Consider the following 57,671-nt stretch of genomic DNA (forward strand, 5'->3'; position numbering starts at 1 on the left):
GATGCGGAGGGGCGTTTCGAGATTGGTGCTGAAGTGCAGCCGCTGGATACGCTGAAATTTAAAGATAGCAGAAAATACAGTGAACGTCTTACGGCGGCGCAGCGTGACACTGGTGAGAGTGATGCGCTGGTGGTAATGCAGGGAAGTGTGCATGCCATTCCGCTGGTGGCGGCAGTATTTGAATTCAGCTTCATGGGAGGCTCCATGGGTTCGGTAGTGGGAGAACGCTTCGTGCGCGGCGTGCAGCTTGCTACCGAACAGAAAGCCCCTTTCGTGTGTTTTGCCTCCAGCGGGGGGGCGCGTATGCAAGAAGGATTGTTGTCGTTAATGCAAATGGCAAAAACCTGTGCCGCATTGACCCAATTGAGTGCAGAAAAACTGCCATTCATTTCGGTGCTGACCGATCCGACCATGGGCGGTGTGTCCGCCAGTTTTGCTTTCATGGGAGACGTGGTAATTGCCGAGCCCGGAGCAATGATCGGCTTTGCCGGTGCACGGGTAATTCAGCAGACGGTGCGCGAGACGCTGCCGGATGGCTTTCAGCGCGCGGAATTTTTGATGGAACATGGCGCTATTGATATGATTGTGGATCGTCGCCAAATGCGCGACCAGCTCGCTACGCTAATTACGCTGCTGACCAAGCAGCCGACGGTCATGGCAGTGGATGGCTCTTGCGCAAACTTTGCCATAGATTAGTGTAGGACTACAATACTCTACGCAATAGATTTGATCATCATTCCAGCCGCTACGACTGCTGACAGAACAGCAAAACTTATTTGCAACTGGGGCCCTGCCAGCCGAGAAGATATTAACTTTCCAACCATCATTCCTGCAAAGGCGCCAGCACAAAACGGTATCGCAACTACCCAGTTCAAGGCACCAGCAGTAGAACTGAACAGGACGCCTGTTAGTGACACCAACGCGATGACTGTCAATGACGTGGCGACGACGGACTGAATGATCAGATCCGTATAGCGTTTTAAAGCTGGAACAATTACAAAGCCACCTCCCACACCCAATAAGCCAGAGAATAATCCCGCAATGCCTCCAGATATTGCCAAGGCGCGTGCACAGCGAGTGGTCCAGACGAACTGGCCGCTATTGGCGTTTCGAACACATGCGAGTTTTTGGATGTTGCCCCCGTCATTATTGGTTGAATGATTCATGGCCTGACGGAAAGTCCGATATGCAATGAAGAACAAGACGATGGAAAACAGAATAGTTAGCCAACGGTTGTCGAGTCTGTGGGCAAGCCATACACCGACAGGCGACAGGAACATGCCGGTAACGGACATCAGCAGTGCCGCTCTATAGCGAACGATACCCGCTTTCAAACCGGCTGCCGCTCCCAAAGCGGCAGCAAGCCCTACGGCTAATAAACCAACCGGCCCTGCTTGGGCAACACTAAGCTGCAGGCCGAATACGAGCAGCGGAACGGCCAATATCCCGCCCCCGGCGCCAGTCAGTGCCATTATTGCGCCAACCGCCAAGCCTAACCCCAGTTCGATTATCATTGTCGCCTCTTATTGAATCGCACGTCGCATATCATAGTAGTCATCGCTATTCGTAAACGCGGCTCTGGGAAAATTTCACTAGACTGCTTTGCGTTTGTGCGCGCTTGAACGCCTATCCTGGATTTCGAAAATCGCCATACCGGCAAGCATGGCGACGACAAAGATCAGTGGCTTGCTCCCACCGATGGCAAGCGAAGCCAACGCCGGGCCAGGGCAATAACCGGTCAAACCCCAGCCGACCCCAAATGCCAGTCCGCCCAAAACTAGTCGCCTGTCGATCTGGCGTGCAGTTGGCAAGCGCATGTCATCACCCAGCAACGCTTTCGAGCGAGTCTTAGCAAAGTGAAACGCGATTGCCGCTATCAGAATGGCACCGCCCATCACGAACACCAACGATGGATTCCATGCGCCAGCAATATCCAGAAAGCCAATCACTTTGGCCGGGTCCGTCATGCCTGACAAGATCAGACCCAGACCAAATATCAAACCTGTGATTAATGCCATTAAAACTTGCATCGTAATCTCCTTAACCAATCAGATGGCGAGTGATAAAGACCGTTACAAAACCGGCCAACATGAACAAGGCAGTAGCTACCATCGAGCGCGGTGAAAGCCGCGAGAGACCACAAACGCCATGTCCACTGGTACAACCTGAACCATAGCGGGTGCCTATCCCCACCAGCAGGCCAGCCACAATCAGAGAAACAGCGTCGGCATCAATCTGAGCCACAGGAAGTGGCGCGGCTACGCTAAAGGCGATAGGCGAAAAAATAAGGCCTGCTATAAATGCGACCCGCCACCCAACATCACCTTTTATCGGTCGTAGCAGCCCACCCAGAATGCCGCTGATGCCCGCGATCCGTCCGTTAAGCAAAAGGAACATTGCTGTAGCAAGACCAATTAGTACGCCACCAGCCAAGGATGTCCAAGGGGTGAAATTTGCCCAGTCGATTGTCATTTCTTTCCTCTTTTACCCGGTTTACAGAATTGCTCGTACAACACTGCCATGACGGCCATCGCTTCCTTGCTGGCAATGGAATAAAAGATCTGTTTGCCGTCTCGACGGGTAGTAACTAACTGTTCTTCACGCAGGACAGTCAATTGTTGAGAAAGTGTCGGCTGCCTAATGTCCAGCAAGTTTTCCAAGTCGCTGACACAATGCTCACCTTGGGTTAACTGGCATAACAATAGCAAGCGGTCTGGGTTGGCCAAGGCCTTTAGAAGCCCGCAAGCGTCAGTCGCGGAAGCGTGCAATGCATTCAGATTAAATTTTTCAATTGTGGCAGCCATCAATTCATCCTTTTATAACAAGAATATTTGTTGCTAATTATACATAAATATATTATATTGTAAAATATATTGTTGATGATCTACTTTACGATCCATATCGTTATTGGAATCGCGTTGATTGCCTTTGCATTCCTGGCAAACGTGGATACAATTTAACGACAAATAGGTGGTATTGAGGCAATCTCGTTGATTACTATATGTGTCTGACTCAACCTGTTAAACAGCTATTTCGAATCAATAGTGGCAAGCAATAATTTTAATTATCTTCTTACCAGAGCAAGTCGCATATTTGCGACGAGATCGTTTGTGAAAAACTCGAGTTAAAGGCACCGCCATGATCTTCCGTCAGATGTTTGAGCCGTTATCAAGTACCTATACCTATTTGCTGGGCTGTGAGGAAACGGGACAAGCTGTCCTCATTGATCCAGTCATCGTCACGGTCGACCGTGATCTTGCCGAAGTCAGACGGCTAGGATTGACGCTGGCCTATAGTCTGGATACCCATATTCATGCAGATCACATCACTGCCGCTCGCGAATTAAAAATAAAAGTAGGAAGCAAGATAGCGATGCCCGCTATAGATCGATTGCCTTGCGCAGATGTGGGGATTGAAGAAGGAACGCCGTTCAACGTGGGTAGCATCCAATTGCAGCCGTTGCATACCCCTGGACATACTGACGGACACTTTGCTTATCTGTCAGGCGACCGGATATTCACAGGTGACTCGTTGCTAATCGAGGGATGTGGCCGCACCGATTTTCAGAACGGCGACGCGGATGCGCTATACAAGAGCGTCAGAGAAAAACTGTTTTCTTTGCCGGACGAGTTTCTTGTTTATCCCGGTCATGATTACAAAGACAGGCGCGTTTCTTCCATAGCGCAGGAAAAGAAACGTAATCCTCGCCTAGGCGATGAGCTCACGCTGGCGCAATTCAAAGATATTATGGCGAACCTCAATTTACCATACCCTAAGTTCATTGATTTTGCAGTGCCGGGAAATAAACTGTGCGGCGTTTGTCCAGATCATCTGCCTGAAAATCTTGAGAAATATTGTGGTCACATGACCGATAGTCCGCAAGGATAACGGGCATGGAATTGAAAAGTTGCACCATGAGTCCTTTTAAGCAAGTTGCAGATGGTGCCTCTCTATCAGGTCACAGCCGCTGAGCAAGCCAGTCGCAGCGACTCAGAAATTTCCCTGAAACATTGTTGCACTATCCTGCCTCCATATATTCACAGGAGAAGACAATGCCTAACCTGATTCAGCAACCCTGACAGCCATACCATCTGCAAGCCTCGAGCTCCGCTACCATTGGCGCAGAAGTGAAAGAATCGCAACGACTAAGATACCAAATAGTCACATCAAAAATGAGTGTTAGTTTGAATAATGCCAATAAAGAAATTGACCGCCACATGTTTAACAACTTTTGTGAACGCGTGCTGCCAGTCACTTTTCGTGACTGGATGAGCAAACGTTGACACTACTTGACGCCTAGTCTGTGTAATAATTATGTAACATAAAATGGCTATAGTTAGGGAAGCTGCTCTGTAGCGAACCTAATATTTGGAGAGAATATGACCAAACTAAATCGTTTTTTTTATATATTTGGGCTTGCCGCCTCGTTGTCGTTAGCAGTCAATGCTTCGGCCGTTAACCTCACCGGCGCAGGCGCCACCTTCCCCTATCCAATTTACGCCAAATGGGCAGATACTTATAAAACCCAAACCGGCATCAGCCTGAATTACCAATCTATCGGTTCCGGCGGGGGCATCAAACAAATTATCGCTAGGACAGTAGATTTTGGCGCCTCAGATATGCCGTTGAAACCCGAAGAGCTGGAAAAGAACGGCCTGATGCAATTCCCGGCAGTGATGGGCGGTGTGGTGCCTGTCATCAACGTAGCCGGAGTTGCAGCCGGGCAGCTCAAACTGGATGGCAAGGTGCTGGCCGACATTTTCCTCGGCAAGATCACCAAGTGGAATGACCCGGCACTAATGGCGCTGAATGTAGGCACTAAACTGCCCAATGAAACCATCACCGTAGTACATCGCTCCGATGGTTCAGGCACCACCTTCATCTTCACCAACTACCTGTCCAAGGTTAGCCCGGAATGGAAATCTGCGGTCGGCGAAGGCACTGCTGTCTCCTGGAAAGCGGGCACTGGCGGCAAAGGCAATGAAGGCGTGGCATCTTATGTGCAGCGCATAAAAAATTCCATCGGTTATGTGGAATATGCTTATGCTCTGCAGAATAAAATGACTTACGCACAACTAAAGAACCATGACGGCCAGTTTGTCAAACCAGATGACACCTCGTTCAAGGCTGCTGCTGCCAACGCTGATTGGGAAAAGGCTCCAGGTTTTTATGAACTGTTGACCAACGAACCAGGCAAAGAAAGCTGGCCCATCACCGGTGCCACTTTCATTCTGATGCACAAGACGCAAGACAAACCTGAAACAGCTAAAGAGGTACTAAAGTTCTTCGACTGGGCTTACAGCAATGGCGGCAAAATGGCTGAGGCTCTGGATTATGTACCCATGCCGGAAAAAGTTCAGCAATTGGTGCGCGCCGCCTGGAAAGCACAGATCAAGGATAACAAGGGCAAGGCTTTCTGGAAATAATAGTCTACTTAAGCGCTCTGGCAGCGTGTGTTTGCAAGATATAATTCTTGCTGGATAAAATTTGAGGGGGCCGGGCTCCCTCAAATTTTGAGCACTTTTAAAAAATCATGCCGACGTTTTTACGTGAAGTACATATGAAGCGCCATAATTTGCTGGACATTCTGTTCCGCAATGTCACTCGCTTGTCTGCATTTGCCGTGCTCATGCTGCTAGTCGCCATAATCGTTTCGTTGATAATCGGCAGCCTACCCTCCATCAAGACGTTCGGTTTCCGGTTTTTAACCAGCGCAGAATGGAATCCGGTCACGGACGAGTTTGGCGCACTCGTTCCGATAGTTGGCACGCTGGTAACCTCTGCCATCGCCTTGCTGATCGCAATCCCGGTCAGTTTCGGCATCGCGCTTTTCCTCACTGAACTGTCACCGCGCTGGTTACGCCGCCCATTGGGCATTGCCATCGAACTGCTGGCTGGTATCCCCAGCATTATTTACGGCATGTGGGGTCTGTTCGTATTTGCGCCACTATTTGCTGACTATGTACAGCCTTGGCTCATTGAAAAACTTGGTCCGCTGCCGATATTTGGGCCTTTGTTTCAGGGCATTCCCATGGGTATAGGTGTGCTCACCGCAGGCATCATTCTTGCCATCATGGTAATTCCCTTTATTGCCTCGGTGATGCGCGATGTGTTCGAAGTTGTTCCTACCCTGCTCAAGGAATCTGCTTATGGCTTGGGCGCTACCACTTGGGAAGTGATGTGGCATGTGGTACTGCCCTATACCAAGATCGGTGTGGCCGGCGGTATTATGCTCGGCTTGGGGCGTGCGTTGGGCGAAACAATGGCGGTCACCTTCGTCATCGGCAATGCACATAAATTGAGTGCCTCACTACTGATGCCGGGTAATAGCATCTCCTCCGCGCTGGCCAACGAATTCAATGAGGCAGTGGGCGAGTTATATACCTCAGCGCTGGTCGAACTCGGACTAATTCTATTCTTAATCACTTTCATCGTGTTGTCGCTGGCGCGTTATATGCTGTATATGCTGACGAAACGCGAGGGATCTACGACCTGATTATGCTGACACTCTACGCACGCCGCCGTCTGATTAATGCCATAGGTCTCGGAATTTCGGCCCTGGCCATGCTGTTCGGCCTGCTCTGGTTGGGCTGGATTTTATGGACGCTACTGGCAAACGGCCTGCCTCAACTATCCATGGCAGTGCTTACCCAGATGACGCCACCACCAAACAGCGCCGGCGGCTTGCTCAACGCCATTGCCGGCAGCCTGATGATGACCTTTCTCGCCGCACTAATTGGCACTCCTATCGGCATACTGGCGGGCACCTATTTGGCGGAATTCGGCCAGCGCGGCTGGTTAGCGCCGACCACGCGCTTCATTAACGACGTATTGCTTTCTGCACCATCTATCGTGATCGGTCTGTTCATATATGAAATGTATGTCATCAAGATTGGGCACTTCTCCGGCTGGGCCGGTGCGCTGGCATTATCCATTTTAGTCATCCCGATCGTCATCCGCACCACCGAAAATATGTTGCGCCTGGTGCCGAATACCTTGCGCGAAGCGGCGGCAGCGCTGGGCGCACCGCAATGGAAGGTGATCAACCTGGTTACTCTGCGCGCTGCACGAGCCGGCATTATTACCGGGGTGCTGCTAGCTGTGGCGCGTATTAGCGGAGAAACCGCACCGCTATTGTTTACCTCGCTGAATAATCAATTTTGGAGCAGCGATATGAATCAGCCCATGGCCAACCTGCCGGTAGTCATTTTCCAATTTGCCATGAGTCCTTACCAGGACTGGCAGAGTCTCGCCTGGGCTGGTGCGCTGCTTATCACTTTCAGCGTGCTCTCGCTCAATATAATGGCGCGAGTCTTATTCCGCCAGAAATCAACAACTTATTAAGGATGCAGACAGATGGGCGCTGAAAAAACTGTTACTCCGAAGCTGGTCGTACGCGACCTGAATTTTTACTACGGGGCTGAGCGCGCCCTCAAGGACATCAACCTGACCATTCCGGAAAAAATGGTGACCGCCTTTATTGGTCCCTCAGGCTGCGGCAAGTCCACCATGCTGCGCACCTTCAACCGCATGTACCAGCTCTATCCGAAGCAAAAAGCTACTGGCGAAGTTCTGCTGGATGGTGAAAATATTCTCGACAAAAAACAGGATCTCAACACACTCCGTGCCAAGATCGGCATGGTATTCCAGAAACCTACTCCGTTCCCAATGTCTATTTATGACAACATTGCTTTCGGTGCGAAACTCTATGAAAACCTTAGCCGCCATGATATGGACGAGCGCGTGGAATGGGCATTGAGGAAAGCAGCGCTCTGGACAGAGGCGAAAGATAAACTAAAACAGAGCGGCACCGGACTTTCCGGCGGTCAGCAACAGCGCTTGTGTATCGCGCGCGCTATTGCTGTCAAACCGCAAATATTGTTGCTCGACGAACCTACCTCTGCGCTAGACCCAATTTCCACCGCACACATCGAAAAGCTGATCGATGAGCTGAAAGCAGAATTCACCATCATCATCGTCACCCACAATATGCAGCAGGCAGCGCGCGTGTCAGACTACACCGCCTATATGTATCTGGGCGACCTGATCGAATTCGGCGATACCAGCACGGTGTTCACCAATCCTAAGCGCAAGGAAACGGAAGATTACATTACAGGCCGATTCGGGTAATCGTTCGCTCCTGATTTGCATCTATAAGAACAATGCTATTAATCTATAGCTACAACATTATTCTGGGGTGAAGAGATTAAAGATTAAATTCTTCGCCAATCAACCCCACGTTACAGAATGAAAACTTCAACTCAGGCATTCTTTAATTTCTGCCCATAACGACTCATAAGCCAAAGCTGCCCGACACTTTGGAGCATAGCTGGCAAGGGCTGCGCGATTAAGTCCCATACGTTCTATATCGCTGGCATAGGGAATAGTAGTGTTAAGCAATCCGGCTAAAGTTTTCGGTGGCTTTTCAACAATAAGCCGGTGCAGCTGTTTGCGTATGTCCACCATGGAAAAAAATGGAAGCACCAGAAGATTATCCAGATTATTTTCTTTGCAAAACTTCAGAATCTGGTCCAACGTTCGCAACGATAAAATCGTAGGAATGGTCGGCACTAACAAGATGTCAGCCGCCTGAAATACGTTTTCGGATACTAGCGAAATACTGGGCGGACAATCCAGAAAAGCAATGTCATAGTCGTCATCCAGACTCTTGAGCAACTTTCGTAATTGCCGCGTGGGTTTTTTTGCATCTTCCAAAAATAAATCCATATTGCGGAAGGAAAAGTCCGCAGGAATAAGGTCGAGATTGGCATAATCAGTTCCCTTGATTAACTCACCCAAACCTTGCTTGCCATCCATCAGCGTTTTAAAGCCTCCTTTTATCTTGGGCTTAACACGAAAATAAAAAGAAGCCGCACCTTGCGGATCCAAGTCCACAACCAATGTGCGGGCACCCTCACGACTTGCCAGATAGGCCAGATTGACGGTCGTTGCGGTTTTACCGACACCCCCCTTAATGTTGTAGCAGGCAATAATCTTCATGAGAGCGTGCTTCCTTTTGGATCTTGGGTTTAAATAGCCTCCTGAAAGCTACACGATTCTTATTTTCTGCGAAGGTCGCAAATCGTGTCTTAAACATTTTGCGTACCTGGCTTTGGCGTTGTTCGAGCGTCTGCAGAATAATATCAATTGCCGCCAACGTACGGTCAGTCGCTCCGCTTTCGGATTTCATCTGGGCCCTGAATGTTGCCAATGATGCGATTTGAACATGAATATCCTGATATTCTCCGAGTTGATTTTGAAGAAACTTCAGCGCTTTAATTAACTGCTTGATCTCATCCGATGGATAGAGGCTTTGAAAAAATTCCATCAAGTAACGCAGTTTTTTGCATGACTTGCGTAGTTCATGCAAATCTTCGGGGGGGCTGCTCGCATTGATAGCCTCACCTTCTTTAATGACACGTCGAACCATGCGCCATATTCGCTGATTTGCTACATCAAACGTTGAACAGTGGGCATTAGGAAGTGTAGTTCGTGCTGGTAATGGAGCTTTCAAGTACACTAGCCAAGCAGCTATCATTTTTCTATAACGCGCTGACTCTAGATGCATAACTAACTTTTTATGTTCGATTATCCGATGTTCTCCCAGAAAATAATAAAGTGGGTCAAGATCATCCCTGACAGGTAGCGGCAGGCTATTTTTGTAAGCTCCGAAATTTAACAGATAGACATCGAGGTCACGGGTTGGGCCAGTTATTTCTCCTAGCCATGCAAATTTTCGACTAAATCGATCCCACATTTTATGTGGCAAAACACCTCTTATTTGCCCTAAAGCCGAACGACTCCGTCGTACAGCGACGCGGAAGTCATGGAGAAACTCTGTATCCAAATCAGCTCTTATGCCCCACTCATTAGCTTTCATAATCTCAAGCAGGCGCAACAAAATGTTGCGCATCACCACCTCGATATGTGTCTCCGGACGCAGCTTTAAATTCAAATCGGAAGAATATGCTCCAGGCTGTAATTCAACTGCTGCCATTGCCCTTTGTACCATACCCTGGTTATCAACTTTAAGAGCCAACTGTTGATTGATTACTTGTAAAACTTCTTTAAAAACGGTGCCATAACCTTTCACTGATTCTACGTACAATATGGCAGGAAGCTTGCGTGGCTTGGATTCGGTCGATCCCAAAATTCGATTTTCTTCGATACCTAGCCGGGCGACCGTTTTTTTTTCCTTATTCAGCACTATCAGGCCATGAACCATACAGTTCATGCGAAGAAGGGGCAACAAGGCACGCATTTCCAGTATAGGCTCCAGACGTTCGCGCAGATCACAATCAGGCAGATCCCAAGCAAATCGGACCATGTTATTGATTGAGGTGTTGCCATAAATTTCATTGGACACAAAGTTGCGCCAACGCAATGCAAAGCCACCAGTTCCGGATTCCTTTTCAATAACGCCACCGGCACAATAAATTCGCCAGTCAAAACTATCAAAGTAGGTACGCTGCAACACGTGGGTATGCAATTCCTCACAATGCATGCATGTGAGAAATTTATTTTTAATGTCCGATATTTTTATGTCAGCCGGAATGACAAAACTCATCCGATGAACTGTGGTGCTCACCCTTTGTACGGACATGATTTTCTTTGAATATTGGTCATTTTGGAGTATTTATATGACTAAAGAAGAGTGGGTACACAGATCCATGATGATAGATTGCAATATGCCATATGCCATATGCATGTAATTCTCTGCCTTGCCGCCTGGAATATTCAGTCGAACATCAGCCCGATTTTTACTGGACTTTATTTTGCATGAGAGTAGCCGCTATAAAACTTATAGCCTCGGTCAGCCTTGCTTCTATCTTCAGGCTGCAAAGCAATTGATTTCCGCAATTCTCGGGCCAGATCGAACAGTGACGCAGGGGCTCCTGACTTCAATTCCAATTCAACTTCGCAAATCGGAACCTGTTTATTTTTTGCCTGTATTTCGCCTGCATCCAATGCCAGCTCAATTAAACCGTTAGGAAGCTCCATTAGCCAGATCGTGCGCCAGAAATCCGTTACAAATATCGGTATTAACCTGTTTTGGATATCCGGCGTAAAAAAACTGTGCCATGGTGATACTGATAGCTTGTCAAAATCCGGCATGCCACCAGTAACAGGCACTTCCCATTCAGGACGTTGATGCAGCCCACCCTCTACATTGCCGCTACCTTTCACGGTCTGAATCCAGTGTCCACCAGCCTGACGTAAACGCAGGGCAATCCGCTGGCGCATAAGCTCAAGATCCGGCGTATCAAAGTAAATGCTGTGAAGCTTTTGCCTCAACGGCCCGGATTTGCACGCCGACTTAAGCAGTGGGTGCTGCAATAACTGGGGGATGTTTGCGCTATCAATGAGTAGCTTCAATTCAATTTCAGTATGCATAAGCGTAGTACGGAATATTTTAAGTCACAAATATTTGCAGGTATAAAGCTATGTTTTAACAGCAGTTACATAAAAATATTAACTGGTTACTGAAAAACTGACTCCTACTGCCTTCCATTCTTTGATCTCAGCTTGCAACGCATTTTCTGTGAGCGGATTTTGCTCAATCCAATATTTATCAAGTTTGATGCGATACTCATTGCCGCTTTTTTTCAATTGCATTTCAGGCAAGGTTACATCCGTACGACTACGACAAAACAAAACCGCCAGACGCAATGCTAATATTGCGCTCCAATCCTGTATTATTCCCGACAAGTTTGGCACCTTGGAAAGCGACCCGCGTTGCGCTCTTACTTGCAACCCAAGCTGAAACTGTTCCATTTTAGAAAAACCCGGCATATCAGCGTTTTCCAAAATGTAAGCTGCATGTTTGTGATAACCACTATGTGCGATGGAAATACCTATTTCATGCAACCTGGCCACCCATTGCAACTGCTGCTGCGCAGCGTCAACATCAACATCAACATCAACGTCATAGCCCTGCGCCACTTGCTTGAAAAACGACAACGATAAATCCTCCACACGTTTGGCTTGTAATGGATCAATATGGTAACGTCGCATGAATTGGCTCACGGTGACATCGCGCATATCCTGATGATGCAAACGACCCAACAGGTCATATAACACCCCTTCTTTGAGGGCGGCGCCCGCTACGCTCATATGCTGAATATTCAATTCAGTGAAAACTGCCGACATAATGGCGAATCCACCAGGCAGAACAGGAATGCGATCCGGTTTAAGGCCAAGTGCATCCAGCCGCTTGCATTCTCCTGCTTTCAGTAACATGGAACGCAATTTTGCCAGCCCCTCTGCCGTTATACCTTCATTGCTCCAATCGTTTTGCTTTAACAAATCTGCCAACGCACGTGCTGTACCAGATGACCCGATCGCTTCTTGCCAATTTCCGCCGGAAAACTCAAAACGAATTGTTTGTAGCTCCATGCGCGCAGCGAGTTCCGCCTGCCGCATGGCATCTTTAGTAATTTTACCGTCGCCAAAAAAACGCTTGCTATAACTGACGCATCCCATATACAAACTTTCCATTCGAAGCGGCTCCAATCCCTCGCCAATCACGCATTCGGTAGAGCCACCGCCGATATCAACCACCAACCTATGATTTTGCGATGGTGGCATGCCATGTGCCACGCCCAGATAAATTAACCGCGCCTCCTCTCGGCCAGCGATTACTTCGATCGGAAAACCCAAGGCATCTTCTGCTTTTTCAAGAAAAGCGGATGCATTTTTAGCCAGCCTGAAAGTATTCGTACCTACCGCCCTTACAGCATGGATTGGCAAGCCACGTAAGCGCTCGCCAAAACGCTTAAGGCATGCAAGGGCACGTAGTTGGGACTCGTCGTCCAGAAATTTGTCCGGCGTTAGCCCTGCAGCCAGACGTACCGTTTCCTTCAAGGAATCGAGTGGATATATCTGATCTTCCACCACTCGCGCGACTTGTAGCCGGAAGCTATTGGAACCCAAATCCACTGCGGCAATGGTATCGTATGCTTGCACAGTAATTACCTATCAATACAAGGTTAGCCACTTACTCGGTGTGGTACATATAGCTTATAAAATTTTAGTATATTCTGGCACGGAAGATTGCAATCATTTTTCCATCGCCTACATTTTTTTCGCCATTTGCAATAAGGTTCTTCACGTCCATCGGTTTGTCAAAGGCAGCATTTGAATAATGGCATAGTCAATCTGCAGTAATGCGACAAAAACCGTTGAACAATGACATTTTGCTTCGGGACAACAGAACATTGTAACAACTGCTCAATGTTTCGTTGGCCGACCTGTTTTGAGTATTTCCACTTGCCCTACAACATTAACCAACTCAGAATCAGACAGCTTTGACAAGCAAAGCAACCCCGCTCGCAGCAATTCACTTTTCTTCACATGAACACCAGCCAGCAGGCACTTCCTCTTTAATGCGGCGAACTGCGAATAATCATTTTCTGGCATGCTGAAGCTATCACGCACCATTTTAATTTTTTTAGGCTTATCCGCCTTTGATAACTTCCCCGTTTTAACTATTTTAGAAGGTGTTACATCAGATTTTGCGACAGGATTTTTGTTTGCCATTTTGGCCGTCACCTGTGTGGGAATCACGGCTTTAACCGCTGGAGCAGGCTTAGGCTTATTACTTGCTGCCACTTTAGTTGGCAACGATCTCGTAGCAGTTTTAGATTTAGAAACAGGTTTGGATTTAACAGCATTTTTTGCTTTTGTCGTCATGGCTCGCTCCAAATTAAATGAGAATTCTAAAAAATAGTTACCGGTGCAGATTTGGATAATAACATTACTTTATAAACAGTTTATATTAATATCTCCGGGTTCAATTCCCCATCCCTTGGGGCGAAGGCTGGCTGAAAGCCGGCAGCTTGGAGAGCGGTGTTAATCCCCCGCTGCTCGCGGCGGGGTGCTTTATTTAGTTGGATTAATCTGCAAGGTTACATATCGATTATTGAAGTCGTTGACGTATGCTCTGTGAAAGTCGCGCCTGCCAATCTAACGGTGGCTTTGGAAAGCCTGCACGTTGAGGTGTGCCCCAGACCGGGTTGGGAAAGTGTTTGTCGAGGGCATAGCGCGGAATGATGTGCCAGTGCAAGTGCGGTGTTAGGTTGCCGAGGCTGGCAAGGTTAATTTTGTCGGGCTGCATAACTTCACGCAGCGCGCTTTCCACGGCAAATACCGCATCCATGAAAGCATGCCGTTCGCCATCATTCAAGTCCGTCATTTCCTTGACATGGCGGTTCCATATCACGCGACAGAATCCGGGATAATCGGCATCCTCGATCAGCACCACGCGACAAAGCTCGCCGCGCCATAGCAGGGTTTCGCTCGTTGTTTTACAGAGTTCACAGTTCATCATTTTTTCGTGAATATATTGTCAGCGATATAGAGGCAGTGCGGCGATGCGTCGCTCGATTTCGTTGGTCATTTTTATATAAGCCGGGCTGCCGATGCCGCCATAGCGGCGTTTGAATTCGCTTTCCTGCACATACTCTGGTAAATCCTTCACTTCCGGCATGATGTCGGATTCGCGCAGCCCAGCAGTAAGTTGCTGCTGCACTTTTTGCGCGCCACTCTCACTTGTTGTGGCAAGCTCGCCGAAACGTGTGCCGGCACGATCAGCGGCGATATCATTGAAGCTGAAGCCGCTGCCACCGTGAGAATCCTTGATCTCCTTGTACAAGCCGATAACATCCGACAGCGGGCTGCCAGCAGTAGAGGCGAGTGCCGCAGAAATCGTGAAATGCTGAGAAAAGTCACTGCGTCCGCCTAGGGTCACATTGCGCGAAGTCGGCTTTGGCCATTGCATGGCAGCCGGAATAATGGCACCAAGCCCTTTGCCGTTTACGTAAAACGCCATAACGATAATCGCGGCGCGATTTTCCGCCGCCGGATCGCCGCCGTTTGTACGCTGTTTGGCGAGCTCGAACAGCGCTCGCATCAGTTCATTGAACCGCAGTTTACGTTTTGAGCCAAGTTTGCCGGTCAGCTCGACCAGTCGTTCGTGATACGCCTTTAGTCGCTCCTGCTCCTTGGGCGGCACCAGCAAGGCCTTAAGCTGATTGGGCAGCGCTTCGTTCCATTCGAAGACGATGCGCAGCATCTCATTGTTTGTGCTCACATTCTTGATGACATCGGCAGCTGCTCCATAGTCCTCGCTGGCTTGCAACTGCTTAATGCCAAACTGTAGTAGCCCGTCTGCAATAAACGCGGGCACCGGTAACTTGCCAATACGCAGATACTCAAATCGTGGTAGTGCTTTCGTTTCGCGAAATTTGGCGTCGATATTGAGATAGCGCCCGATTGGATTGGGCGGCAATTCGACAGTTGCGCGCACTCTGGCCATGCCTTGCTGTAAATCTATATTGGAGCTGCTCTTGCCGTAGCTGTTGGCAAGATAATTGACAACAAGGTCGAGATCTTCTTGACTAATAGTAATGGTGCGCAGTACTCCTGCTTTCATTTTGCGCGGATCGTTACGAGACAGTATGTGTTTGGCGCGGTCGATATGAGCTGGAGTAAATTGGGCTATACCAGTGACGAGCGGTTGTTTTTCGACACTTAAATAAATTACAGATAGCAGCGCCAACAAGACAACGATGATCAGTATTAATAGAAACCGTATTCGCATTCTTTTGTCCGCATTTCTTTATTTTTACTCTGTTACAAAAGTGCAAAAATTTGTGCCAAGTAAAATCGGTACCACAGCTGCATTATCTTAATATTAATGCAGCTGTGGTACCGATTTTACTTGTGTAACCATGGGCGCATCAGCAATGTTGCCCAGTTGTTCAAATGCTTAGTGTTTGGCCGTCTGGTGGCAGGATATGGCGTGCAAGCATACCCTGCCAAACAGCAATTCAGAGCTAGCTGCCGCTCATCTCCAGCATCAGCTGATTAATACGTTTCACGAAGCTGGCTGGATCGTCGAGCTGACCACCCTCGGCTAGCAAGGCTTGGTCAAATAATACTGAGGCCCAGTCATCAAACTTTTTCTCTTCGGCTTTCAGGCGTAACACAACCGGATGCTTGGGGTTAATCTCGAGGATAGGCTGCGACACTGGCGCCTTCTGCCCTGATGCCTTCAGTAGACGAGCCAGGTTGGCGTTTATGTCATGAACGTCCGCTACTAGGCAGGCTGGCGAATCGGTCAGTCGGTGAGTCACGCGTACCTCTTTAACGCGCTCGCTAAGGCTGGCTTTAATCTTGTCAGTTAGTTCCTTGAATGCACCGGCATCTTTTTCTTGTTCCTGTTTCTCTGCTTCATCTTCGAGTTTGCCGAGATCAAGTCCCCCTTTTGCAACAGACACCAACGGCTTACCCTCGAATGCGGATAAATTACTCACCACCCATTCATCTACGTGATCGGTCAGCAAAAGCACTTCAATGTCTTTTTTGCGAAATACTTCCAAATGCGGACTATTTTTCGCGGCATTAAAAGTATCAGCGGTGATGTAGTAAATCTTGTCCTGACCTTCCTTCATGCGACTAATGTAATCGGCCAGAGAAACGGTTTCTCCTGGCGAATTAGTATGAGTAGAAGCGAGGCGCAGCAAGCCAGCGATCTTGTCTTTATTAGCGAAGTCTTCGCCCACTCCTTCCTTCAGCACGCGGCCAAATACATCCCAGAACTTGGTATATTTCTCTGGGTCCTTAACGGCCATGTCTTCCAGCAGACCAAGCACTTTTTTCGTGCAGCCGGAACGGATTGCTTCGATGTCCTTCGATTCTTGCAGAATCTCGCGCGATACGTTGAGCGGGAGATCATTGGTATCAACCACACCGCGCACAAAGCGCAGGTAATGCGGCATTAGTTGGGTGGCATCATCCATGATGAAGACGCGGCGTACATACAGCTTAATGCCGTGACTCGCATCGCGCTCCCACAGATCAAAGGGTGCCCTGGCCGGTATATATAGCAACAAAGTGTATTCCTGGCGTCCCTCTACACGCGCATGAGTCCATGCCAGCGGGTCTTCATAATCATGGCCTACATGTTTGTAAAAACCCTTGTACTCATCATCGCTGATCTCGGTTTTGGGGCGCGCCCACAGCGCAAAAGCTTGATTGATTGTCTCCTCTTCCTCCAGCACCTGCTGTGCGTTGTCTTTCCATTCCTCCTTTTTCATCAAGATAGGCTGAACGATATGGTCCGAATACTTGTGGATAATGGTGCGCAACTTTGTGCCATTTAGCAGGTCTTCCTGCCCTTCGCGCAGATGCAGGGTAATAGCCGTACCCCGCGTGGCCCGCTCGACCATCTCAATGGCAAATTCTCCTCCACCGTCGGATTCCCAGCTTACACCTTGATCGATTTTTTCACCGGCACGGCGCGTTAACACGCTCACCTTGTCGGCGACAATAAAAGCCGAATAAAAACCCACGCCAAACTGACCGATAAGATTTGCATCCTTCTGCTGGTCTCCAGAAAGCTGAGTAAAGAATTCGCGCGTGCCGGATTTGGCAATAGTGCCGAGGTTGTTGATGACCTCGTCGCGGCTCATACCAATGCCATTGTCGCTAATGGTCAGCGTTTTTGCCTCTTTGTCGTAGCTGACATGGATAGTCAGCTCGGAATCATTCTCAAACAACGCTGAGTTATGCAGCCCCTCGAAGCGCAGCTTGTCGCAGGCATCGGACGCATTGGATATCAGCTCCCGCAGGAAAATTTCTCGATTCGAATATAGCGAATGAATCATCAATTGCAGTAGTTGCTTTACCTCGGCTTGAAAGCCCATGGTTTCACGATTGCTGGTTACATTTTCGGTCATTACTCTCTCCGTTATTTTTTAGACAGGACGCACGCATAGGTTGGGGTAGTCTCACGATTTTCAAGAGGGATTATTTCATCTGCCATCTGCTTTAGCTGCTTGTCGCAAAAGTCGCCGTGCAGTGTCAGCATCGCGAGCGGCATCAATTTCCCGCATTACAGCGCCGACGTCAGCCTGCTTTTCGCTGCGTTTGAATTTGCCCGTCAGTTTGACTTCAGGATGTAGTTCACCGCTCTCATAGAGCGACCAGATTTCTTTGCCATAGTCTGTAGAACGTAGTTCGGGGGCGAATTGGCCGAAGTAGATTGCCAGATTATCGACGTCTCGCTCCAGCATTTTGCAGGCATTGTTGTTTGCGGCGGCATCGATTGCTTGCGGCAAGTCGATGATGACCGGTCCGTTGCTGTCAACGAGGACGTTGTACTCGGACAGGTCGCCGTGAACGATGCCAGCGCACAGCATGCGCACGACTTGTCTGATCAAAATCTGGTGATATTGTCGCGCGAGCTCAGCAGTAAGTACTAGATCATTGAGTCGCGGGGCGGGCTCGCCATTCGCGTCGGACACCAATTCCATCAGCAGTACGCCTTCGTAAAATCCATATGGATGCGGAACACGCACTCCTGCAGCGGCGAGTTTGTACAAAGCGTCCACCTCGGCATTTTGCCAGGCGGTTTCCCGCTCTTTACGCCCATAGCGGGTGCCTTTTTCCATGGCACGGGCCATACGGCTGTTTTTCACCTTGCGGCCTTCCGTGTAGTGAACGGCCTGATGGAAACTGCGCTTGTTAGCTTCCTTATAAACTTTCGCGCAGCGGATATTTTCTCCACAGATGACAATATAGACATTAGCTTCTTTGCCGCTCATGAGCTGACGGTCAACCTTGTCAACTATGCCATCCTGGATAAGCGGCTCAATTCTTTTTGGAGTTTTCATGTGATCAAGGCGTTACCAAAGAGCGAATTTTACAATAATCTAAATAGCGTTTTAAACAGGACGGATTTGCTGCCCTGATATTTAAAGGGATGATTGGTATTCAATAAATTCCAGCGCATTATCATCCGGGTCGCGGCAGAATAAGGCAGGGCGGCCGGACATACTTATCGTGTAGCTTATCGTGGCTGAATCCAATTTTTGCATCAACGTATTCAGATGGTTTACCGACAGGGCTATATGGCGGTCACGTCCTCCGTACGCTGGACGCTGCAGGTTCGCTTCTGGATTAGGAAGTTGCATGAGATGGATTTGCTGATGTATGCCAACGTTATACCACACGCCGGGAAAACTCATCTCTGGGCGCTTGCCGTCAGGTACCAGCCCCAGAACACTTTCGTAAAAAATACGCGCCCTATTCAGGTCTGCCACCAGAAAGGTAGCATGCAGCAGGTGAGTGATTTGCATAAGTCTAGTGGCGTCCTGCATTATGCATAATGTCAAAGACGGATACTGTCATTTGTATTCAGTATATTATGCGTGATAGTAATAAATTAAAATTTAAGAGGCGATCAGACACAATAAGATGTCGGTCAGAGGATGGAAATAAAATTGTGTCGGTACAAAATTTGATATGACAAGATGTTGTTGTTTTGACAATTGCGTTTCTGTACAAAAAGCATTATATAAAATATTGCGGTTACATTGTCTGTTTTATACACAGATCAAATTAATGGAATAAAATCTTGGCCTTCTATGCTGTTTTCTGGGCTGAATAAAAGTACAACGAGCTTAAGGGCGCCTCTAAAAATTCAAGTTTCTAAGCAAGACAAGGCGCGAGTAAATATTAGAGCGCGGCATATAGTTGATATGTAAGCGATAATTTTTTTCGAGTAATGCCGTATTGTGACGAAGCGGGGTAAGCAGGCAAGCCGCAAAGCGGCTGCTCGCAAAATTGGATTTTTAGAGGTGCCCTTAATATAATTAATCCTAAGGAGAGCATCATCATGAAAACCGGCACTCCCCAGCCCGTGGCAGATATACCCGCTGTGCCAGGCAACTCAGATGCACAAGTTCAGGCCAGATATGTCATTTCGGCGGATGGCGACGAAGTTGCTGACAGCAAAACCGGGCTAATCTGGCGACGTTGTCCAGAAGGTATGACGGCCAGCAGCAATGGCTGCAGCGGGGTTGCAGCCGCTTATACTTGGGAGCAGTCGCTGGCCTTGGCCAACGACGTAGCGTTGGCTAGTGGCAAGTCATGGCGGCTTCCCAATGTAAAAGAACTTTCGAGCATTGTAGATGCCAGCTTCGGAAATCCGGCGATTGATACGCACGCCTTTCCGGGGACGCCTGCAACACCTTTCTGGTCGGCTTCGCCCGTGGAGAACAATCCGTTAAAGGCTTGGTATGTCATGTTTTATGGTGGCTTCATGAATACTTACGTCTGTGGCGGCAAACTTCAGGTGCGCTTAGTGCGTTCCGGCCAGTGATGGGATGCGCAGCGCTGGGGAAGGTACGAAACGAAACTACACTGGAGTAGAATTCAACATTGACAAGATATTGTAATTATTTTACAAATACGCGTTCTCTACAGAACACAGTATGGTTAAATCGTTGCAGTAATTATTAATATTTTTTGCAAAAATGCAGGGAAATCCCTGTTAACTGATAATTAACTAATTAACTGATAGAAAGAAGATCAAATATGCAGAATGAAACTGATAACTCCCAGCCGCAGGCAGACAACCCAGACGAGCAACCGGCAGAACGATTTATCATTTCCGAGGATGGTACTGAAGTTACAGACAATAAAACTGGCCTGATCTGGCGACGTTGCGCTGAAGGTATGACAGCAAGTATCGATGGCTGCACTGGGATTCCTGGCGCTTATAATTTGGAGGATGCGTTGGCATTGGCTAAAAGCGAAGCGAAGGCCACGCGCAAAGCTTGGCGCTTGCCTAAAGTTGAAGAGCTGTCGAGCATCGTGGATATGAGCCGTAGAGATCCGTCGATCGACACAGCCGTCTTTCCAGGAACGCCAGGATCAGCTTTTTTTACAGCTTCGCCAGACGGCGCCTTATCCTGGTTTGTCAGTTTCTACGTTGGCAAGGTATATAGCGAATACAGCGCCATTCCTAGTCACGTAAGGTTAGTGCGTTCCAGTTAATTAAATTAAATTTAATCAACTAGTTATAAAAACGTTCAATGCCACGGTTTGTATCCAAAAGGTATAGGCCGTGGTTGTGATTAAGTAAGACAATTCGTTTTTCATGAATGCGGAAGAGGTACTTCAGCCGATTGATCTGTATTTATCCAACCTGCTCCTGCTTTCCCTTGGACTCTGTCTGTATCTCGCTGTAGTTTCTTTCGCTGTCGTGTGCATTCCAGACTACCTGAATTCAGGCGATGCCGATTTTATGCGCAGAGTGCGTCGAATTAGCTGGATCACCGCATCGCTGCCGCTTTTCTCGCTGTTCGCGTTCGCCGCAGGCACACTTTTCGACGTCTATACCTTTCTGTTTAAGCTAGGCGACTGGGTCTTGTTGAAATGAGACCAAGTTTTATTTTAGCTGCCACACGGTGGTTTATGACAATGTTTGGCGGCATTGTGTTAGCAATTAACTCCGGCTGCGCTGTCCTCGACAAGAGCACGCCTGCTTGGCGAGATTACCCGGCAACCTTGAAAGATGAGCCGCGCATTGATTTGCACATGGAAGTGTCAGGTTCGGGTAAACCCGTATTGCTAATTCACGGCTTCGGCAACAGCATCTATGTGTGGCGTCATTTGGCCCCTGCACTGGCTCAACAAAACCGGGTGATCGCAATTGACCTGAAGGGTTTTGGCGACTCCCCAAAGCCGGCCGACGAGCGTTATTCTGTCTACGAACAGGCACGGTTGATCCGCGATTACGTAGTGGATAACGACCTGAAAGATGTAACTATTGTGGGGCACTCCCTCGGCGGCGGTATTGCGCTGGTGGCCTCGCTCTACCTGCAACAGTCGGCTCCCGGTCGTCAGAGAGGCTTGGTGCTGATCGACGGTATCGCGTACCCGCAGCGGATGCCCATGTTCATTCGTTTGCTTGCAACCCCTGTACTTGGGCCGTTGGTCGTGAGAGTGGTGCCGCCTGAAATTCAAATTCGAGAGGTAATGAAACTGGTGTATGCAAAAGATTCGGCAGTGCCCGAGGATGCGGTTAAGGTTTACGCCAAGGCCTTGAAAACACCCGATGGGCGCTATGCCGCAGTAACCAGCGCGCGCCAGATCCAGCCGCCGGACCTGGAAGATTTGTCTCTACAGTACTCAAGCCTCCGGGTTCCGACTCTCATCGTTTGGGGTAAGCAGGACAGGATTGTCCCGGTCAGCGTCGGCGAGCGACTCCACCAGGCGATCCCCGGTTCACGGCTGTTTGTGATCGATGATAGCGGTCATTCTCCAGCGGAAGAGCGGCCGCAGGTGCTCCTGCCTTTAGTGGAGTCATTCCTGCGTAATCCTGAGACAACAAATTAATGGCCCTCTGTGTTAATCGCGCCGCATATCATTGAAAATGATCGGCCGGGAATTTGTTGCCCGTATCAAGAAAGTTCCTGCGCTGGTTACATTCCGAAGGTGATTATTTCAATCATGACAGACTACAGCATGAGTTTTTTCGCGGCGTATCAACAGAGCTGCAGAAACCGATTAACCGTGCAGAATTGCAAAACACGCTGGCTGATGACATATCTGTATACAAGATTTCGATATAACGGCAATTATTCATTTGCACAAATTGAAGTTGGTACTGGTAAAAACCTATAAAATGCGAATCCATCGGTAAATTTTTGTTGAGGTTGATCTATTATGCGTATCACCCAAAAAGGGCTAACTTTTGACGATGTCTTGCTAATTCCGGCACATTCCAATGTATTGCCGCGTGATGTCAGTTTGCGTACTCAGCTTACCCGCAACATCACCTTGAATATTCCTTTGTTATCCGCTGCCATGGATACCGTCACCGAGGCACGTCTGGCAATAGCCTTGGCGCAGGAAGGCGGCATCGGCATCGTTCACAAAAATATGACCGCCAAGATGCAGGCTGCTGAGGTATCCAAGGTTAAGCGTTTTGAAAGTGGCATGGTGAAGGATCCCATCACCGTCACACCCGGGATGACAGTGCGCGATGTGCTGAACCTTATTCGCCAGCACAATATTTCAGGATTGCCGGTGGTGCAGGGTAAACAGGTAGTCGGTATTGTGACTAACCGCGATTTGCGTTTCGAGAGCAACCTTGATCAACCCATCCAAAATATCATGACGCCGCGAGAACGGCTGATCACGGTCAAGGAAAACGCCACCCGTGAAGAGGCGCGCGGGTTGATGCATCAGCATCGTATTGAACGTGTGCTGGTAGTGAATGATGCGTTTGAGTTGTGTGGTCTATTTACCGTAAAGGATATTCTCAAGTCCAGCGAACATCCGCTGGCGTGTAAAGATGAACACGGGCGTTTGCGCGTTGGTGCCGCGATTGGCGTGGGCGAAGGCACGGACGAACGCGCTACCCTATTGGTAGAAGCCGGAGTGGATGTGCTCATAGTGGATACCGCGCACGGCCATGCGCAGGGCGTGCTGGACCGTGTAAAGTGGGTAAAGAAGAATTTTCCGAACGTGGATGTAATTGGCGGGAATATTGCTACTGCTGCCGCCGCCAAGGCCCTTATGGATCATGGCGCAGACGGCGTTAAAGTAGGTATTGGCCCCGGCTCGATTTGCACTACGCGCATGGTTGCAGGTATAGGCGTGCCACAAATATCGGCTATCCAGAATGTGGCGGAAGCATTGCAAGGTTCCGGTATAGCGCTCATTGCAGACGGTGGAGTACGCTATTCCGGCGACATCGCAAAGGCGATTGCGGCAGGTGCGCACGTAGTGATGTTGGGTGGTCTGTTTGCAGGTACAGAAGAAGCGCCCGGTGAGGTGGAGTTGTTCCAGGGCCGTTCTTACAAATCCTATCGCGGCATGGGCAGTATAGGCGCGATGCAGCAGGGTTCCAGTGATCGTTATTTTCAGGACAACGAAGCCAATCAAGACAAACTGGTTCCTGAAGGAGTGGAAGGACGCGTGCCTTACAAGGGAAGCGTGTTGGCGGTTATCCACCAACTAATGGGTGGTTTGCGTGCCAGCATGGGTTATCTGGGTTGTCCGGATGTCGCCACAATGCACACCAAGGCTGAGTTTGTGCAAATAACCGCTGCCGGAATTCGTGAATCGCATGTCCATGACGTGCAGATCACCAAGGAGGCACCGAATTACCATATTGATTAGTTGTTGTTAGCGATTAGTTATTAGCTGAGGTAAAGATGGCTGAATACCGTAAGCTGAAATTATGGTGAAGTCCAATCGTACTGTTCATAGGCCAGCAACAATCGCTGCACCAAACTATTAAATAATTACCTACATTTAATAAATTACATCTGATAACTTTATGTCCCACCAAAAAATTCTGATTCTCGACTTTGGTTCGCAATACACCCAACTTATAGCGCGCTGCGTGCGCGAATCTCATGTTTACTGCGAGCTGCATCCATTCGACGTAGGTGATGAATTCATTCGCGATTTCAAGCCGGCTGGCATCATTCTTTCGGGCGGCCCCAGTTCAGTGACTGAAGGTGATGCCCCGCGTGCGCCGCAAGTAGTATTTGAACTGGGCGTTCCGGTGCTGGGTATTTGCTACGGTATGCAAACCATGGCCGCGCAATTGGGTGGGGAAGTGGAAGTCGGCCTGGTGCGCGAATTTGGCTATGCGGAAATCCGTGCGCGCGGCCATTCAAAATTATTTCGCGACATTCAGGATCGTATCAACGAGGCAGGCCACGGCTTGCTAGATGTATGGATGAGCCACGGCGACAAGGTCACCCTGCTGCCGCCGGGCTTCACGGTGATTGCTTCCAATGCAATCACGCAGATTGCCGGTATGGCCGACGAGGCACGTCGTTTCTACTCGGTACAATTTCATCCGGAAGTGACCCACACTCCGCAAGGCAAGGCGATAATCAGCCGCTTTGTGCATGACATCTGCGGCTGCGGGCAGGACTGGAACATGCCCGATTACATCGGTGAGGCGGTAGAAAAAATCCGCGCCCAAGTCGGTCAGGAAGAAGTCATCCTCGGTCTCTCCGGCGGAGTGGATTCTTCCGTGGCCGCAGCATTGTTGCATCGTGCCATCGGTGCGCAACTCACCTGCGTATTTGTGGACAATGGCCTGTTGCGCTTGAATGAAGCCAAGCAGGTTATGGAAACTTTTGCTAAAAACCTGGGCGTGAAAGTTATCCATGTTGATGCTGGCGCAGAATTCATGAAACATTTGGCAGGCGTGTCTGATCCAGAGCAAAAACGCAAAATTATCGGGCGCGAATTTGTCGAAGTATTTCAGCGAGAAGCCGCCAAATTGCCACAGGCAAAATGGCTGGCGCAAGGCACCATTTATCCTGACGTGATCGAATCTGCTGGCGCCAAAACAAAAAAGGCACACGCCATCAAATCACACCACAATGTTGGCGGCTTGCCTGATACCTTGCATCTTAAGCTGCTGGAACCGTTGCGCGAACTGTTCAAGGACGAAGTGCGCGAACTCGGCGTGGCGCTCGGCTTGCCGCGCGACATGGTGTACCGCCACCCATTCCCGGGGCCGGGGCTGGGTGTGCGCATCCTCGGAGAAGTCAAGCGAGAGTACGCCGACTTGTTGCGCCGTGCTGATGCAATTTTCATCGAAGAGCTACATACGTCCGGCTGGTATGAGAAAACCGCACAGGCATTTGTTGTCTTCCTGCCAGTAAAGTCGGTGGGCGTGATGGGCGATGGCCGTACTTATGAGTGGGTGGTGGCGCTGCGTGCGGTGCAAACGCAGGACTTCATGACCGCGCATTGGGCAGAATTGCCGCATGCCTTGCTGGCCAAAATTTCTAACCGCATCATCAACGAAGTGCGAGGCATCAACCGCGTAGTTTATGATATTTCCGGAAAGCCGCCTGCTACTATTGAGTGGGAGTGAGTTGTCATAATTAATTGTTATTAAAGGATAAATTTTAGCTCATTGTTTTACCCTGGTTGGTTACCGTCGCAATCATCGATAGCTTGTGGCGCGTGCCGCCTACTGCGAACGTCACAGGTGTCTTGCCCACCGGCGCATAGCTCCTGCCTCTGACATCCGTGTTGACTAGCGCCGTCTCGTCGCCCCAGTGAATTTCCGCACCTTCGGTTTTTGCTCTGGCTTCAATGGCCGGATACTGTTCATCAAGCCAAGCCTGGACAGCTTCAGGGCGCTGCTCATATGCTTTTTTGATGGGTTTTTGTGGTGTAAACCCCAACGTGCCAAATAGTTGCCTACTGCCCGAATAGACAGCTTGATACCATGCGCCAGCTCAATGTGCTGGCGCACGGTGGGCCTGCTCCATAGCGCAAAATCCATCTTGAGTTGTTCCGGGCGTTTGTCGCAGATGGTTTGCTGAATCGTCAGCTCTTGGCTAACCATCAAGCGACGTCCACTGCCAGGTTTTTTGCCCCGAACGCAGGGCTTGAGTGCCCCCGAACCTTCAGCCTTATACAACCGCAGCGCCGTATTGACTGCCGTCCAGCTCAGTCCCGTTTGCGCCACGATCTCCATCACCGCCACGCCTTTGCGGTGCACACGAATGACTTGCTTGCATCGTTCATGAAGTACTTCTCGCGACTGCTTGCTGGCATCTTCTTTTTCCATACCACACAGTCATCGAAAACCAAGAAAAATTCATTAATAAATCATGCCGGGTCTATAAAGGCCTTCAAAAGTTTGGCGCATTGATCACGTAGTTGATAATTGCGTGCTGCGGCCTATCCGCGTGCTGCTGACCGATGGGCAGTTCGACATAATTTAGGGGAGGATTACGTCCTATAGTGCGATATCCACGTAGCCGATTAACTCCGCCGAATAGCTGCCTCACCATTTAAGGTCGGTTGGCATTCGACTCAGACAGTTGGCCTTCAATGTCCTATGAAAAGCGGAACCGAGACGTGTACAAGTACCATGAACCTCTTCTGCCCAGTGGATTACCCGCCAAGTGTCTGGTCCTGTTTTTTATACCAGGCAAGTGCGTACTCAAAATGCTGCGGATCAAAATCTGGCCAATATTCATCCCTGACATAGAAATCCGCATAAACCGATTGCACCGGGAGAAAACCGCTCAATCTGCGTCCCCCGCCCCAGCGTACGATCAAATCCAGACGTGAAACTTCATCGGAACGCAGGCCGCCGTTTTTAAGACCGGCGAGATCCCATTCCCAGCCATAGTTGACCAGAAGATTCACCTTCATTCCGACACCCTGGCGCTGCCGGAATTCTTTTAACACCTCGGGGAATTGTGTCGAGGTCTCATCGCCGACCACAAGCAAAGCCGCTCCACGACGTGCAATCTCAAAAGCGAATGCAACGCAGGCGTCGCTGAATGCCTGTTTCTGAATGGAAGACCGCTTGGTGTTGTCCTGGGTAAAGCAGTAGATGGAAACTTCCATGATCCCGGATTTTTTACATTTCTCGTACAGCAGCAACCCCGGGTCGATACCATGAGCATATCCGGCTTCTTTGGGCAGACCATGATCCATGGCCCAGCGGCGATTTCCATCGGGAATGAAACCGACATGATGCGGGATGTTGTTTTTCGTCATTGCAAACCTTATTCCAAATTGATGTGTGACTACACGATGCGAACGGTAATAAATTAACTTTCTCTGACATCTTGCATGTTATTTGATAAAACCGAATGCAAATCAGGCATTGCTCTGACTTGAACTCCCCGCTGTCTGAAATTTGCTCAATCCCTTTGGCAACGGAAAGGTAATATGTTCTTCTACGCCTTCCAGTGTTCGCACGCTTTTCGCGCCGCATTCCTTCAATCGATCAATCACCGACTGCACCAAAACTTCCGGCGCCGATGCGCCAGCGGTCACGCCGATGCGTATTTTTCCGACCAACCATGCCGGATCGATTTGCGTCGCGTTGTCTACCATGTATGCCTCAGTCCAATTTTTTTCTGCGACTTCACGCAGGCGGTTGGAGTTGGAACTATTTGGGCTGCCGACCACGATTACGATATCCACCTGCGGCGCCATGAATTTCACTGCTTCCTGCCGGTTCGTGGTCGCGTAGCATATATCGGCTTTTTTCGGCTCGGTAATGCTTGGATATTTGCGTTTCAGCGCCCGAATGACTTCAATGGTATCGTCTACAGATAAGGTGGTTTGTGAAACATAGCCCAGCATGTTCGGATTGGTCACTTGCAGTTTTTCCACATCATGCGCAGTCTCGACCAGATGCATCCCATGTTCCGACTGACCCATCGTGCCTTCCACTTCTGGATGGCCTTGGTGGCCGATCATGATGATTTCACGTCCTTCACGGCGCATTTTTGCCACTTCGATATGTACCTTGGTCACCAAAGGGCAGGTTGCATCAAATACTCTCAAGCCGCGTGCATCGGCCTCATCCTGTACGGCTTTGGAGACACCGTGCGCCGAAAAAACGACGGTATTGCCGCCCGGGACATCTTGCAATTCTTTGATGAAAATTGCGCCTTTGTTGCGCAGATCATTGACGACATAAGCATTGTGTACGATCTCGTGGCGCACATAGATCGGTGCGCCAAACTCCGTGAGCGCTCGCTCAACGATTTCGATCGCGCGATCTACTCCGGCACAAAAGCCACGCAGTTGGGCGAGTAGTATTTCCGTATTCATTTTCTATCCTTCGAATCGCGCCACACATGCCTTGCACAAAATTCGCAGCAGCTTTCTGTACCTGTCATAGTATGCCGATAATTTTCGCTTCGAATTTCAGCGGTTGGCTCTCCAGCGGATGATTGAAGTCGAACAAGGCATCGTCTTCGTTGATCTCGTGCAGGGCACCGGCAAAATATTCGCCGCCGGGCGCGCACTCGACTCTATATTCCGTCGTTTCGCCATCGAAGTGCTCGTTGTCGGCCTCCGCATCGGCGCGGGTATGGTGGACGACGCCGTCGCGATGGTTCGGCGGCGCATAGAGCGTATAGAGCTTCAGTGGGACGCTGCCGGTATTGATGATGTTGTGATTCGTTCCCGCCGGGACGACTACCGCAAAGCCGGCGGAAATCGCCGTACGAATGCCATCGAGAACTGCCTCACCGGATCCCTCCTCCACGCGGAAGAACTGGTCGAGTTTGTGGACTTCCGCCCCGATCTCTTCCTTGGGCTTTAACGCCATGACGACGAGCTGGCAGTTCCTGGCCGTGTAAAGCACTTGTCGAAAATCTTCATTCTTGACAGCGATGCTTTCAATGTCTTGCACATAACCTTTCATAGCAACTTCTCCTTGGTTCAAGGCAACATCAGGTTTTAAGGAATTCCAGCAGGTCAGCGTTGAGTTGGTCTTTGTGCGTGTCCGCAAGGCCGTGGAGTGCACCCGCGTAGATTTTCAGGGTCGCGTTCTTGACCAGCTTCGATGAGCGGAGGCCTGCGGCACCAATCGGCACGATCTGGTCGTCGTCGCCATGAATAATCAGCGTCGGCACGTCGAACTTCTTGAGGTCTTCGGTAAAATCCGTTTCGGAGAATGCCTTGATGCAGCAGAAGGTGTTCTTGTGACCCGCCCGCATCCCGTTCAACCAGAACGACTCGATCATGCCTTGAGAAACCTTGGCGCCGGCCTGTTGGCATCGAAGAATGGGCCGCTGGCGATATCCTTGCTGAACTGCGAGCTATCGCCGATGCAGCCGTTGCGGATCTGCGTGCCGTCTTTCGTCATAATCGTGCTCATTGTTTGTTTCCTTTTTATCGGTTACACCAACGTTCTAACGGACTTTTTCCGGTCCCACTGGCGCGTCTTTGCCGCAGCCAGATTGGTGTCGAAGAACAACTGCTTGCCGAGCCACTACTTGTCCGTGAAGCTTGCTGGTCGATCGAGTGCGGGCAGCGACTTGCTAGGGTCGCTCCCCGACCCGCCGCACGCCGATACGGCGACGAGAAATGGCACGCACAGCGCGATTGCAATCACGGGTAGCACGTTCTTTCGTAGCATCTGATCTGCCCTCTTCAGTTGGTATTTCCGGCAACCGCCTGCGACGGTCATGGATCAATGCCCCGGCTTAAGAATGACCTTGGTCCAGCCCTCCTTGCGCGCAACAAAGTTTTCGTAGCCTTCGGCCGCCCGGTCGAGTGGCAGTTCGTGCGAGATGATGAAGGACGGTTTCGCTTTCCCTTCTGCGATCAGCTTACACAACTTGCGGTTGTATGCTTTTACATTTGCTTGGCCAGTCCCGATGTGCTGGCCCTTGATCCAAAATTGGCCAAAGTCGAACGCAATCTGACCTTGCTTGGCCAATTTATCTTTGGCGTGAGGATCTTCCGGTACGAAAACCCCCACCACCCCGATACCGCCAGTCGGGCGCACCATTTTCACTAGATTGTTCATCGTCAGGTTCGGCACCTCATGCCCTTTGTGGTCGCAGCATTGATAGCCCACGCATTCGCACCCCCGATCCGCTCCTTGGCCGGCGGTCAGCGCCATGACCTGGTCCACGCCAGACCCATCCGAGTCATCGACCGCAATAGCACCGATTTTTTCTGCCAATGCCAGTCGGTCCTTGTGCATGTCCACGACCATGACCTTGCTGGCCCCTTTGATGATCGAAGAGTACGCTGCCATAAGACCGACCGGCCCAGCGCCGTAAATGACAACCGAATCGCCTGCTTGCACGCCTGCGAGCTCGGTGGCGTGATAACCGGTCGGAAAGATATCGGACAACATAACGTAATCATTTTCCTTTTCCTCCGCATCGGGCGGGAGCACCAGACAGTTGAAGTCGGCATAGGGCACACGTAATAGCTCTGCCTGTCCGCCACTGTATGGCCCCATGCCTGCGAAGCCATACGCTGCGCCCGCGTTGCCGGGGTTGGCAATGAGGCAGAATCCGGTGAGGCCACGCTCGCAATTTTCGCAAAAGCCGCAAGAAATATTGAATGGCATGCACACCCGATCTCCCAGTTTGACGCGGTCGACCGCGCTGCCGATCTCGATGACCGTTCCAAGATTCTCATGTCCGAAGATTCTGCCGGGCTCCATATTAGTCCGGCCTTCATACATATGCAGATCCGAGCCGCAGATGTTCGTGGTCGTGATTTTTACAAGCACATCGGTTGCTTTTTCAATCTTGGCATCCGGAACTGTTTTGACGACGACGTCGCGAGGACCTTTATAAACGACTGCTTTCATGAGGGCTCCTTAAATGTCAATTATTCCGCCGCACATTGAACACAGTAAGCGGAGAAAAAATATTCAGCTAACGGGTGAGTCACTTGATCGCGCCAACTTGCTCCCATACCAGGATCGAGGCGATCTCGCATCCATATCGGCCGGCGACAGAAATCTGCCTTGCCCTGCATGTATCGATACATGTTGCTAACATATACGTTTGCTGCGAAATACTCTGTGCGCTAGTCAACATAAGGGTTTTATCCAAATCCATCGACGTGACGAATGGGTTGGTAGGATATTTTGGGCGGAGGCGCCAAGACTGACCCGACCATCTCTTATGCCAATGTTCGAATGGACTTTTCCCGATCCCATTGGCGAGTCTTTGCCGCCGCAATAAATGCGTTCGTGTCATTGGTATCCACGACGCCCGCGTCTTGTCCGACATTTGCTATTTTTAAAAGTGCCTGACCGCCTTTGTCGACGGCGAGTGCCTTGAGATGACCGAAAGCATCTCGTACAAAATCGATCGCGGCGCTTTCTGTCGACAGCGCTTTCGCGCCTTTGTCGGAGAGGATGACGGCGACTGCGTCGAATAGCACAGAAGGCGTGCCAGCCAGCTGTCCATCAACCGCCAGCATCGAACCATCGGCAAGCTTCGTGCCCCCCACCTTGGGGGCAATAATCTTCACGTTAGCACCCGCATCCATTGCGGCTTTTTTAATGTTCTTGATGACCGCGCCATCTGAACCGTCCGCGATCAGGATACCAATCGTGCGCCCTATCAGAGTGTCTTTCATCTTGCCAATGATCTGCAATGCGGGTGAAGGCTCCATTTCCTGCACGGGTGCTGCGGCTTTCGGCGCATCGGGCATTTTGTCAAATGCAAGACCTGCGGCAACCCGTTTGGCGAGGTCGTTATCAATATGCAGCAGGTGACCGACCATCGCCTCACGCACGTGCACATGTTCGACCTTGGAGAGCTCAAACACTAATGCCGAGGCGATGTGCGCCTGCTCATATGTCGTTTGGCTGAGATAGAACTGTCGCGCCTGGCTGTAGTGGTCGGCGAAGCTCTCGGCACGGATGCGTATTTTCTCGCCAGTTTCAGCTACTACAGTGCTATGAAAGCCTTTGATCGGCATTTCTCGTGGTGAGTTTTCAGACAAGGAGTTGGGCTCATATGCAACGCGACCCACCGGTTGCGCCATTTGCATGTGCCCGTCACGTTGGTGGTTGGAAAAGGGGCATTTGGGCGCGTTGACCGGAATCTGATGAAAATTGGGCGAACCCAGGCGCGAAAGTTGCGTGTCGAGATAGGAGAATAAACGGCCTTGCAATAGTGGATCGTTCGAGAAATCGATCCCTGGCACGACATGAGAAGGGCAGTAAGCAACCTGTTCAGTTTCAGCGAAAAAATTGTTTGGCCAGCGATCCAGCACCATACGCCCGATCACTTTCAAGGGCACCAGTTCTTCGGGAATCAGCTTGGTCGCATCCAGATGGTCGAACGGGAATCTGTCCGCATCTTCCTGCGTGAAAAGTTGAACCGAAAATTCCCACTCGGGAAAATTGCCGGCTTTGATGGCCTCGAACATATCGCGACGATGAAAGTCTTGATCAGCGCCTGAAATCTTGACGGTTTCATCCCAAATGGTTGACTGCAAACCGAGCTTGGGACGCCAGTGGAATTTGACGAAGGTTGATTTGCCGGCGTCGTTAATCAGGCGGAAACTATGCACACCAAAGCCTTCAATCATGCGCAGCGAACGCGGTAGAGTGCGATCAGACATAATCCACATCACCATATGCATGGATTCAGGCGTGAGTGAAATAAAATCCCAGAACGTGTCATGCGCGCTTGACGATTGCGGGAAGCCACGGTCGGGTTCCATCTTTACCGCATGGACGAGGTCGGGGAATTTAATGGCATCCTGGATAAAGAAAACCGGGATGTTGTTGCCAACCAAATCCCAATTACCTTCCTTGGTATAAAACTTGACGGCAAACCCGCGTACGTCACGTGGGGTGTCGATCGAACCCGCTCCGCCTACGACGGTTGATATGCGAGTAAACACGGGCGTTTTTTCACCTACTTCGGTGAGAATTCTGGCGGTAGTGTATTGCTTTAATGAGGCGGTCAGCTCGAAGAATCCGTGCACGCCCGTTGCACGCGCGTGAACGATACGTTCTGGAATACGTTCGTGATCAAAATGAGTGATTTTTTCACGAAGGATAAAATCCTCCAGCAGAGTAGGACCGCGTAAATTGGCCCTGAGCGAGTTCTGATTATCGGAAAGTCCGACGCCTTGGTTCGTGGTAAGAGCGGGGTGCTCTCCACCCCCAATCTGGTGCAGCTCGCCGCCGGCACCCAGTTGTGAGTATCCGTTCGAATCTAAACCCAAATTCTCTTTGCCGCTACTAGAACTACTCGTCGTATTTTTCTTATCCAAATTAATCTCCTTAATGATTCAACCCAGCCTAACGCTAATGAGCGAATTTTAATTAAATGGGTTTTAATAACACTACATGAATTTGAGTAAGCTTCGTGCCAATTACGATATACCGTGAGTGTAAATCGAACTATCTAGATTCCTTCTGAAGTTCTTCTTTGCGAGCAGTGATTCTGGTACCAAGCGCAACCATATCCAGCTCTGTTGACTTCGCTTGAGGAAAGATTTCGTTCTGTTCTTCCTTGACGTGATGCTTAACGTACTCGGACAGCACCTTGATCTTTGCATCGAACATCTCGCCGTCTGGCTCGATACCTTCGATTTGGCCAATGAGCTCTTTAAGCGTTGCGTGTTCCACTATTGCTTCCGGTATCAACTCTTTGTCTTTAAGCGCTTTCTTGACAGCGGGATAGAATATTTCTTCTTCCACTTGGGCATGAACGCTTAGCTCAGTGCATATTTGGGAGACGAGCATCTTCTTCTTGGAAGTGGAGCGCGCCTTTTCGTATTCGGCGAAGAGTGTGCTGACAAGTTTGTGGTCAGCGCGCAACAAGGCTATTGCATCCTGAACCTTGGATGGATTATCTGGCGTGGTCTTTTTTTGCATTGCAGTTGTCATAATGTCTTTTCCTTTATAGATTTGGTGGGGACGGATCTCGTTTAGTGTACGAATAACGCGATCAGAATAATGATGGGAATGGGGATGCCGAGTAACAAAAGAAGTATTGAACGCATTATTGCCTCCGAAGTGAAATGTTTAAATTTTGGTTAGAGGTCGCGCCGCCGCCCGCCATACGTGGCCGCTAAACTGGCGACGAATGCGCCCCCGAGCAGTGAGACGAAGATCCACAGTGCCGCATAGGCAGAAGCTTTACGTGCCTTGTTAGCAGCGTCCTTCGTTGCAGCTTCCGCATCGTGTAACTTTGCCTGCATGCGCGCATAAGTGTCACTCACTCGCTTCTCTGCGTCTTTCTGTGTAAGACCGGTACGCTGCGAAACGATCTGGCCAACATACTTAACATCTTCCGGAGCTAGAGTCCCTGTTTGGATAGTGGTCATGAAGATCCGTGCGACTTCGGATGATGGTGCGGCAGCGGTTTGCTCCATGGCACCCTCTAATCTAGTGCCGCTTCCAGCAAGGGCAGCCGTGTTTATGTCCTTGCGGAATAGGTAATCCACGAAGTAGCCCATCGGTCCACCGTCACTGCCCGACTTCGCCATCTCGGATCCAGCCGCCGCCGCACCGCCTGCGGTAGCGGCAGTTGCCGTGGTAGCAACGCCCCCTGCCACAGAGGCTCCAGCCTGAATTCCACCGCTGATGATCGCCCCAATCACCGATGTCAGCAACGCGGCGGTAACAAGGGACGCGACGGCCCAAGCTAGGAAGCCGTGCGCGGTATCGCGGAAATAAACCTCATCCGTATGAACCGCAACCCACTTTGTTCGCAGCCTCCCGGCGAGGTAACCACCCATTCCGGAAGCAATGAGTTGCGTGGCGGTAACCCAAAGAATGGTCGATACACCAAAGGTCGTTGCACTAATACCGCTGTGCGCCCATGGTGATACTGAGGACAAACCCAAACCAGTTCCCAAAATCAGCAGAATAAGAGACAGAGCGGCAGCGGCAGCAGCCCCTGCAACTATGGCGCCCCACGACACTGCGCTGGTATCGGATTGCGTGTTGTTGGGGTTCAGTCCGGACACGCCTCCTGCGGGCCCGAATTCGACAGCGGTTGCTACATTGGGAAGGGCCATGATGACTCCTGAAAGTTAAAGTGGAGTAATTTTGGAGCGAGGTACCAATACGCGTCTGTTCGAAAGCGCACATTGAGGTGAATATATTGCGGGTTCCGGCGGCGAGTGCCTTCGCATACCAATTCGTTCAAGGAAAACGCACCTCAATATAATGGACCGATCATTGTGCCGTTGAATCAACCCAGCGACGACACGGCGGACCTCATTAATGCCCCGGCCAAGGCTTGAAGGAAATCTACTGCAGTGGCTTTCACTACAAGAAAAGCGGCATGCTATTTCGCCGCTTCCTTCGGGCTTAACCCGCTTCTGTGACTTGCTTGACCGCCTGTTCTCGAAATTCTTTGCTGTAAATTGTGATTGGTACTCTCTGTTTCATCTCATACCTCCGTTTCAAGTTTAACAAAACGTTGGTGTCCATTTTCCCCAGCCTACCTCAGTCGTGGGAGTGCGGTGTATCACCATATTAAGGACGCGTCCTTAATTGAAAGGATTTTTTAAAATTAAGCTCCAATTAAAGAGGGTCTAATCATTTGCATTAAAACTTATAAGACTAATGTCCAGACCCTCCAGCTGAGCCGGAATTAGAATCAGAGCTACCCATTCCACCGGATGGGCCCGAGGGATCCATTCCACCTGAGGTGCCAGGAAGACCCATTACGCCGGATGTGCCCGAGGGATCGATTACACGCGTGGAGCCAGAAGGATCCATTATGCCTAAGGTGTCAGAAGCAGCCATTCCTCCAGATATACCGGTGGTGCTGCTTCTTCCGGGTGTGTCAGACTTAATTATATTTCCATGATTTTCCTGGGAATCAGCTTGAGTTAAGGTAGTCCCCATTGCAAAACAGGACGCAATTGCTAAGCTCATAAAAGTTTTTTTCATGATTAACTCCACTATATTTTTAAGACAAAAGACACCCATACATCGAGAAAGTTGACATACTTGCGTCAAAGCTACCCTGCTAAGCACATCCAAAAATAGCGCTCAGGCGAGCTCGCGACGCCATGAGCCAACCAACCAGTCACTTTACTGGTCAAAAGCTCTGAGCCCTGCCATGATAGCGAGGTAGCTGCCAGTTTTCTGTTCGCTAGCATACAAAGCCACAGAATTTTCATTGGTGCGCCTCGGGGAGCAGCCGCCGCGCAAATCGAGTGCATCTTCCGCGCCAGTCAATGCGCTTATTTTTTGACGGTAAATATGACGGTAAATTTAGATGGTTGATACAAAGAAAGCATGTATCTATATGGATTTAGAGACCTTGGAAACAATAGAGTGGGAATGAATAGACAATTAGCAACATCTCGCAATTGCCAGTAATAAATCACCTCAAGGCCACGTATTAACGTGGTTTTTTCTTTTATGACTGGAAACATCTGGCAATGACAAGTAGCGGCAAGCAAGTATTTTTTCATGGCTTTATCAATGGTATATTTTTTTTATGCCATTAATTAATATCATTGAATATATAGGCAATCTGGCATATAGACATGATGAAGCTTCGATGCGACACTCCCCCGCATTGTACATAGCGCATTTCAGCAGCAGATCATGACCAGCAAGACTCACTACAGCCGCTAGAAGCGGAAATCGGCAGGCAAAATCGCGTATCCTAAGCAACCTAAAGACTTGTAACTTGATCTTGTTCGCCCAAGAAACCGAGAGGCTGGACTCATGGGTTGATGACTTGAAAGTGGGGCTTGAGCGGGAAATCAAAGAGCTCGACCGCCAAATCAAAGAAGCGCGGGCCAAAAGCAAAGGCGCTGTAACCTTGGCTTAAAAGCTTGTGGTTCAAAAGGAGCAGCGCGACCTTGAAGCAAATCGAGATCGCAAACGTCGAGAACTGTTTCAGAGAAAAGACAAAATCAGACCCGGCGCGACAATTTGATTGATGGGCTGGAAAAGCAATTGTCGCAGCAGGTAACAGTGAAGCCATTATTTACGTGTGAATGGGAGATTTCATGACAGAACCAACAATCATCTGCCCGAGTTGTAACACCGAGATCAAGCTTAACGAATCGCTCGCCGCTCCGCTGATCGCGGCGACACGCAAGCAGTTCGAGCAACAACTGGCGCAGAAGGACAATGACATCGCACAGCGCGAACAGGCTATGCGCGACAAGGAAAAGCAGCTTGCAGAAGACAAGCGCAAACTCGACGATCAGGTGGCCGATCAAGTTGCGACACAGTTGAAAGCAGAACGTGTCCGCGTTATTGCTGAGGAATCCAAGAAAGCTAAACTTGCCAGTGCCGTCGAACTGGAAAACAAGGCACGTGAACTGTCCGAATTGCAAGATGTGCTTAAAGCAAACAATGAAAAACTGGCCGAGGCACAGAAGGCGCAAGCCGAGCTCATCAAGAAACAGCGTGAACTCGATGATGCCAAGCGCGAACTGGAACTTACGGTAGAAAAGCGGGTGCAGGATGGATTGACCCACGTCCGCACGAAAGCCAAAAAAGAAGCCGAGGACGAACAGAAGCTCAAGGTAATGGAGAAGGAACAGACCATTGCCGCGATGCAGAAACAGATTGAAGACCTCAAGCGCCGGGCCGAGCAAGGATCACAACAATTGCAGGGTGAAGTTCAGGAGCTGGAGCTTGAAAACCTGTTGCGCATCAAATTCCCTTTCGATGGTATTGAGCCAGTACCCAAGGGGGAGTTTGGCGGGGATGTGCTGCATCGCGTTGTTGGCGCAGGTGGCCACTCCGGCGGTACCATTTTGTGGGAGTTCAAGCGCACCAAAAACTGGAGCGATGCCTGGCTGGTAAAGCTTCGCGGAGACCAGCGCACCGCGAAGGCAGAAATCGCCGTGATCGTGAGCCAGATATTGCCGAAAGGCGTTGAAACCTTTGAAATGGTAGAGGGCGTCTGGGTAACACATCCCCGTGCTGCTTTGCCGGTGGCGATGGTTTTGCGCCAGTCATTGCTGGAGCTTGCCCTTGCGCGGCAGTCAATAGAAGGTCAGCAGACCAAGACCGAAATGGTCTACCAGTACCTCACCGGTCCGCGTTTTCGCCAGCGCGTTGAAGCCATCGTTGAAGCCTTTTCCACCATGCAGGAAGACCTCGACAAGGAAAGAAAAGTCATCATGAAGCAATGGGCCAAGCGAGAAGAGCAGATTGAGCGGGTGATGGGGGCAACGGTGGGGATGTATGGGGACTTGCAGGGTATTGCTGGGAAGTCGTTGCAGGAAATTGAAGGCCTAAGTTTTCCTGCTTTAGGGGATAATTCCCCTTTGTAAAACTATTGGGGCACTGAAATGAAGGGTGAACCCGTCGCCGGAGTGCGGCCAGAGGTTATGCGTTGGGCAAGACAGTCTATCGGGCTGTCGGTGTCTGATGTCGCCCTTTGTTTGAAAAGACCCGTTGAAGAAGTCGAGGCCTGGGAGGCAGATGGACCATACCCAAGCTATCCTCAACTGGAAAAACTGGCGTATCAAATTTACAAACGCCCATTGGCGGTTTTCTTTTTGCCTGCCCCTCCCGAGGAAGTAAGCCCGGCGCGAGAATTCAGGACGTTGCCTGCGGAAGATTTGCAATCACTTGCCGCTGACACACACCTGCACATCCGCCGCGCCCACGCTTACCAGCTCGCGCTACGGGAATTGTTCGGCGCCCGCAATCCCAGCGAACATTGCATTTGGCAGGAATTATCCATATCCCGTGCGCATTCTGTCTTGGAGCAAGCGGCTGCGGTTCGCAACTATCTGGGCATTGCTCTCGAAGAGCAAATTCGCTGGAAAGATGATGAGCAGGCGCTGAAAAAATGGCGGAAAGCGATAGAGGACAAGGGCGTATTTATTTTCAAGGAATCTTTCAAGCAGAAGGACATTTCCGGGTTTTGTCTTGTCGACAGCCAATTTCCAGTTGTTTATTTGAACAACAGCACGACCAAGACAAGACAAACTTTCAGCCTGCTCCATGAGCTTGCGCACCTGTTGCTCAATGTTAACGGGCTGAGCAAATTCGACCAGCGATATGTCGAGCGACTGCCGGATCAGGAAAGACAGATCGAACGGTTTTGCAATGTAATCGCTGCGGAAATTCTGATCCCATCGCCTGATTTTCAGATGCAGGTCAAACAGTTTCCGGCAGACATCGAGCGGGCATCTGAACAGCAGTTCTCGGACCTCGCTGCGCGATACGGCGTCAGCCGCGAAGCCGTGTTGCGCCGATTCCTGGATCAAGATCGCGTCACCGCCGCTTTCTATGAGCAGAAGGCCAAAGCATGGGCGGCACAGCAGAAAAAAGGTACGGGCGGCGACTGGTACGCATCTCAGCATGTTTACCTGAGCGACCGTTTCGCGAGAGAAGTGGTCAGCCGCCACTATAAGAACCAGCTTAGTGTCGAACAGGCCGCCGATATGCTGGGGATAAAACCCAAGAATTTTGCCGGGTTGGAGCAACGTATTCTGCAAGGTGTGACTGCATGATCTATGTGTTCGACACCAGTTCAATACGTTCACTCCAGCACTTTTATCCAAGCGTGTTCAAAACCATCTGGGATGGGTTGGACAGCTTGGTGCACCAGAAAAATATTATTTCAACCCGTGAAGTCTGGAATGAACTTGAACGTCAAAACGTAAGTGCGGATGTGCTGGCGTGGGCGAAACAAAACAAGCAAATTTTTACTACTCCGAACACCGCCGAACTTCAGTTTGTTGCGCAGATATTTCAGACTAAGCACTTCCAGAGCTTGATCGGGGAACAGCAGCGATTGAAAGGAACACCAGTTGCGGATCCATTTGTCATTGCCTGCGCCAAAATTAAAGGCGCCACCGTGGTTACGGAAGAGCAACAGAAACCTAACGCAGCAAAAATTCCAAACGTGTGTGAGTATTTCAATGTGCCCTGCATTGACCTTGAAAGATTTATGCAGCAGCAGGGATGGACTTTCTGATGGCAAGTCGAAGGCTAGCAACTAGATGGAAGATGCCACTGTTCTAGCCAAGAAGGAAGCGGCAATCAAATCAAGTGGTGCAAGAATGCTTCGGACTACGCGGCAGCCAATGGTGGCAAACCTTGGCGCATGTGCGGATCCCGCATACCGCGATTGCGGTGATTATGATGCTGGGTAGATTGGCGGGCAGTTTGGATGCTATCAGGACATGCGAAGTTGATGATGCCGTATGTATAACGGCAGTTGCTTAAAACGTGAATTGTATTTTCAATGAATTTCGACTTTGCCACTCTTGATCTATTGCGCCAAAGCCATCCGGCGTGGCGTTTGTTGCGCTCGGATCACGCACCGCTGATAGCGAGTTTTTTGCAGCGAGTGTTTATCGTGCCGAATGTGCGTGTTATGGCGCAGGCTGATTTGGCAGAATCACTCGAAGACGAACTGTTTACCCTGCGCGAGAGTCTAGGCTCAGATGCTTTTCCCAAGTCTGCACTTGAATACCTCAACGACTGGGCGAGCACTGAGAAGGGGTGGTTACGCAAATTCTATGTTCAAGGTTCGGATGAACCGCATTTCGATCTTTCCCCACCGACCGAAAAAGCGATTACTTGGCTTGCAACGCTCACCCAGCGCAGCTTTGTTGGTACGGAATCCCGCTTGCTTACGCTATTCGAGTTGCTTAAGCAGATGAGTGAAGGATCTGAATCCGATCCTCAAACGCGTGTTGCTGAATTACACAAACGGCGTGATGAAATTGATAGGGAAATCGAGCAAATATTATCTGGTGATATTCCGCTGTTAGATAACACCGCATTGAAAGACCGCTTCCAGCAATTCACACAATTGGCGCGGGAGCTGCTGAGCGATTTTCGTGAGGTAGAGCATAACTTTCGTGGTTTGGATCGGCGCGTGCGGGAGCGCATCGCACTGTGGCAAGGCTCAAAAGGAGCGCTACTGGAAGAGATCATGGGCGAGCGGGATGCAATTTCCGACTCGGATCAGGGACGCAGTTTTCGCGCATTCTGGGATTTTTTGATGTCCAGTCGGCGGCAGGAGGAACTGTCGGTATTGCTGGAACGTGTGTTGACCTTGCCACCTGTCATTGAACTCAAGCCTGACAGCCGAACACGTCGTGTACATTATGATTGGCTAGAGGCTGGAGAACATACACAGCGTACTGTCGCCCAGCTTTCGCAACAGTTACGGCGTTTTCTTGACGACCAAGCTTGGTTGGAAAACCGCCGCATCATGGACATTCTGCACGGTATCGAAACTAAAGCGTTGGCAGTGCGCGAATCTCAGCCGTCAGGTGTGATGATGGACATTGCAGATACGGCTGCTGATATTGAGTTGCCGATGGAACGACCACTACACACACCTTCCATCAAACCGCAAATCGCCGATATCGTGCTGGAAGAGGGTGATGTCGAAATAGATGCAGGAGCCTTGTACTCGCAAGTCGTTATCGATAAGGCGCAACTGGTTAGACATATCCGACATGCTTTGCAGGATCGTTCGCAAATCACGTTGCGTGAGCTGTGCGAAATGCAGCCGCTACAACGCGGATTGGCAGAACTGGTGGCCTATCTCCAGCTTGCGGGCGACACTTTCAAGGCCGTGGTGGACGAAGAGGTGACCGATGAAATTTTCTGGCGCAGAGAAGAATCGGATGGGCAAGAACAAGTGAAACGGGCACGTTTGCCGCGCGTTATTTTTGTGAGATGAGCATGACAGAGCAAGAACTTAAACCAGAAAATGCCGCTGCAACGAATGAGTTATCAGCCTTGGTCATTACTTTGCTCAAAGGCGTGATTTACCAAGAAGGAGAGGCCAGCCTTTGGAATGCCTTGCTCAATCTACAAGCCCGCGTGCGTGATTACGTGACCGTGTTGGGCCTGGAATTGGTGCTGGACGAGTCCGAGGGGTATGCATTCTTGCGAGCACGTTTGGAAAGTGAAGGCGAAGGTGTTGCCAAGCTGCCTCGACTGGTGGCGCGCCGTCCGCTGACTTTCCCTGTGAGCTTGCTGCTGGCGCTGTTGCGCAAGAAGTTGGCCGAGTTCGATGCAAGTGGTGGTGACACACGCCTCGTGTTGACTCGTGATCAACTCGTCGAGCTGGTTCGCGTGTTCTTGCCCGACAGCAGTAACGAGGCGAAGCTCATCGACCAGATAGAGACGCATCTCAACAAGATTGTCGAGTTAGGATTTTTGCGCAAGCTTAAAACTGGCGCAGGACAACCCACAGCATTCGAGGTGCGCCGCATCATCAAAGCTTTTGTGGATGCGCAGTGGCTGAATGATTTCGATACGCGGCTGTCAGCGTATCAGGTACAGATCAATGCAACTTCAGCAGGTGATTCCAATGGCTGAGATGCAAACATTGGGGCTGGATTTTGTCAGCGATGATGCGCTATCCGGATTCCGCTTGCACCGTTTGGAAGTGTTCAACTGGGGGACTTTCGATGCACGGGTATGGACGCTGAACCTCGATGGTAAGAATGCCTTGCTCACCGGGGACATTGGATCGGGGAAATCCACGCTGGTGGATGCAGTCACCACTCTGTTGGTTCCGGCGCAGCGTATCGCTTACAACAAGGCTGCCGGTGCTGACAACAAAGAGCGCACGCTGCGCTCCTATGTGCTTGGGCATTACAAGTCCGAACGCAATGAGGTGAGTGGAACGGCAAAGCCTGTAGCGCTGCGCGACCATAATTGTTACTCGGTTATTTTGGGTATTTTTCATAACGCGGGCTATGACCAAACGGTGACGCTGGCACAGGTGTTCTGGATGAAGGATGCCCAGGCACAGCCTGCGCGCTTCTTTGTCTGTGCAGAACGGGCGTTGTCGATTACGACTGACTTTGCACATTTTGGTTCGGATATCGTTCAGCTCAGGAAAAAACTGAGAGGAATGGGCGCGGAAATATTCGACAGCTTTCCACCCTACGGGGCATGGTTTCGGCGTCGCTTCGGCATTGACAACGAACAGGCTCTGGAATTATTTCACCAAACCGTGTCGATGAAATCGGTGGGTAACCTCACGGATTTTGTACGCAGCCACATGCTGGAACCATTTGACGTTGCGCCGCGCATCACCGCTTTGATTGGCCACTTTGATGATCTTAACCGCGCACACGAGGCCGTGCTGAAAGCCAAGCGGCAAGTTGAGATGCTTGCCCCTCTGGTTGCAGACGGAGATCGTCATGCGTCGCTGGTTGCATTAGTCGATGAGTTTCGCGCTTGCCGCGATGCGCTCAGTTCCTACTTCGCTGGATTGAAACTCGGCTTGTTGGAAAAACGCGCAGCTAACTTGCTAGAGGAATGGACACGACAAGACATCCAGGTCAAACGTGTTGAAGCACAACGTGATGCACAGCGCGTCGAAGTGGCTGAGCTCAAACGCAGCATTGCTGACAACGGCGGAGACCGCGTGGAACGGCTGACGATAGAGATCAACAAGAAGGATCAGGAGCGTGAGGTGCGTGAACGCAAGGCGCAGCGTTACGCTGAGCTGGTGCGCGCTGTTGCTGAAAGTCCCGCAGATGATGAGGACGGATTTTTGCGGCAACGACAACGATTTATTACATTGACTGAAACCACGCGGGCGAGAGACGCCAGCTTGCAAAACAATCTGACTGAGCACAGCGTGAGCTTGCGTCAAGGTAAACAAGAGCATGACGCGGTGACTGCCGAAATCAAGAGTTTGAAAGCGCGACTCAGCAACATTCCATCGGAACAAGTGGCCATGCGGGCTGCCTTATGTAAAGCACTCAACTTGTCTGAAGAGGAGATGCCCTTCGCTGGCGAGTTGCTCCAAGTACATGAGGACGAGCGTGACTGGGAAGGCGCGGCCGAAAGACTGCTGCGCAGCTTCGGCTTGTCCTTGCTGGTGCCGGATGAACGCTATGCAGCGGTCGCTGAGTGGGTTGATAAAACGCATTTGAAAGGCCGTTTGGTTTATTTCCGTATACGTCAGAATTCTCGGATTGAATTGCCCAGCCTGCACCGCGACTCTTTGGCGCGCAAGTTGGCGATTAAGCCTGACTCTGCTTTTTACGATTGGCTGGAACGTGAACTGGCACACCGTTTCGACGTGGCCTGCTGCATCACTCAAGAGCAATTTCGCCGCGAGACGCGGGCTATCACTCGTGCAGGACAAATCAAGGCAGGGGGTGAGCGGCACGAGAAAGACGACCGCCATCGGTTGGATGATCGTAGTCGTTACGTGCTGGGCTGGACCAACGCAGCCAAAATCGCTGCGCTTGAAGATAAAGCCAGAAATTTGGAGAAACGCCTTGGCGAGGTGGGCAGCCTTATTGGAAAGATCGAATCAGCTCGTAGGGAGCTTCAAGCGTTCATCACGGTGCTTTCGAAGCTGGAGGTGTTTGCCGATTTTCGTGAAATTGACTGGCGACCCCTTGTACAAGAGGTTGCGGCATTAACCGATGAGAAACAAAGGCTGGAATCGGCTTCCGATGTGCTAAAGCAACTGGCTGACCAGTTGAGTGTGATGGAGGCAACATTAATAGCCACGGAAGGACTGCTTGAAGAACACAAAGACAAGCGATCCAAAGCTGAGCAGAAAAAAATAGATGCCGAAGCATTGCGGATGCAAACGCAAGCAATACTTGATGAACCGGCATATGCAACTCATTCAGCGCGTTTTGAGCGCCTTGACACGATCCGTGGCGAGGCGTTGGGCGAGCATCAGCTCACGGTTGAGTCTTGTGATAACCGTGAGCGAGATTTGCGTGATTGGTTGCAGGCCAAGATCGATGCAGAGGATGCAAAACTCAAACGTTTGCGCGACAAAATCATTCAAGCGATGGCAGCCTACAAAGAGGCATTTAAATTGGAAACCTCAGAGGTGGATGCCAGCATCGAAGCCGCTTTTGAATATCGCGCCATGCTTTATGCGCTACAGGCCGATGACTTGCCGCGTTTTGAAGCGCGCTTCAAAGAATTGCTGAACGAAAATACAATCCGCGAAGTCGCGAACTTCCAATCGCAGTTGGCGCGCGAGCGAGAAACGATCAAGGAGCGTATCGCGCGCATCAACGAATCGCTAACAGGGATCGACTACAACACGGGGCGCTACATACAACTTGAAGCTCAGCCTACGCCGGATGCCGACATCCGCGATTTTCAAACTGAACTGCGCGCCTGTACTGAAGGGGCAATCACTGGTTCAGACGACAGCCAATATTCAGAAGCAAAATTCCTGCAAGTGAAGCTTATCATCGAGCGTTTTCGCGGACGTGAGGGTGTCTCTGAGCAAGATCGACGCTGGACAACTAAAGTAACCGATGTGCGCAACTGGTTCGTGTTCGCAGCCAGCGAACGTTGGCGCGAGGACGGCAAGGAGCACGAACATTATTCTGATTCGGGCGGTAAATCGGGCGGACAAAAAGAGAAACTGGCTTACACCATTCTTGCCGCGAGCTTGGCCTATCAGTTTGGTCTTGAATGGGGGGCAGTACGATCTCGTTCCTTCCGGTTCGTGGTGATCGACGAAGCTTTCGGACGAGGCTCTGACGAGTCCGCGCAATATGGCTTGCGCTTGTTCGCCCAACTCAACTTGCAACTCCTGATTGTCACGCCCTTGCAGAAGATTCACATCATCGAGCCTTTCGTGTCCAGCGTCGGCTTCGTCCAAAACGAAGATGGTCGCGCCTCCAAACTGCGCAATCTTTTGATTGAGGAGTATCGCGCAGAGAAGGCAAGAGTTTCGGGATGAGTTGGACAAGACCGAGAGACTTCCGTACTCAGCTAGAAAAGCTATGGGAACGAGGGGATATGTTGTCCAGCCTTGTCACGGGGGAATCACTGTTCCCGCGACGTTTGATACTCAAGTGTCCCACCTCGGCTGAGATGGCTGATCGCTTTGACGAGGTTCGTGCCTGGGTCGGAGAGATTCGAGCCGCTCCGCACTGCCGGGTGGAGACGCGGGAGTTCAAGCACCGCATTTTCGGGACGAACTCCGTTCCCGCCGAGGTGTGGGTCGATAGCTTCGATGTTGCCGCAACATTCATATCCAAGCGCAAAGATGCTGCCCGATTTGTTGCGTTGATAGCGGAAACAAAACAGTCCCAGCCGAAGCTGCTGGGCTGGCTGGCAAGATGTCCCATGCGCGCGCTGGCTTTAGCAGATGATTGGAGCCGGTTGCTGGCGATTGTCGTTTGGATGCAGGCTCATCCTAGACCAGGCGTGTATCTGCGACAGGTCGATATTCCAGGCGTTCACAGTAAATTCATTGAAGCGTATCGCAGCGTGCTGACTGAGTTGTTTGATATGGTTTTAGATCCCGAAACAGTTGATTTTACCGCCTCTGGCGTGAGCGGATTTGCAACGCGCTATGGATTCCGCGACAAGCCGCTGCGCATTCGTTTTCGTTTGCTTGATCCCAATCAAATTCCATTGGCACACGTACAAGACATCACTCTTGATGCCGCGAGCTTCGCTCAACTCAATCCTATGGTTTCACGGGTTTTCATTGTTGAAAATGAGATCAATTTTTTAGCCTTTCCGCTGCTAAAGGACAGCTTGGTAATCTTCGGTGCGGGGTATGGATTTGAAATGTCGAGACACGCCAATTGGCTATCACGCTGCCGCATTTATTATTGGGGTGATATTGATACACACGGATTCGCAATTCTCGATCAACTACGCAATCAATTCGCGCACGTGGAATCGTTACTGATGGATCGAGCCACTTTACTTAAATTCGAGCCGCTCTGGGGTGAGGAAGAGAAGCAAACGCTGCGCGACTTGCCTAGACTAACCTCCGAAGAGCTTTCTCTTTATAACGACTTGCGTGATAACCGGATACGTAAAAATATTCGGCTTGAGCAAGAAAGAATCGGCTTTAAATGGTTCGAAGCTGCATTGAAAAGGCTCTCGGATATTCGATGAATTGTAACAAGTGTCCTATCGTTTTGCCCGAAATTACTTGGCTACTACAATAGGGCCATGGGTTATAAGATTGATCCATTAAGAGAGTCATTTCTGAAAGGACACAGCATCATGAAAGCTAAGTGCAATTCGAGCAAATCAGTCAAGGAATCCAGGCTATCCAGAACCCATGCTCCGGCTGATATTTCACCGGTCGACTGGCAGCGCGCGTTGCGACGCCAGTTTGGGCGCGAGCAGTCGTTTGATCTGGAATGTCTTGTTGGTCTGGAATGCCTTAGAGCCGAACCATTTTTCTCGGATTATCGTGTCGGCAATCCGCAGTCCAAGAGCAGCTATCGCGTGGCGATTTGTGGGCTGCATCCGGGCGACAATTTTTGTTCTTGTCCGGACTATGCGACCAATGAGCTGGGTACCTGCAAGCACATCGAATTTACCCTGGCACGGCTGGAAAAGAAACGCGGTGCCAAGGCGGCGTTTGCGCGCGGCTACCATCCGCCGTTTTCCGAGTTGTATCTGAGAAACGGCTCTGGCCGGGCTATCCATTTTCGCGCCGGGACGGATTGTCCAGCGGCGGTGAGCAAGGCGGCTGTGCTGCTGTTTGACGAGTCACGCGGCTGGGTGCTGCGTGAGAACTGTTTCGGCGAGTAGGAGCGCTTTGTCGCGGCAGTGGCGAAAACTGGCCACGAGTTGCGCGCTTATGACGATGTGCTCGACTTTGTCGCCGGACAGCGCGATGCGGAGAGGCGGGTGGCGGCGTTGGATGGGCTGTTCCCGCGTGGCGCAGATGATCCTTTGCTGAAGAAGCTGCTCAAGGCACCGCTCTATGCCTACCAGGCCGAGGGCGCGCTGTTTGCGGTGCGTGCCGGACGTGTGCTGATCGGCGATGAGATGGGCTTGGGCAAGACTATTCAAGCCATCTCGGCAGCTGAAATTCTGGCGCGGTAATTCGGCGTATCCAAGGTGCTAGTGATTTGCCCGACTTCGCTCAAGTGCCAGTGGCAGAGCGAGATCGCACGCTTTGCCGGGCGTGAGTCGCGAGTTCTTACGGGCGGTCGGATGCAACGCCAGAAGGACTATGCGCTGGACGATTTCTGCAAGATCACCAACTACGAGAAGCTCAAGTCCGATCTGGATTTGATTGCTTTCTGGGCGCCGGAACTGGTGATCGTTGATGAGGCGCAGCGGGTGAAGAACTGGAACAGACGGTGGTGTTCAGTCAGTGGACGCGGACGCATGATATTGTCATCCGCCGGTTGGAGGCGCGCGGCGTGCCGTCCGAAAAACGTCCGGCGCTGATTGAGCGTTTCCACGATGATCCGGGCTGCCGGGTGTTCCTTTCGACCGATGCCGGCAGCACGGGGCTTAATCTGCAACACGCTTCCACGCTGGTGAACATGGACTTGCCATGGAACCCGGCCATCCTCGAACAACGCATCGCGCGCATCCATCGCATGGGGCACAAGCGACCGGTGCAGATCGTCAATTTTGTGTCCAAGGGAACTATCGAGGAGGGCATGCTCTCGGTGCTGGCGTTCAAGCGCTCGCTTGCGGCAGGCGTTCTCGACGGTGGCACGGGCGAGATTTCGCTCGGCGGTTCACGCCTCAACCGGTTTATGAAAGATGTGGAGAATGTCACTGGCCACATGGGCGAGGGTGAGGCCGTCAGCCCGACGGAAGAGGCAGGCAACATGGCCGCCGCATCCGGGGCGGAGCCATCGGTAAATCCCCCTCTTTTCCGGAACGAGTACAAATTGCATTTTGCCAGATACCACAAGGCTTGCAGAGGATTTCATGTTGAATTCCACCCACTCGATTTCACGAAGACATGTTTTAATTTACACTCTTTTTCTCTTGGCTTGTTGACAAGGTTTAGAAGATGATAAGTTATAACTCAATATCTTCTAAAAAAAATGAACTTCACTCTTGAAGTCATGTTACGAATTCGTAAATATGGAATTCAATGGATCAAAAATAGGGCAGCGAGCCCAAGGAAAATGAAGAAGCCGCCGCTGTCGGTAATAGCGGTGAGCAATACACTGGAACCGATGGCCGGGTCGCGCCCCATACGCTGCATGGACAGCGGTATCAGCAAACCAGCCAATGCGCCAAGGACTAAATTGAGCACCATGGCACTAGTCAAAATCACGCCAAGCAGTACACTTTTATATAGGAAGTAAGCGAACAATCCGGCTACGCCGCCCCAAATCAAGCCGTTTAGTCCGCCGATGGTGAGTTCCTTGCCAATTAGCCGCCGTGCATTAGCTTGGTTAAGCTGCCCCAGCGCCAGCGAGCGGATGATAATAGTGGCGGTCTGGTTTGCCGAGTTGCCAGCAATGCCTGCCACGATAGGCATTAGCGCCGCGAGCGCGACAAGTTTTTCGATGGTATTTTCGAATTCGCCTATCACGCGTGAGGCAAAGAATGCAGTGCACAGATTGAGCGCCAGCCACATCCAGCGGTTTTTTACGCTCTTCCATACCGAAGCAAAGATGTCTTCTTCTCCGCGCAAACCGGCCGTATTCAATATGTCGTTTTCCGATTCTGAACGAATATAGTCCATTACCGTATTCACGGTAACGCGACCAACCAGCTTGCCATCCTCTTCTACCACAGGTGCTGAAACTAAATCATAACGCTCAAATGCTTGTGCTGCTTGCTCCGCCTTGTCATCCGAATGCAATTTGATGGTATCGGTCAGCATCAGCTTGCTTACGGGCACTTCCGGTTCGTTCACCAACAAGCGATTAAGTGGCAATACACCCTTAAAAATATCGTCTCTATCCACTACAAATAATTGGTCAGTATGATCTGGCATCTCGTCGAAACGGCGCAGATAACGCGACACTACTTCCAGCGTGACATCCTCGCGGATGGTCACCATATCGAAATCCATCAGAGCACCTACCGCATCTTCCGGATAGGACATCGCCGCGCGCAATTGCTCGCGCTCCTCAATGGTGAGAGACTTAAATACATCGCGCATTACCGCCTGAGGCAAATCATGCGCCAGATCGGCAATCTCGTCAGTATCAAGCTGCTCCGCCGCCTCGCGCAGTTCCTCGCGACTCATGGTGGCAATCAATGATTCACGCACTGAATCGGAGACTTCGATCAAGATTTCGCCGTCACGATCGGCCTTGACCAGATCCCATACCAGCAAACGCTGCTCGATGGGCAGAGCCTCCAAGATAAAGGCGATATCGGAGGAATGCAGTTTGCCAAGCTTATCTTGCAACTCGGCTAGATGCTGCTTGTGCAGTATGCTTCCCAACAATTCGTGACGCTCTTGGCGTGGCATTTCCTGCTTGCGCGCCAGCATCTCTACCAGAGCGTGCTTGTCTAGCAGGCTTTGCACCTGTTGCAGATGCTCCTGCACGTTTTCAGTGTAATGAGGTTCGAGGTTTTTGGTCATAATGCGCTATCTGAAAGACTGCGACTATTGTAAAGAAGTTGGATGGCTGACGTGAGAAATAATCTTGACTGCACTGTGTTGGTGCTACCAATCTGACTTGGTAAATTGCAGGGAACATAACCGAATTAATTGCAGCTATGCGTGCTCACCGAGTTGCGTAAATTTGGCATCGTGCCCAGCGATGCACGATTCTACGGTTCTGATTCTGAAATCAATTACCAATTTAAGTCAAAAAATCGGTACATGACACATAAACCAATACTAACCTAAGTGATCAAATACATATAAATAACACATTGCGTTTTTGGGGTTGCTTAGTGCTGCTTTGTCTCTGAGTTTTCAACTTTTAGTTCAGCTTCGAGGCTCCGCTGGATTTTCACCGAGCCGCCTTTTCTATTGAGTTAATAAACCATTCTCTGGTTTGACGATCGGAGGCGACATCCGAATAAACTTCAGCAAAAACTTAGTCTCCGACTTTTATAGACTTTGAATTTAAGAGATTTTTTCCGTTTTCATCAATATTCACAATCATAATATAACTGGTTCCACATATACCCTCCAGTTCTCGGATGATCCAGGACATATGCGGCGTTGATGCGCGTAGCCGATATAGCATCAGAAGCGGTTGCGAATTTTCAAGCACCTCCCTCAATAAGCAGATACAACACCACAAGCTATCAATAGCCGCCATCAAGGTTTCCGTAATATTCAGAGCGACGGATATTAGAGGAGCTACCATCTTGTCACGTAACTTCATGTGAAAAACATATGGATCGGACAGAACGTTTTTACAAAATTGAACAACTGCTGATTTCACGTCGAGTAGTACCAATTTCTATCTTTCTGGAAGCGCTTGGGATTTCGCAGGCCACTTTTAAGCGTGACCTGGATTACCTGCGTGACCGAACGCCCCCTTTCCCAACTGATTGACCACAATGCTTGACCGTTCTCACATAAGTGGCCAATATTTTTCTGGGCTGATACGGCTGGCATTCAGCATGATTGAACTATTGATCGGTATCCCAAGTTGATCCATCAGTTTTTTTTCGCGCTATTTCTCTGCCTAATAATGAAACAGGCAAGTGCGCCTTCAAAAGGGAGTCTTCATTATTTATTTCTGCATACTGAAAATCTGCACACTGATAGTTGTTAAAATATTCAACATATTCTTACCCTGCGATACCGCACCAAACTGCACCACTTCACCACTGCGTATGTCACTGATCGTTGCACGCTTTTCATTCACTGTGACTTTCGTACTTAAAGGGTTATACGCATACGTCACCCCTCCAATCACCATTTTGCTCTCATCTGCGCGGATTTCACCCACCTGGCCACTTTGCTGGACTAGATTCACTGGCGTGGCCGATGTACCGCTTTCCGACTGGGATGTTTCAAGCAGCATCCTGGCATGCGCCAAACTACTGAAAAAAATGGCTGAAACAAATATCGCAACAAGCTGCCTCATCATTCACTCTCCTATTGAAAAATCTGCCGCCATCTCGAACGATACAGTATGGACGGCAGTGTGTTAAAACGAACATCCAACCCGCCTGCGGCGATTAGATCAAAGTGGATAAATAGCAATCGTCCACATGCACTATGGTCTATCGACTACCTTCCCCAACACGCGGCTGTCGCGGCTGTCGTGCCGCTAACCCCTTGTCCCTGTATTCCGGCATTAGTCAGCGTGTAGGTGCCGCACTCATCACCAGACATAACTCCTGTAGGTGTCGCACCAAGTATAAAAGTCTGGGCTGGCGCTGCACCATACGCTGCAGCGATGGTGTATTTTGGTGTTGTTCCGGTTTTTGGTGAAGTCAGGTATGGCAAAGTGATAGCAGTTCCCGCGCTGTCTTGGTCATAGCGGTTAGCCGTAGTGTAATTTCGCTCAAGAAACTGAACGCTCTCCAGTAATATAGCGCGCGCCTCCGCCCGGTTTGCACGTAACACATACTGCGTGTAACTGGGATAAGCAATCGCAGAGAGAATGCCGATGATCGCCACCGTGACCATCAGTTCAATCAGCGTAAACCCAGGCTGGCGTTTAAGCATAGCCCGCAACGCGAGCCGTGCAGATGTAACCATATCGGCGTGTCTCTCAATCTTATGTGCTCGCATGGAACCCTCCCCGTTTATTGCAAAATTTCCCGCCAGTTAACGCGACCACCAGACAAGGAACCGAAATTAATCCCTGGCGTACTTAGTGTGCCGTTGGTCAGCGAGGCAACACCAAGCCCGACCGAACTACCTGCTGCCCCCTTGATAAACGTCGTACCCCCGATGGCGGCGCCGATCTTAATTCCGCCGATGCCCGCATCTGTGCTATTAAAAACACCATCTTTATTACCGTCAAACACCAGCAAACCAGGCTGAGCTCCGGTCAGACTATCCACAGCCATCAACCAACCCGTTCCCCCAGAAGCGCATGGTACCGTGGAAGGAATCAAGGTATTAAAGAAAAAATTACCGCTCTCCAGTTTGGGGACACCGGTCAGACGCTCCCCTGAAGCAGGAAGGTCGAGGAGCCAACCCTTCTTTGTTGTCCAATCAATCGACGTGCCTGATATCGTACGCTTCCCAAGTGGATCAAGCATGGTCCGCACTTCCAACGCGCTCACCAGCACCGTACCCGAACCACTGTCGCGTATACCATATATCGTTTGCGTGGCGGTAGTCGTGTTGTCTGTCAGCTCCAGATATTTGCCCGTCCCAAATAACACCATGTTACCGCCCGATGGATGAGAGAACACTCCGGGTGGAGTCGTAATCGGCTTGGTTGTCCCGCTACTGAACAAGAGTGAGGCGACGGGGGTGGAGGGGGTGCTGATATCGAACCGCCACATATTACCCAGTAGATCGCCCGCGTAGGCAACATCTACCATGCCATCGCCATCACTATCGTAAGGTACGGGTGTCGACAAACCGTTGTTAGGTCCACCATCCGCCACCACTTTAAAGTAATCGCCCAAGGTAACCCAACTGCCATCAATCCCCTTTTCAATGTTCAGCAGATACAACACCGCCTTGCCACTTGTACTGTTGTAACCATTGCCGACGACTGCTGCCCAATTGCCGTTTTGCAGCTTGACGATCTGCTTGGCCTGACTATTACCCGAATCCTGTGGTGGCAGGTTATACGCGTAGCCCATATCCGTGTCATCGGCATCAGTGAATTCCCATAGCAGCAAATCTGCCGCATTGCCAGCGCTGAAGGTGGGCGCAGACACGCTGGGCAGATTGGGGTTGGTGATATCGAGCGCAAAATAACCCTTGCCGCCGCTGTTCATATTGCCGATCAACACGGTGCGCCACTTGTCTACGCTAGTGCCTGTCAGTGACGGCAAATACACATCGGCTGACATGGGTGTGCCATCTACCATGTAGCGATGGTTCTGGTTATAGGTTTGAGCAGTGAGCTGGCTCAGGGAGCCAAACATTTGCGATGGTACATAGGCAATCACCTCATTTCCCCCTGTGGAAACCGGGTTTCCGCTGCTATCAAGCTGCGCATCGAAGCCATGCAACATGCCGTCGTTTGCCCCTACGTATACCACCGGTTTACGACTCAAATACCTCGCACGAAAAGCAGCATAGCCAGGGTAATCGACATCCGAATAACCGGCTTTGGGTGCACCTACATACAGCGGGCCGGAGTTGACGATATCGCCTAGGACGCTGCCATTCACCGTTGACGAGTTGCGAGCACGGAACTGTCCCGGCGAGGTACCTTCGTTGGCTGTCTCACCACGCAGGTAATTTAGGCGAGCCGAACCCAGTCCATCGTTGACTCCAAGATTGTTAGTGTCGAGCAAGGTTTGCTGGCTAACGGGTGAACCAAACGTCAGGTTTGCCCATTCGAAACTCACCCCGTCAGCCGCCCCCTTGGTCAGAATGACCCGGCTAGCGGGTGCCATAGCATCGAGCTTGGGTGCAGCATCCCATTTCTCCGTCGTAACCACCAAGCCACTGCTGGAGCTGAGGCGGAGCGAAACCAGTTGCCCGCTCCAGTCCGCCGTCTGAAATTTAGCCTGGAATATATAATTGTCGATCTGAAGATTTGCCGTATTGGTGGCAACCGCAGCTGCGGATCCGGTTTTCGCAAGAATGTCGCTGAAGATTGTGCTTAATGTGGAATTCAGCGTAATAAGGTCGTTCGCAAAAAAAGCAGAGGTCGTGCCGCCCGCGGCCGCCATTTGATTGAGCGGATTGGGTGGATTGCTGACGAAATAATTATTGGTAAATTCCGGCAAGGCAAAACCGATGACGTATGTTTCGACTGGGCGCGCACCACTGTTCAAATTAGTCACTGCAGTAACTGCGTTTACCACCTCACTCGCCGAAAATGGCTGCCCAACGCCATAAGTAACGGCCCCGCCGGACGCGGTTCGGCTAGGTAATCCATTAGTCAATAATACGGCGAAATCGTGGCCACACGCAGCTATTGGTGCCGCCATCGGCCCGCCTTGAGACGAACCAAAATTCGTGGTGGCACCATTAAAGTAATCCTTGGCTGTCATGAATGTTCCGGTAATGGGAGACAAACCCGCATTTATCAGGGGCGCGTTAGGATTCGTAGGAGTATTTCCACCGGATATGTTGGTAGGGTTGTCGTTCCAAGTACTTCCGACAAGAGTGGGCACAACACTTGTTGCCAGCTTCACGTTAAGTTTACCTGCTTGAACCGTATCCAGGCTTACGATCGGCACATGCAAATAGCCCTTACCTGGGCTGCCATTGGCAAACCAAGTCGGCCCTTGATCAGAACTGGCAAGTCTTTGGCCAAAGTCGTCAATGTTCTGTGCAAAATCACTCTCTGTCGGGCCAAAAGTCCCACTAAACTGAAACGCACTATACCCTGCACCGGGCGCACCTGGCGCAGCATTCGAAGTACCTGTCTTGGTACCGTAGCAAGCATAGCTCGTATGGTCACCCGGAAAGGTGGGCGTGGTCGCCCCTACCGGGACTGAATAACAAAAACTGTTACCCTGCGGCGTTGACGTGTAATAAGGTAGATTGACGTTGTAATACACGCAATCAACCTTAATACCGCCGCTCGTCGTGCATGCCCCGGCCACATTAGGACTGCTGGAGTTAGGGATTTTAAATTTCTTATGGGTTGCGCTATCTCTTGCACCCGTCCAGGCCGGATCATAAGTGGCAGGGTCAAAGCTGGCATCGTAAGGGCTTTGATTCAGCCACCGATGTGCCACACTACTTTGCTGATATGCCATCAAACCCATATTGATCCGGCCGGTGTAATTCGCCACCAGGCTTTTGGCTGCCGTACGTGCGATCTCTGATTTACTGGTTGGGTTGTTGCTACCCACAGCCAAGCCCGTGGGGTCTTCATCCATGGCGTTAGAGTTACTGAAAATCAGCAGCACATTGGCTTTTGTCGCGGAAAGGACAAACAGAGGAGTCTGGCTTATGAGTAATGTGCCACTTGCCACCCCGTAATACCCCACCGAGAAAGTGACCAACAGCGCCCGTACCAATAGTTTTAGTTTGAAAGTCTTCATAAAATGCACTCCTTTGAATAAGCTGTTAAGGGCGCCTCTAAAAATTCAAGCTTCCAGACTAGACAAGGCACGAGTAAAAATTTTAGTGCTGCATTCGGTTGATATGTAAGCGATAATTTTTTAGAGTGACGCCGTATTGTGACTAAATTGGGTAAGCAGGCAAGCCGTAAAGCGGAACCTCGAAAAATTGGATTTTTAGAGGTGCCCTTAACAACAACTTGTACAGTTGCCCAAGCTTGTCCAGTCATTTCCAGCCACATGCAGTAATATGGAATGGAATCATCTGTGCCCCGATACACCGTCACTGCTGTTCGACATACTTTCTCCAGGAAGCGGGACGGAAGCTGGAATAAGCTCGATGGTGTAATGTGGCCGTAGATGGTTTTCATGGCTCTACTTTTCGATTAAACAACACTGCTATGACCTGTAAACTTCCTGCAACCATACCACCGTATTGGCGTTCGCGCCTTGCGCACGCACGGTGATGCGGTAGTAATAAATAGCTGTACCTGATCCGCTCTTCTCGATGCCTTCGATGATGTAACGCGGCTGCGCCGAAAGCACGACATTACCTATGGCACCCGTATTGGTGCCATACGCAACGCTGGGGGCAGCAGTCATACTGACCACGCTCCAGACTGGAGTGGTATTCCAATTTGTTCCATTAGCATTCCCTGCGGGTCCGTTGTAACACAGGCCAGCAGTACAGGCAGAGTCGAAGTTGGTTAGCCCGGAAATAGACGGTGCCCGGGTAATGCCTGCACCACCGCGAATATCACGCTCGGCATCTCGCAACGCCATCTCGGCTGCCTGCATGGCCAGAGAGCGATCCCGCATATTGCCCGACATGCGTTCTTCAAGACTGGACATGCGCGCTGCCGTGACGGAAATCAACGTTAACACCACCAGGAAAATCAGCCCGGTAATCAAGGCGACACCATGCTGGCGATTAACGGGTCGAGTATTGCAGCGTTGATTTATCATGATCTTAAGGTGCAGCAGCAACGCGGTTACGCAGGTTGTAGGTAGCCACAAAGCTGCGATGCAGGCGCAGATCCCCGGCAGCTGCTGTGGAAAAGGCTGCGGCTCCTGTTGCTGTGCCCAGCGCACCTGCACAGTTCAGATATTTTTGCGGAGAGGTGGTCAGACCATTATTGGCCGATCTAATCCGCACACAAACGCGCGCGGTAACGACATTCGGCCACTGTGCTGCAGTGGGCGCTGCCACATATAAATCAGCTGACCGATATTCTGGGCTTCCGGAAACGTCGGTATCAATGCCGTACACCACCTGAAGGTCTTCGACATTTTCAACCAGTGGCTGCACGCCTCCTACACTGCCCGTACATCGCAGATCGGTACCGGTGATGTCAAATGTGTTGGTTACCACTTGGCCTAATGCAGGGTTAGCTTTACCGCCAGTACAGTCACGGGCTATCCAACCAGGAGTGGGAATGAGAGCGGGGTCGAGTTCTTCACTCCCCGCATAAAATTGCACAGTTAGCGTATCAGGATCCGCCACGGTGGCACCATTGACTCCGCCAATAGCATCACATACACCCGCTACATTACATTGCAACGCGGTTGCCGATTTGTTGAAATTCATTTCCGCATTCGCGCCTGCCTGCCGGATGCTGCGGCCAAGCACTTCCAGCGCATATCTACCCGCTTCCTGAATGCGGGCGTTATCTTCCTGAACCCGGTAGGTCTGTCGACTGCCGATGTAAATCGAACCAACGGCCAGCAGCACAATCAGACCCAGCGTAATCGCAATCATGAGTTCCACTAGCGAAAAACCTGCCTGATGCCT

56 protein-coding genes (2 of these 56 cut by a window edge) are annotated in these 57,671 nt (G+C 50.5%); 23 read left to right on the plus strand and 33 right to left on the minus strand.

The window, feature by feature from the left end; all coding sequences use genetic code 11:
* Positions 1–696 carry the 3' portion of an acetyl-CoA carboxylase, carboxyltransferase subunit beta gene (accD, locus tag MJ768_RS00835; RefSeq protein WP_239287370.1) on the plus strand. The gene continues 213 nt to the left of window position 1, outside the view, so 696 of the gene's 909 nt are visible here — the last part of the coding sequence; its start codon lies off the left edge, out of view; it ends in the stop codon at positions 694–696.
* A gap of 17 nt (positions 697–713) precedes the next feature.
* Here accD and MJ768_RS00840 read toward each other — a convergent pair whose 3' ends face one another.
* The 4 genes from MJ768_RS00840 to MJ768_RS00855 all read right to left on the minus strand — a co-directional run bounded on the left by MJ768_RS00840 (position 714) and on the right by MJ768_RS00855 (position 2,804).
* On the minus strand, positions 714–1,514 hold the full coding sequence (locus tag MJ768_RS00840; protein WP_239287372.1) for a sulfite exporter TauE/SafE family protein: 801 nt from the start codon (positions 1,512–1,514) through the stop codon (positions 714–716).
* 78 nt (positions 1,515–1,592) lie between these two features.
* Entirely contained in the window at positions 1,593–2,030 is a 438-nt protein-coding gene (locus MJ768_RS00845; protein WP_239287374.1) for a YeeE/YedE family protein, read from the minus strand.
* Positions 2,031–2,040: 10 nt separating this feature from the next.
* Positions 2,041–2,472: a YeeE/YedE family protein gene (locus MJ768_RS00850; protein WP_239287376.1), complete on the minus strand. Its 432-nt coding sequence runs from the start codon at positions 2,470–2,472 to the stop codon at positions 2,041–2,043.
* Positions 2,469–2,804 (minus strand): ArsR/SmtB family transcription factor, encoded by a 336-nt coding sequence (locus MJ768_RS00855; RefSeq protein ID WP_239287378.1) that lies wholly within the window; start codon positions 2,802–2,804, stop codon positions 2,469–2,471. The genes MJ768_RS00850 and MJ768_RS00855 overlap by 4 nt, the downstream gene beginning before the upstream one ends.
* Positions 2,805–3,138: 334 nt before the next feature.
* Here MJ768_RS00855 and MJ768_RS00860 point away from each other — a divergent pair, with 334 nt between their 5' ends.
* The 5 genes from MJ768_RS00860 (at position 3,139) to pstB (ending at position 8,130) form a co-directional block, all read left to right on the plus strand.
* Entirely contained in the window at positions 3,139–3,888 is a 750-nt protein-coding gene (locus MJ768_RS00860; protein ID WP_239287379.1) for an MBL fold metallo-hydrolase, read from the plus strand.
* A 491-nt stretch (positions 3,889–4,379) separates the two neighbouring features.
* Positions 4,380–5,426 carry a phosphate ABC transporter substrate-binding protein PstS gene (pstS, locus tag MJ768_RS00865; RefSeq protein WP_239287380.1) on the plus strand — a complete coding sequence of 349 codons (1,047 nt, stop codon included), beginning with the start codon at positions 4,380–4,382 and terminating at the stop codon, positions 5,424–5,426.
* A gap of 107 nt (positions 5,427–5,533) precedes the next feature.
* The gene (gene pstC / locus MJ768_RS00870; protein ID WP_445082952.1) at positions 5,534–6,496 is read left to right on the plus strand and encodes a phosphate ABC transporter permease subunit PstC; all 963 of its coding nucleotides are present in this window, start codon (positions 5,534–5,536) and stop codon (positions 6,494–6,496) included.
* Between the two features lie 2 nt (positions 6,497–6,498).
* On the plus strand, positions 6,499–7,344 hold the full coding sequence (gene pstA, locus MJ768_RS00875) for a phosphate ABC transporter permease PstA (protein ID WP_239287382.1): 846 nt from the start codon (positions 6,499–6,501) through the stop codon (positions 7,342–7,344).
* A gap of 12 nt (positions 7,345–7,356) precedes the next feature.
* Positions 7,357–8,130, plus strand: a complete 774-nt coding sequence (gene pstB / locus MJ768_RS00880) for a phosphate ABC transporter ATP-binding protein PstB (protein ID WP_239287383.1) — start codon at positions 7,357–7,359, stop codon at positions 8,128–8,130.
* 126 nt (positions 8,131–8,256) lie between these two features.
* Here the strand turns inward: pstB and MJ768_RS00885 are convergent, their stop codons facing one another.
* From MJ768_RS00885 to MJ768_RS00930, 10 genes are all read right to left on the minus strand, one after another.
* Positions 8,257–9,000, minus strand: coding sequence for a ParA family protein (locus MJ768_RS00885; RefSeq protein ID WP_239287384.1), 744 nt, complete (start codon positions 8,998–9,000; stop codon positions 8,257–8,259).
* Positions 8,972–10,603, minus strand: a complete 1,632-nt coding sequence (locus tag MJ768_RS00890) for a CHAD domain-containing protein (protein ID WP_239287385.1) — start codon at positions 10,601–10,603, stop codon at positions 8,972–8,974. The genes MJ768_RS00885 and MJ768_RS00890 overlap by 29 nt, the downstream gene beginning before the upstream one ends.
* Before the next feature lie 167 nt (positions 10,604–10,770).
* A complete protein-coding gene (locus MJ768_RS00895; RefSeq protein WP_239287386.1) occupies positions 10,771–11,376 on the minus strand; it encodes a CYTH domain-containing protein in 606 nt (201 codons plus the stop codon).
* Positions 11,377–11,472: 96 nt separating this feature from the next.
* Complete coding sequence (gene ppx / locus MJ768_RS00900; protein WP_239287387.1) at positions 11,473–12,966, minus strand: exopolyphosphatase; 1,494 nt, start codon at positions 12,964–12,966, stop codon at positions 11,473–11,475.
* A gap of 264 nt (positions 12,967–13,230) precedes the next feature.
* A complete protein-coding gene (locus MJ768_RS00905; RefSeq protein ID WP_239287389.1) occupies positions 13,231–13,692 on the minus strand; it encodes a hypothetical protein in 462 nt (153 codons plus the stop codon).
* 226 nt (positions 13,693–13,918) lie between these two features.
* Positions 13,919–14,329, minus strand: a complete 411-nt coding sequence (locus MJ768_RS00910; protein ID WP_239287391.1) for an HIT family protein — start codon at positions 14,327–14,329, stop codon at positions 13,919–13,921.
* Between the two features lie 18 nt (positions 14,330–14,347).
* The gene (locus tag MJ768_RS00915) at positions 14,348–15,601 is read right to left on the minus strand and encodes a YfiM family protein (protein ID WP_239287392.1); all 1,254 of its coding nucleotides are present in this window, start codon (positions 15,599–15,601) and stop codon (positions 14,348–14,350) included.
* Positions 15,602–15,836: 235 nt separating this feature from the next.
* Complete coding sequence (gene htpG, locus MJ768_RS00920; RefSeq protein ID WP_239287393.1) at positions 15,837–17,741, minus strand: molecular chaperone HtpG; 1,905 nt, start codon at positions 17,739–17,741, stop codon at positions 15,837–15,839.
* 75 nt (positions 17,742–17,816) lie between these two features.
* A complete protein-coding gene (locus MJ768_RS00925) occupies positions 17,817–18,677 on the minus strand; it encodes a PA4780 family RIO1-like protein kinase (RefSeq protein WP_239287394.1) in 861 nt (286 codons plus the stop codon).
* 81 nt (positions 18,678–18,758) lie between these two features.
* Positions 18,759–19,142, minus strand: coding sequence for a VOC family protein (locus MJ768_RS00930; RefSeq protein WP_239287395.1), 384 nt, complete (start codon positions 19,140–19,142; stop codon positions 18,759–18,761).
* A gap of 539 nt (positions 19,143–19,681) precedes the next feature.
* On the opposite strand from MJ768_RS00930, the gene MJ768_RS00935 reads away from it, so the two are divergent.
* The 6 genes from MJ768_RS00935 to guaA all read left to right on the plus strand — a co-directional run bounded on the left by MJ768_RS00935 (position 19,682) and on the right by guaA (position 25,705).
* A complete protein-coding gene (locus MJ768_RS00935) occupies positions 19,682–20,167 on the plus strand; it encodes an Lcl C-terminal domain-containing protein (RefSeq protein ID WP_239287396.1) in 486 nt (161 codons plus the stop codon).
* 215 nt (positions 20,168–20,382) lie between these two features.
* Complete coding sequence (locus tag MJ768_RS00940; protein WP_239287397.1) at positions 20,383–20,844, plus strand: Lcl C-terminal domain-containing protein; 462 nt, start codon at positions 20,383–20,385, stop codon at positions 20,842–20,844.
* Between the two features lie 103 nt (positions 20,845–20,947).
* Positions 20,948–21,229, plus strand: coding sequence for a hypothetical protein (locus MJ768_RS00945; protein WP_239287398.1), 282 nt, complete (start codon positions 20,948–20,950; stop codon positions 21,227–21,229).
* Positions 21,230–21,264: 35 nt separating this feature from the next.
* Positions 21,265–22,188 carry an alpha/beta fold hydrolase gene (locus MJ768_RS00950; protein ID WP_239287399.1) on the plus strand — a complete coding sequence of 308 codons (924 nt, stop codon included), beginning with the start codon at positions 21,265–21,267 and terminating at the stop codon, positions 22,186–22,188.
* A gap of 330 nt (positions 22,189–22,518) precedes the next feature.
* Positions 22,519–23,979, plus strand: coding sequence for an IMP dehydrogenase (gene guaB / locus MJ768_RS00955; RefSeq protein ID WP_239287400.1), 1,461 nt, complete (start codon positions 22,519–22,521; stop codon positions 23,977–23,979).
* 160 nt (positions 23,980–24,139) lie between these two features.
* On the plus strand, positions 24,140–25,705 hold the full coding sequence (gene guaA, locus MJ768_RS00960; RefSeq protein ID WP_239287402.1) for a glutamine-hydrolyzing GMP synthase: 1,566 nt from the start codon (positions 24,140–24,142) through the stop codon (positions 25,703–25,705).
* A 165-nt stretch (positions 25,706–25,870) separates the two neighbouring features.
* Here the strand turns inward: guaA and MJ768_RS00965 are convergent, their stop codons facing one another.
* The 12 genes from MJ768_RS00965 to MJ768_RS01020 form a co-directional block, all read right to left on the minus strand.
* A complete protein-coding gene (locus MJ768_RS00965; protein WP_445082953.1) occupies positions 25,871–26,410 on the minus strand; it encodes a winged helix-turn-helix domain-containing protein in 540 nt (179 codons plus the stop codon).
* Positions 26,411–26,739: 329 nt separating this feature from the next.
* Positions 26,740–27,354 carry an undecaprenyl diphosphate synthase family protein gene (locus MJ768_RS00970; protein ID WP_239287404.1) on the minus strand — a complete coding sequence of 205 codons (615 nt, stop codon included), beginning with the start codon at positions 27,352–27,354 and terminating at the stop codon, positions 26,740–26,742.
* A gap of 102 nt (positions 27,355–27,456) precedes the next feature.
* The gene (ispH, locus tag MJ768_RS00975; RefSeq protein WP_239287406.1) at positions 27,457–28,422 is read right to left on the minus strand and encodes a 4-hydroxy-3-methylbut-2-enyl diphosphate reductase; all 966 of its coding nucleotides are present in this window, start codon (positions 28,420–28,422) and stop codon (positions 27,457–27,459) included.
* Between the two features lie 64 nt (positions 28,423–28,486).
* Positions 28,487–29,020 (minus strand): cupin domain-containing protein, encoded by a 534-nt coding sequence (locus tag MJ768_RS00980; RefSeq protein ID WP_239287408.1) that lies wholly within the window; start codon positions 29,018–29,020, stop codon positions 28,487–28,489.
* A 28-nt stretch (positions 29,021–29,048) separates the two neighbouring features.
* Entirely contained in the window at positions 29,049–29,342 is a 294-nt protein-coding gene (locus tag MJ768_RS00985; protein ID WP_239287410.1) for an alpha/beta fold hydrolase, read from the minus strand.
* Positions 29,339–29,476, minus strand: coding sequence for a hypothetical protein (locus MJ768_RS00990; RefSeq protein WP_239287412.1), 138 nt, complete (start codon positions 29,474–29,476; stop codon positions 29,339–29,341). The genes MJ768_RS00985 and MJ768_RS00990 overlap by 4 nt, the downstream gene beginning before the upstream one ends.
* A 315-nt stretch (positions 29,477–29,791) precedes the next feature.
* Positions 29,792–30,931 carry a glutathione-independent formaldehyde dehydrogenase gene (locus MJ768_RS00995; RefSeq protein WP_239287414.1) on the minus strand — a complete coding sequence of 380 codons (1,140 nt, stop codon included), beginning with the start codon at positions 30,929–30,931 and terminating at the stop codon, positions 29,792–29,794.
* A gap of 317 nt (positions 30,932–31,248) precedes the next feature.
* Positions 31,249–33,363, minus strand: a complete 2,115-nt coding sequence (locus MJ768_RS01000; protein WP_305855903.1) for a catalase — start codon at positions 33,361–33,363, stop codon at positions 31,249–31,251.
* A gap of 130 nt (positions 33,364–33,493) precedes the next feature.
* Positions 33,494–33,982 carry a hemerythrin domain-containing protein gene (locus tag MJ768_RS01005; protein WP_239287416.1) on the minus strand — a complete coding sequence of 163 codons (489 nt, stop codon included), beginning with the start codon at positions 33,980–33,982 and terminating at the stop codon, positions 33,494–33,496.
* A 149-nt stretch (positions 33,983–34,131) separates the two neighbouring features.
* A complete protein-coding gene (locus tag MJ768_RS01010) occupies positions 34,132–35,118 on the minus strand; it encodes a hypothetical protein (protein WP_239287417.1) in 987 nt (328 codons plus the stop codon).
* A 550-nt stretch (positions 35,119–35,668) separates the two neighbouring features.
* A complete protein-coding gene (locus MJ768_RS01015; protein WP_239287418.1) occupies positions 35,669–36,001 on the minus strand; it encodes a hypothetical protein in 333 nt (110 codons plus the stop codon).
* A 787-nt stretch (positions 36,002–36,788) separates the two neighbouring features.
* The gene (locus tag MJ768_RS01020; protein ID WP_239287419.1) at positions 36,789–37,052 is read right to left on the minus strand and encodes a hypothetical protein; all 264 of its coding nucleotides are present in this window, start codon (positions 37,050–37,052) and stop codon (positions 36,789–36,791) included.
* Positions 37,053–37,077: 25 nt separating this feature from the next.
* Here MJ768_RS01020 and MJ768_RS01025 point away from each other — a divergent pair, with 25 nt between their 5' ends.
* The 11 genes from MJ768_RS01025 to MJ768_RS01075 all read left to right on the plus strand — a co-directional run bounded on the left by MJ768_RS01025 (position 37,078) and on the right by MJ768_RS01075 (position 48,807).
* Complete coding sequence (locus MJ768_RS01025; protein ID WP_239287420.1) at positions 37,078–38,358, plus strand: DUF2130 domain-containing protein; 1,281 nt, start codon at positions 37,078–37,080, stop codon at positions 38,356–38,358.
* Between the two features lie 18 nt (positions 38,359–38,376).
* Positions 38,377–39,549: an ImmA/IrrE family metallo-endopeptidase gene (locus tag MJ768_RS01030; RefSeq protein WP_239287421.1), complete on the plus strand. Its 1,173-nt coding sequence runs from the start codon at positions 38,377–38,379 to the stop codon at positions 39,547–39,549.
* Positions 39,546–40,016, plus strand: coding sequence for a PIN domain-containing protein (locus tag MJ768_RS01035; RefSeq protein WP_239287422.1), 471 nt, complete (start codon positions 39,546–39,548; stop codon positions 40,014–40,016). The genes MJ768_RS01030 and MJ768_RS01035 overlap by 4 nt, the downstream gene beginning before the upstream one ends.
* Before the next feature lie 270 nt (positions 40,017–40,286).
* Positions 40,287–41,741, plus strand: a complete 1,455-nt coding sequence (locus MJ768_RS01040; RefSeq protein ID WP_239287423.1) for a DUF3375 domain-containing protein — start codon at positions 40,287–40,289, stop codon at positions 41,739–41,741.
* Positions 41,742–41,743: 2 nt separating this feature from the next.
* Positions 41,744–42,385: a DUF4194 domain-containing protein gene (locus MJ768_RS01045; protein ID WP_239287424.1), complete on the plus strand. Its 642-nt coding sequence runs from the start codon at positions 41,744–41,746 to the stop codon at positions 42,383–42,385.
* Positions 42,378–45,752, plus strand: a complete 3,375-nt coding sequence (locus MJ768_RS01050; protein ID WP_239287426.1) for an ATP-binding protein — start codon at positions 42,378–42,380, stop codon at positions 45,750–45,752. Before MJ768_RS01045 ends, MJ768_RS01050 begins: the two co-directional genes overlap by 8 nt.
* A complete protein-coding gene (locus MJ768_RS01055) occupies positions 45,749–46,927 on the plus strand; it encodes a Wadjet anti-phage system protein JetD domain-containing protein (protein WP_239287428.1) in 1,179 nt (392 codons plus the stop codon). Before MJ768_RS01050 ends, MJ768_RS01055 begins: the two co-directional genes overlap by 4 nt.
* Before the next feature lie 111 nt (positions 46,928–47,038).
* Positions 47,039–47,575: a hypothetical protein gene (locus tag MJ768_RS01060; RefSeq protein WP_239287430.1), complete on the plus strand. Its 537-nt coding sequence runs from the start codon at positions 47,039–47,041 to the stop codon at positions 47,573–47,575.
* An 18-nt stretch (positions 47,576–47,593) separates the two neighbouring features.
* Complete coding sequence (locus MJ768_RS01065; RefSeq protein ID WP_239287431.1) at positions 47,594–47,872, plus strand: hypothetical protein; 279 nt, start codon at positions 47,594–47,596, stop codon at positions 47,870–47,872.
* 15 nt (positions 47,873–47,887) lie between these two features.
* Positions 47,888–48,223 carry an SNF2-related protein gene (locus MJ768_RS01070; protein ID WP_239287432.1) on the plus strand — a complete coding sequence of 112 codons (336 nt, stop codon included), beginning with the start codon at positions 47,888–47,890 and terminating at the stop codon, positions 48,221–48,223.
* Positions 48,136–48,807: a C-terminal helicase domain-containing protein gene (locus MJ768_RS01075; protein WP_338140749.1), complete on the plus strand. Its 672-nt coding sequence runs from the start codon at positions 48,136–48,138 to the stop codon at positions 48,805–48,807. The genes MJ768_RS01070 and MJ768_RS01075 overlap by 88 nt, the downstream gene beginning before the upstream one ends.
* A gap of 77 nt (positions 48,808–48,884) precedes the next feature.
* On the opposite strand, the gene mgtE is transcribed toward MJ768_RS01075, so the two are convergent.
* The 7 genes from mgtE to MJ768_RS01115 all read right to left on the minus strand — a co-directional run.
* Positions 48,885–50,339, minus strand: coding sequence for a magnesium transporter (gene mgtE, locus MJ768_RS01080; RefSeq protein WP_239287434.1), 1,455 nt, complete (start codon positions 50,337–50,339; stop codon positions 48,885–48,887).
* Positions 50,340–51,450: 1,111 nt separating this feature from the next.
* On the minus strand, positions 51,451–51,810 hold the full coding sequence (locus tag MJ768_RS01085; RefSeq protein WP_239287435.1) for a hypothetical protein: 360 nt from the start codon (positions 51,808–51,810) through the stop codon (positions 51,451–51,453).
* A 143-nt stretch (positions 51,811–51,953) separates the two neighbouring features.
* A complete protein-coding gene (locus MJ768_RS01090; RefSeq protein WP_320415714.1) occupies positions 51,954–52,460 on the minus strand; it encodes a type IV pilin protein in 507 nt (168 codons plus the stop codon).
* Between the two features lie 14 nt (positions 52,461–52,474).
* Positions 52,475–55,861: a pilus assembly protein gene (locus MJ768_RS01100; RefSeq protein ID WP_239287436.1), complete on the minus strand. Its 3,387-nt coding sequence runs from the start codon at positions 55,859–55,861 to the stop codon at positions 52,475–52,477.
* Complete coding sequence (locus MJ768_RS01105) at positions 55,858–56,250, minus strand: hypothetical protein (protein ID WP_239287437.1); 393 nt, start codon at positions 56,248–56,250, stop codon at positions 55,858–55,860. The genes MJ768_RS01100 and MJ768_RS01105 overlap by 4 nt, the downstream gene beginning before the upstream one ends.
* A gap of 28 nt (positions 56,251–56,278) precedes the next feature.
* Positions 56,279–56,845: a pilus assembly PilX family protein gene (locus MJ768_RS01110; RefSeq protein WP_239287438.1), complete on the minus strand. Its 567-nt coding sequence runs from the start codon at positions 56,843–56,845 to the stop codon at positions 56,279–56,281.
* A 4-nt stretch (positions 56,846–56,849) separates the two neighbouring features.
* A protein-coding gene (locus MJ768_RS01115; RefSeq protein WP_239287440.1) for a PilW family protein crosses the window boundary here: on the minus strand, positions 56,850–57,671 show its 3' portion. It continues 48 nt past the right edge of the window; 822 of the gene's 870 nt are visible here — the last part of the coding sequence; the start codon falls outside the window, past its right edge — the gene reads right to left on this strand; it ends in the stop codon at positions 56,850–56,852.

Source organism: Candidatus Nitrotoga sp. 1052, assembly GCF_927312905.1.
Taxonomy (GTDB): Bacteria; Pseudomonadota; Gammaproteobacteria; order Burkholderiales; family Gallionellaceae; genus Nitrotoga.

Excerpts from the sequence above, each read along its gene's own strand:
- MJ768_RS00945 (WP_239287398.1), top strand. The coding sequence starts at position 20,948 with ATGAATGCGGAAGAGGTACTTCAGCCGATTGATCTGTATTTATCCAAC.
- MJ768_RS01050 (WP_239287426.1), top strand. The coding sequence starts at position 42,378 with ATGGCTGAGATGCAAACATTGGGGCTGGATTTTGTCAGCGATGATGCG.
- MJ768_RS00910 (WP_239287391.1), bottom strand. The coding sequence starts at position 14,329 with ATGATGAACTGTGAACTCTGTAAAACAACGAGCGAAACCCTGCTATGG.
- htpG (WP_239287393.1), bottom strand. The coding sequence starts at position 17,741 with ATGACCGAAAATGTAACCAGCAATCGTGAAACCATGGGCTTTCAAGCC.
- MJ768_RS00840 (WP_239287372.1), bottom strand. The coding sequence starts at position 1,514 with ATGATAATCGAACTGGGGTTAGGCTTGGCGGTTGGCGCAATAATGGCA.
- MJ768_RS00940 (WP_239287397.1), top strand. The coding sequence starts at position 20,383 with ATGCAGAATGAAACTGATAACTCCCAGCCGCAGGCAGACAACCCAGAC.
- MJ768_RS00935 (WP_239287396.1), top strand. The coding sequence starts at position 19,682 with ATGAAAACCGGCACTCCCCAGCCCGTGGCAGATATACCCGCTGTGCCA.
- MJ768_RS01015 (WP_239287418.1), bottom strand. The coding sequence starts at position 36,001 with ATGAAAAAAACTTTTATGAGCTTAGCAATTGCGTCCTGTTTTGCAATG.
- MJ768_RS01060 (WP_239287430.1), top strand. The coding sequence starts at position 47,039 with ATGAAAGCTAAGTGCAATTCGAGCAAATCAGTCAAGGAATCCAGGCTA.
- pstB (WP_239287383.1), top strand. The coding sequence starts at position 7,357 with ATGGGCGCTGAAAAAACTGTTACTCCGAAGCTGGTCGTACGCGACCTG.
- mgtE (WP_239287434.1), bottom strand. The coding sequence starts at position 50,339 with ATGACCAAAAACCTCGAACCTCATTACACTGAAAACGTGCAGGAGCAT.
- MJ768_RS01025 (WP_239287420.1), top strand. The coding sequence starts at position 37,078 with ATGACAGAACCAACAATCATCTGCCCGAGTTGTAACACCGAGATCAAG.
- guaA (WP_239287402.1), top strand. The coding sequence starts at position 24,140 with ATGTCCCACCAAAAAATTCTGATTCTCGACTTTGGTTCGCAATACACC.
- MJ768_RS00905 (WP_239287389.1), bottom strand. The coding sequence starts at position 13,692 with ATGACGACAAAAGCAAAAAATGCTGTTAAATCCAAACCTGTTTCTAAA.
- MJ768_RS00845 (WP_239287374.1), bottom strand. The coding sequence starts at position 2,030 with ATGCAAGTTTTAATGGCATTAATCACAGGTTTGATATTTGGTCTGGGT.
- pstS (WP_239287380.1), top strand. The coding sequence starts at position 4,380 with ATGACCAAACTAAATCGTTTTTTTTATATATTTGGGCTTGCCGCCTCG.
- MJ768_RS01040 (WP_239287423.1), top strand. The coding sequence starts at position 40,287 with ATGAATTTCGACTTTGCCACTCTTGATCTATTGCGCCAAAGCCATCCG.
- MJ768_RS01090 (WP_320415714.1), bottom strand. The coding sequence starts at position 52,460 with ATGCGAGCACATAAGATTGAGAGACACGCCGATATGGTTACATCTGCA.
- MJ768_RS00930 (WP_239287395.1), bottom strand. The coding sequence starts at position 19,142 with ATGCAAATCACTCACCTGCTGCATGCTACCTTTCTGGTGGCAGACCTG.
- MJ768_RS01010 (WP_239287417.1), bottom strand. The coding sequence starts at position 35,118 with ATGGCCCTTCCCAATGTAGCAACCGCTGTCGAATTCGGGCCCGCAGGA.
- MJ768_RS01045 (WP_239287424.1), top strand. The coding sequence starts at position 41,744 with ATGACAGAGCAAGAACTTAAACCAGAAAATGCCGCTGCAACGAATGAG.
- MJ768_RS00950 (WP_239287399.1), top strand. The coding sequence starts at position 21,265 with ATGACAATGTTTGGCGGCATTGTGTTAGCAATTAACTCCGGCTGCGCT.
- pstC (WP_445082952.1), top strand. The coding sequence starts at position 5,534 with ATGCCGACGTTTTTACGTGAAGTACATATGAAGCGCCATAATTTGCTG.
- MJ768_RS00890 (WP_239287385.1), bottom strand. The coding sequence starts at position 10,603 with ATGTCCGTACAAAGGGTGAGCACCACAGTTCATCGGATGAGTTTTGTC.
- MJ768_RS00885 (WP_239287384.1), bottom strand. The coding sequence starts at position 9,000 with ATGAAGATTATTGCCTGCTACAACATTAAGGGGGGTGTCGGTAAAACC.
- MJ768_RS00925 (WP_239287394.1), bottom strand. The coding sequence starts at position 18,677 with ATGAAAACTCCAAAAAGAATTGAGCCGCTTATCCAGGATGGCATAGTT.
- MJ768_RS00990 (WP_239287412.1), bottom strand. The coding sequence starts at position 29,476 with ATGAGCACGATTATGACGAAAGACGGCACGCAGATCCGCAACGGCTGC.
- MJ768_RS00965 (WP_445082953.1), bottom strand. The coding sequence starts at position 26,410 with ATGGAAAAAGAAGATGCCAGCAAGCAGTCGCGAGAAGTACTTCATGAA.
- MJ768_RS00985 (WP_239287410.1), bottom strand. The coding sequence starts at position 29,342 with ATGATCGAGTCGTTCTGGTTGAACGGGATGCGGGCGGGTCACAAGAAC.
- MJ768_RS00995 (WP_239287414.1), bottom strand. The coding sequence starts at position 30,931 with ATGAAAGCAGTCGTTTATAAAGGTCCTCGCGACGTCGTCGTCAAAACA.
- MJ768_RS00855 (WP_239287378.1), bottom strand. The coding sequence starts at position 2,804 with ATGGCTGCCACAATTGAAAAATTTAATCTGAATGCATTGCACGCTTCC.
- MJ768_RS00860 (WP_239287379.1), top strand. The coding sequence starts at position 3,139 with ATGATCTTCCGTCAGATGTTTGAGCCGTTATCAAGTACCTATACCTAT.
- MJ768_RS01005 (WP_239287416.1), bottom strand. The coding sequence starts at position 33,982 with ATGACAACTGCAATGCAAAAAAAGACCACGCCAGATAATCCATCCAAG.
- MJ768_RS01110 (WP_239287438.1), bottom strand. The coding sequence starts at position 56,845 with ATGATAAATCAACGCTGCAATACTCGACCCGTTAATCGCCAGCATGGT.
- MJ768_RS01085 (WP_239287435.1), bottom strand. The coding sequence starts at position 51,810 with ATGATGAGGCAGCTTGTTGCGATATTTGTTTCAGCCATTTTTTTCAGT.
- ispH (WP_239287406.1), bottom strand. The coding sequence starts at position 28,422 with ATGAATACGGAAATACTACTCGCCCAACTGCGTGGCTTTTGTGCCGGA.
- MJ768_RS01020 (WP_239287419.1), bottom strand. The coding sequence starts at position 37,052 with ATGGCTTCACTGTTACCTGCTGCGACAATTGCTTTTCCAGCCCATCAA.
- pstA (WP_239287382.1), top strand. The coding sequence starts at position 6,499 with ATGCTGACACTCTACGCACGCCGCCGTCTGATTAATGCCATAGGTCTC.
- MJ768_RS00850 (WP_239287376.1), bottom strand. The coding sequence starts at position 2,472 with ATGACAATCGACTGGGCAAATTTCACCCCTTGGACATCCTTGGCTGGT.
- MJ768_RS00980 (WP_239287408.1), bottom strand. The coding sequence starts at position 29,020 with ATGAAAGGTTATGTGCAAGACATTGAAAGCATCGCTGTCAAGAATGAA.
- MJ768_RS01105 (WP_239287437.1), bottom strand. The coding sequence starts at position 56,250 with ATGAAAACCATCTACGGCCACATTACACCATCGAGCTTATTCCAGCTT.
- MJ768_RS01055 (WP_239287428.1), top strand. The coding sequence starts at position 45,749 with ATGAGTTGGACAAGACCGAGAGACTTCCGTACTCAGCTAGAAAAGCTA.
- MJ768_RS00970 (WP_239287404.1), bottom strand. The coding sequence starts at position 27,354 with ATGACGAAAAACAACATCCCGCATCATGTCGGTTTCATTCCCGATGGA.
- MJ768_RS01030 (WP_239287421.1), top strand. The coding sequence starts at position 38,377 with ATGAAGGGTGAACCCGTCGCCGGAGTGCGGCCAGAGGTTATGCGTTGG.
- guaB (WP_239287400.1), top strand. The coding sequence starts at position 22,519 with ATGCGTATCACCCAAAAAGGGCTAACTTTTGACGATGTCTTGCTAATT.
- MJ768_RS01100 (WP_239287436.1), bottom strand. The coding sequence starts at position 55,861 with ATGAAGACTTTCAAACTAAAACTATTGGTACGGGCGCTGTTGGTCACT.
- MJ768_RS01035 (WP_239287422.1), top strand. The coding sequence starts at position 39,546 with ATGATCTATGTGTTCGACACCAGTTCAATACGTTCACTCCAGCACTTT.
- MJ768_RS00915 (WP_239287392.1), bottom strand. The coding sequence starts at position 15,601 with ATGCGAATACGGTTTCTATTAATACTGATCATCGTTGTCTTGTTGGCG.